General features: G+C 54.6%; 53 protein-coding genes and 2 pseudogenes (1 of these 55 running past the window's edge). 31 read left to right on the plus strand and 24 right to left on the minus strand.

All coding sequences use genetic code 11. The features are described 5' to 3' along the window. Positions 1-341 precede the first annotated feature (341 nt). Entirely contained in the window at positions 342-815 is a 474-nt protein-coding gene (locus tag AC2FIP_RS09530; RefSeq protein ID WP_496697431.1) for a hypothetical protein, read from the plus strand. A gap of 93 nt (positions 816-908) precedes the next feature. On the opposite strand, the pseudogene AC2FIP_RS09535 reads toward AC2FIP_RS09530, so the two are convergent. Continuing rightward, positions 909-1,178: pseudogene (locus AC2FIP_RS09535) on the minus strand (integrase core domain-containing protein); the annotation flags it as partial. A 175-nt stretch (positions 1,179-1,353) separates the two neighbouring features. Then, entirely contained in the window at positions 1,354-2,268 is a 915-nt protein-coding gene (locus AC2FIP_RS09540; RefSeq protein ID WP_496786144.1) for an NAD(P)-dependent oxidoreductase, read from the minus strand. Positions 2,269-2,319: 51 nt separating this feature from the next. Here AC2FIP_RS09540 and AC2FIP_RS09545 point away from each other — a divergent pair, with 51 nt between their 5' ends. Next, positions 2,320-3,237, plus strand: coding sequence for a LysR substrate-binding domain-containing protein (locus AC2FIP_RS09545; protein WP_496786145.1), 918 nt, complete (start codon positions 2,320-2,322; stop codon positions 3,235-3,237). Positions 3,238-3,487: 250 nt separating this feature from the next. Here the strand turns inward: AC2FIP_RS09545 and AC2FIP_RS09550 are convergent, their stop codons facing one another. Beyond that, a complete protein-coding gene (locus AC2FIP_RS09550) occupies positions 3,488-4,441 on the minus strand; it encodes an SDR family oxidoreductase (protein WP_496786146.1) in 954 nt (317 codons plus the stop codon). Between the two features lie 161 nt (positions 4,442-4,602). Here AC2FIP_RS09550 and AC2FIP_RS09555 point away from each other — a divergent pair, with 161 nt between their 5' ends. The 4 genes from AC2FIP_RS09555 to AC2FIP_RS09570 all read left to right on the plus strand — a co-directional run bounded on the left by AC2FIP_RS09555 (position 4,603) and on the right by AC2FIP_RS09570 (position 12,887). Then, positions 4,603-5,493, plus strand: coding sequence for an AraC family transcriptional regulator (locus AC2FIP_RS09555; protein ID WP_496786148.1), 891 nt, complete (start codon positions 4,603-4,605; stop codon positions 5,491-5,493). A gap of 418 nt (positions 5,494-5,911) precedes the next feature. Beyond that, a complete protein-coding gene (locus tag AC2FIP_RS09560; RefSeq protein ID WP_496786149.1) occupies positions 5,912-9,709 on the plus strand; it encodes a hypothetical protein in 3,798 nt (1,265 codons plus the stop codon). 341 nt (positions 9,710-10,050) lie between these two features. Beyond that, positions 10,051-10,215: a hypothetical protein gene (locus AC2FIP_RS09565; RefSeq protein WP_496786455.1), complete on the plus strand. Its 165-nt coding sequence runs from the start codon at positions 10,051-10,053 to the stop codon at positions 10,213-10,215. 611 nt (positions 10,216-10,826) lie between these two features. Then, positions 10,827-12,887: an adenylate/guanylate cyclase domain-containing protein gene (locus tag AC2FIP_RS09570; protein ID WP_496786150.1), complete on the plus strand. Its 2,061-nt coding sequence runs from the start codon at positions 10,827-10,829 to the stop codon at positions 12,885-12,887. A 368-nt stretch (positions 12,888-13,255) separates the two neighbouring features. Here the strand turns inward: AC2FIP_RS09570 and AC2FIP_RS09575 are convergent, their stop codons facing one another. The 3 genes from AC2FIP_RS09575 to AC2FIP_RS09585 all read right to left on the minus strand — a co-directional run bounded on the left by AC2FIP_RS09575 (position 13,256) and on the right by AC2FIP_RS09585 (position 16,574). Next, entirely contained in the window at positions 13,256-14,665 is a 1,410-nt protein-coding gene (locus tag AC2FIP_RS09575) for an alpha/beta hydrolase (RefSeq protein ID WP_496786152.1), read from the minus strand. Between the two features lie 20 nt (positions 14,666-14,685). After that, a complete protein-coding gene (locus AC2FIP_RS09580; protein ID WP_496786153.1) occupies positions 14,686-15,432 on the minus strand; it encodes an outer membrane protein in 747 nt (248 codons plus the stop codon). A 68-nt stretch (positions 15,433-15,500) separates the two neighbouring features. After that, entirely contained in the window at positions 15,501-16,574 is a 1,074-nt protein-coding gene (locus tag AC2FIP_RS09585; RefSeq protein ID WP_496707151.1) for an AraC family transcriptional regulator, read from the minus strand. Positions 16,575-17,048: 474 nt separating this feature from the next. Here AC2FIP_RS09585 and AC2FIP_RS09590 point away from each other — a divergent pair, with 474 nt between their 5' ends. The 3 genes from AC2FIP_RS09590 to AC2FIP_RS09600 are packed head-to-tail and all read left to right on the plus strand — an operon-like array spanning position 17,049 to position 19,963. Next, complete coding sequence (locus AC2FIP_RS09590; RefSeq protein ID WP_496692146.1) at positions 17,049-18,107, plus strand: DUF1214 domain-containing protein; 1,059 nt, start codon at positions 17,049-17,051, stop codon at positions 18,105-18,107. A 16-nt stretch (positions 18,108-18,123) separates the two neighbouring features. After that, positions 18,124-19,134, plus strand: a complete 1,011-nt coding sequence (locus AC2FIP_RS09595; RefSeq protein WP_496786154.1) for a DUF1254 domain-containing protein — start codon at positions 18,124-18,126, stop codon at positions 19,132-19,134. A 40-nt stretch (positions 19,135-19,174) separates the two neighbouring features. After that, the gene (locus AC2FIP_RS09600) at positions 19,175-19,963 is read left to right on the plus strand and encodes a transporter (protein WP_496786156.1); all 789 of its coding nucleotides are present in this window, start codon (positions 19,175-19,177) and stop codon (positions 19,961-19,963) included. Positions 19,964-20,459: 496 nt separating this feature from the next. Here AC2FIP_RS09600 and AC2FIP_RS09605 read toward each other — a convergent pair whose 3' ends face one another. Together AC2FIP_RS09605 and AC2FIP_RS09610 are read right to left on the minus strand one after the other, a co-directional pair. Beyond that, the gene (locus AC2FIP_RS09605) at positions 20,460-21,092 is read right to left on the minus strand and encodes a DUF2306 domain-containing protein (protein WP_496698206.1); all 633 of its coding nucleotides are present in this window, start codon (positions 21,090-21,092) and stop codon (positions 20,460-20,462) included. Continuing rightward, on the minus strand, positions 21,079-21,789 hold the full coding sequence (locus tag AC2FIP_RS09610; RefSeq protein ID WP_496786158.1) for a hypothetical protein: 711 nt from the start codon (positions 21,787-21,789) through the stop codon (positions 21,079-21,081). Before AC2FIP_RS09610 ends, AC2FIP_RS09605 begins: the two co-directional genes overlap by 14 nt. A gap of 83 nt (positions 21,790-21,872) precedes the next feature. Between AC2FIP_RS09610 and AC2FIP_RS09615 the strand changes: the two genes are divergently transcribed. The 3 genes from AC2FIP_RS09615 to AC2FIP_RS09625 are packed head-to-tail and all read left to right on the plus strand — an operon-like array spanning position 21,873 to position 23,180. Beyond that, positions 21,873-22,325, plus strand: a complete 453-nt coding sequence (locus tag AC2FIP_RS09615; protein WP_496786160.1) for a MarR family winged helix-turn-helix transcriptional regulator — start codon at positions 21,873-21,875, stop codon at positions 22,323-22,325. A 1-nt stretch (position 22,326) separates the two neighbouring features. Next, positions 22,327-22,551, plus strand: a complete 225-nt coding sequence (locus AC2FIP_RS09620) for a hypothetical protein (protein ID WP_496786161.1) — start codon at positions 22,327-22,329, stop codon at positions 22,549-22,551. A 5-nt stretch (positions 22,552-22,556) separates the two neighbouring features. Next, a complete protein-coding gene (locus AC2FIP_RS09625) occupies positions 22,557-23,180 on the plus strand; it encodes an SAM-dependent methyltransferase (protein WP_496786162.1) in 624 nt (207 codons plus the stop codon). Between the two features lie 875 nt (positions 23,181-24,055). Here the strand turns inward: AC2FIP_RS09625 and AC2FIP_RS09630 are convergent. From AC2FIP_RS09630 to AC2FIP_RS09640, 3 genes are read right to left on the minus strand one after another with little or no spacing between them, the layout of a single operon-like run. Continuing rightward, a complete protein-coding gene (locus AC2FIP_RS09630; RefSeq protein WP_496698212.1) occupies positions 24,056-25,432 on the minus strand; it encodes an MATE family efflux transporter in 1,377 nt (458 codons plus the stop codon). 12 nt (positions 25,433-25,444) lie between these two features. Further along, entirely contained in the window at positions 25,445-26,032 is a 588-nt protein-coding gene (locus AC2FIP_RS09635) for a helix-turn-helix domain-containing protein (RefSeq protein WP_496786164.1), read from the minus strand. 11 nt (positions 26,033-26,043) lie between these two features. Continuing rightward, a complete protein-coding gene (locus AC2FIP_RS09640; RefSeq protein ID WP_496786165.1) occupies positions 26,044-26,622 on the minus strand; it encodes a carboxymuconolactone decarboxylase family protein in 579 nt (192 codons plus the stop codon). 316 nt (positions 26,623-26,938) lie between these two features. On the opposite strand from AC2FIP_RS09640, the gene AC2FIP_RS09645 reads away from it, so the two are divergent. Genes AC2FIP_RS09645 through AC2FIP_RS09665 form a run of 5 tightly spaced genes read left to right on the plus strand, consistent with a single transcriptional unit; the run spans position 26,939 to position 30,959 of the window. Beyond that, entirely contained in the window at positions 26,939-27,685 is a 747-nt protein-coding gene (locus AC2FIP_RS09645; protein WP_496786166.1) for an amino acid ABC transporter ATP-binding protein, read from the plus strand. Position 27,686: 1 nt separating this feature from the next. Further along, complete coding sequence (locus AC2FIP_RS09650; protein WP_496691479.1) at positions 27,687-28,529, plus strand: amino acid ABC transporter permease; 843 nt, start codon at positions 27,687-27,689, stop codon at positions 28,527-28,529. Positions 28,530-28,565: 36 nt separating this feature from the next. Continuing rightward, positions 28,566-29,399: a transporter substrate-binding domain-containing protein gene (locus AC2FIP_RS09655; RefSeq protein WP_496691480.1), complete on the plus strand. Its 834-nt coding sequence runs from the start codon at positions 28,566-28,568 to the stop codon at positions 29,397-29,399. 55 nt (positions 29,400-29,454) lie between these two features. Continuing rightward, a complete protein-coding gene (locus AC2FIP_RS09660) occupies positions 29,455-30,336 on the plus strand; it encodes an amino acid ABC transporter permease (RefSeq protein ID WP_496691481.1) in 882 nt (293 codons plus the stop codon). Between the two features lie 14 nt (positions 30,337-30,350). Beyond that, positions 30,351-30,959, plus strand: coding sequence for a glutathione S-transferase family protein (locus AC2FIP_RS09665; protein WP_496786167.1), 609 nt, complete (start codon positions 30,351-30,353; stop codon positions 30,957-30,959). Between the two features lie 30 nt (positions 30,960-30,989). Here AC2FIP_RS09665 and AC2FIP_RS09670 read toward each other — a convergent pair whose 3' ends face one another. The 3 genes from AC2FIP_RS09670 to AC2FIP_RS09680 form a co-directional block, all read right to left on the minus strand. Beyond that, positions 30,990-31,307, minus strand: a complete 318-nt coding sequence (locus tag AC2FIP_RS09670) for a non-heme iron oxygenase ferredoxin subunit (RefSeq protein WP_496691483.1) — start codon at positions 31,305-31,307, stop codon at positions 30,990-30,992. A 3-nt stretch (positions 31,308-31,310) separates the two neighbouring features. After that, entirely contained in the window at positions 31,311-32,267 is a 957-nt protein-coding gene (locus tag AC2FIP_RS09675) for a fatty acid desaturase family protein (RefSeq protein ID WP_496786169.1), read from the minus strand. 156 nt (positions 32,268-32,423) lie between these two features. Further along, positions 32,424-33,509: a hypothetical protein gene (locus tag AC2FIP_RS09680; RefSeq protein WP_496786171.1), complete on the minus strand. Its 1,086-nt coding sequence runs from the start codon at positions 33,507-33,509 to the stop codon at positions 32,424-32,426. A gap of 94 nt (positions 33,510-33,603) precedes the next feature. Here AC2FIP_RS09680 and AC2FIP_RS09685 point away from each other — a divergent pair, with 94 nt between their 5' ends. Both AC2FIP_RS09685 and AC2FIP_RS09690 read left to right on the plus strand, forming a co-directional pair. Beyond that, the gene (locus AC2FIP_RS09685; RefSeq protein ID WP_496691486.1) at positions 33,604-34,533 is read left to right on the plus strand and encodes a LysR substrate-binding domain-containing protein; all 930 of its coding nucleotides are present in this window, start codon (positions 33,604-33,606) and stop codon (positions 34,531-34,533) included. 96 nt (positions 34,534-34,629) lie between these two features. Beyond that, a complete protein-coding gene (locus tag AC2FIP_RS09690) occupies positions 34,630-35,679 on the plus strand; it encodes an aromatic ring-hydroxylating dioxygenase subunit alpha (RefSeq protein ID WP_496786172.1) in 1,050 nt (349 codons plus the stop codon). Positions 35,680-35,722: 43 nt separating this feature from the next. On the opposite strand, the gene AC2FIP_RS09695 is transcribed toward AC2FIP_RS09690, so the two are convergent. Next, a complete protein-coding gene (locus AC2FIP_RS09695; RefSeq protein ID WP_496786173.1) occupies positions 35,723-36,511 on the minus strand; it encodes a phytanoyl-CoA dioxygenase family protein in 789 nt (262 codons plus the stop codon). Positions 36,512-36,867: 356 nt separating this feature from the next. Between AC2FIP_RS09695 and AC2FIP_RS09700 the strand changes: the two genes are divergently transcribed. The 6 genes from AC2FIP_RS09700 (at position 36,868) to AC2FIP_RS09725 (ending at position 43,194) form a co-directional block, all read left to right on the plus strand. Next, positions 36,868-38,118, plus strand: a complete 1,251-nt coding sequence (locus tag AC2FIP_RS09700; RefSeq protein ID WP_496698235.1) for an FAD-dependent oxidoreductase — start codon at positions 36,868-36,870, stop codon at positions 38,116-38,118. 13 nt (positions 38,119-38,131) lie between these two features. Beyond that, positions 38,132-38,389 (plus strand): sarcosine oxidase subunit delta, encoded by a 258-nt coding sequence (locus AC2FIP_RS09705; protein ID WP_496786174.1) that lies wholly within the window; start codon positions 38,132-38,134, stop codon positions 38,387-38,389. Further along, positions 38,376-41,246 carry a 2Fe-2S iron-sulfur cluster-binding protein gene (locus AC2FIP_RS09710; RefSeq protein WP_496786176.1) on the plus strand — a complete coding sequence of 957 codons (2,871 nt, stop codon included), beginning with the start codon at positions 38,376-38,378 and terminating at the stop codon, positions 41,244-41,246. Before AC2FIP_RS09705 ends, AC2FIP_RS09710 begins: the two co-directional genes overlap by 14 nt. Before the next feature lies 1 nt (position 41,247). Beyond that, positions 41,248-41,745 (plus strand): sarcosine oxidase subunit gamma, encoded by a 498-nt coding sequence (locus AC2FIP_RS09715; RefSeq protein ID WP_496786177.1) that lies wholly within the window; start codon positions 41,248-41,250, stop codon positions 41,743-41,745. Between the two features lie 13 nt (positions 41,746-41,758). Next, entirely contained in the window at positions 41,759-42,169 is a 411-nt protein-coding gene (locus tag AC2FIP_RS09720) for a RidA family protein (RefSeq protein ID WP_496691493.1), read from the plus strand. Positions 42,170-42,261: 92 nt separating this feature from the next. Continuing rightward, positions 42,262-43,194: an AEC family transporter gene (locus tag AC2FIP_RS09725; RefSeq protein WP_496786179.1), complete on the plus strand. Its 933-nt coding sequence runs from the start codon at positions 42,262-42,264 to the stop codon at positions 43,192-43,194. Positions 43,195-43,216: 22 nt separating this feature from the next. Here the strand turns inward: AC2FIP_RS09725 and AC2FIP_RS09730 are convergent, their stop codons facing one another. Genes AC2FIP_RS09730 through AC2FIP_RS09760 form a run of 7 tightly spaced genes read right to left on the minus strand, consistent with a single transcriptional unit; the run spans position 43,217 to position 50,842 of the window. Beyond that, positions 43,217-44,515 (minus strand): amidase, encoded by a 1,299-nt coding sequence (locus AC2FIP_RS09730; RefSeq protein ID WP_496786181.1) that lies wholly within the window; start codon positions 44,513-44,515, stop codon positions 43,217-43,219. Further along, complete coding sequence (locus AC2FIP_RS09735) at positions 44,512-45,702, minus strand: YlbE family protein (RefSeq protein WP_496786183.1); 1,191 nt, start codon at positions 45,700-45,702, stop codon at positions 44,512-44,514. The genes AC2FIP_RS09730 and AC2FIP_RS09735 overlap by 4 nt, the downstream gene beginning before the upstream one ends. Further along, the gene (locus AC2FIP_RS09740) at positions 45,702-46,328 is read right to left on the minus strand and encodes a hypothetical protein (protein ID WP_496786185.1); all 627 of its coding nucleotides are present in this window, start codon (positions 46,326-46,328) and stop codon (positions 45,702-45,704) included. Before AC2FIP_RS09740 ends, AC2FIP_RS09735 begins: the two co-directional genes overlap by 1 nt. Continuing rightward, a complete protein-coding gene (locus AC2FIP_RS09745; protein WP_496749901.1) occupies positions 46,328-46,960 on the minus strand; it encodes a hypothetical protein in 633 nt (210 codons plus the stop codon). The genes AC2FIP_RS09740 and AC2FIP_RS09745 overlap by 1 nt, the downstream gene beginning before the upstream one ends. Beyond that, positions 46,957-48,327 carry a Rieske 2Fe-2S domain-containing protein gene (locus AC2FIP_RS09750; protein WP_496786188.1) on the minus strand — a complete coding sequence of 457 codons (1,371 nt, stop codon included), beginning with the start codon at positions 48,325-48,327 and terminating at the stop codon, positions 46,957-46,959. Before AC2FIP_RS09750 ends, AC2FIP_RS09745 begins: the two co-directional genes overlap by 4 nt. Positions 48,328-48,358: 31 nt before the next feature. Continuing rightward, positions 48,359-49,819, minus strand: coding sequence for an aldehyde dehydrogenase (locus AC2FIP_RS09755; RefSeq protein WP_496786190.1), 1,461 nt, complete (start codon positions 49,817-49,819; stop codon positions 48,359-48,361). Continuing rightward, the gene (locus AC2FIP_RS09760) at positions 49,820-50,842 is read right to left on the minus strand and encodes a succinylglutamate desuccinylase/aspartoacylase family protein (protein WP_496786191.1); all 1,023 of its coding nucleotides are present in this window, start codon (positions 50,840-50,842) and stop codon (positions 49,820-49,822) included. A gap of 131 nt (positions 50,843-50,973) precedes the next feature. On the opposite strand from AC2FIP_RS09760, the gene AC2FIP_RS09765 reads away from it, so the two are divergent. From AC2FIP_RS09765 to AC2FIP_RS09775, 3 genes are read left to right on the plus strand one after another with little or no spacing between them, the layout of a single operon-like run. After that, complete coding sequence (locus AC2FIP_RS09765; protein WP_496786192.1) at positions 50,974-52,068, plus strand: pyridoxal phosphate-dependent aminotransferase; 1,095 nt, start codon at positions 50,974-50,976, stop codon at positions 52,066-52,068. Next, the gene (locus tag AC2FIP_RS09770; protein WP_496702615.1) at positions 52,068-52,616 is read left to right on the plus strand and encodes a decarboxylase; all 549 of its coding nucleotides are present in this window, start codon (positions 52,068-52,070) and stop codon (positions 52,614-52,616) included. Before AC2FIP_RS09765 ends, AC2FIP_RS09770 begins: the two co-directional genes overlap by 1 nt. Continuing rightward, on the plus strand, positions 52,613-53,185 hold the full coding sequence (locus AC2FIP_RS09775; RefSeq protein ID WP_496786194.1) for a thiamine pyrophosphate-dependent enzyme: 573 nt from the start codon (positions 52,613-52,615) through the stop codon (positions 53,183-53,185). Before AC2FIP_RS09770 ends, AC2FIP_RS09775 begins: the two co-directional genes overlap by 4 nt. Here AC2FIP_RS09775 and AC2FIP_RS09780 read toward each other — a convergent pair. Further along, positions 53,172-54,062, minus strand: coding sequence for a LysR substrate-binding domain-containing protein (locus AC2FIP_RS09780; RefSeq protein WP_496786195.1), 891 nt, complete (start codon positions 54,060-54,062; stop codon positions 53,172-53,174). The two genes, AC2FIP_RS09775 and AC2FIP_RS09780, sit on opposite strands and share 14 nt — an antisense overlap. A gap of 141 nt (positions 54,063-54,203) precedes the next feature. Then, the gene (locus AC2FIP_RS09785; protein ID WP_496691506.1) at positions 54,204-54,782 is read right to left on the minus strand and encodes a helix-turn-helix domain-containing protein; all 579 of its coding nucleotides are present in this window, start codon (positions 54,780-54,782) and stop codon (positions 54,204-54,206) included. 269 nt (positions 54,783-55,051) lie between these two features. On the opposite strand from AC2FIP_RS09785, the pseudogene AC2FIP_RS09790 reads away from it, so the two are divergent. From AC2FIP_RS09790 to AC2FIP_RS09800, 3 genes and pseudogenes are all read left to right on the plus strand, one after another. Beyond that, a pseudogene (locus tag AC2FIP_RS09790) lies at positions 55,052-55,255 on the plus strand (IS6 family transposase); the annotation flags it as partial. 295 nt (positions 55,256-55,550) lie between these two features. Next, positions 55,551-56,513: a LysR family transcriptional regulator gene (locus tag AC2FIP_RS09795; protein ID WP_496786196.1), complete on the plus strand. Its 963-nt coding sequence runs from the start codon at positions 55,551-55,553 to the stop codon at positions 56,511-56,513. A 95-nt stretch (positions 56,514-56,608) separates the two neighbouring features. Then, positions 56,609-57,671 carry the 5' portion of a hypothetical protein gene (locus AC2FIP_RS09800; protein ID WP_496786197.1) on the plus strand. 638 nt of this gene lie beyond the right edge of the window, so 1,063 of the gene's 1,701 nt are visible here — the first part of the coding sequence; it begins with the start codon at positions 56,609-56,611; the stop codon falls past the right edge of the window.

Raw genomic sequence — 57,671 nt, forward strand, 5'->3', positions numbered from 1 at the left:
TGGAACAGTCTTAACCAAACAACCACAAAGTGAAATCGAAATCATGTGAAACCGGCTGAGTGATCTTTCAATTCTCGTCAGTAAATCAGCGCACGGCGTCAAACATCTCGTTTCTTCGCCCAACTTCGGGTATTAGTTTACATTTCTGGGGCGAATTAATCACTCTTAACGAAACGCAAAGATTGAAGCCGAGTCAGATTGCATAATATCGTCTGGTTACACATGGGAAACTGCGTTTTAGCGGAGTTGCTGCATGTATGTCGCCCTTCTGCATTAGAACGACGTCAATTCTGAATGACGACGACGATGAAACAATGGAATCTTCACGCGGGAGCAAAAACTTGAAGAAAGAACTATTCTCTACAGCGCTAATAGGGATTCTATTGGCAACTTTGGCTATGGCCGAAGATACAGATAAGAAAACCTACCTATTTGTTGAATCCGCAAACAAAGCTGAACTCGCAGATGGAAAACTTGTTCTGTACGGTGTCGATGATGAAGTGTCGGTGTTTTCTGACCGACCCTACCGGAGCGCAGGCGTCATAACACGCGACCACTTCTTTGATGTCTGGAGCACTGGCCAAAACAGTTTTGACGCAAACCCACCAAACGCCGCGTTGTCAGGTGAGGTTGATGGCAAATCCCAAGTGGTAATCATCGAAATCTCGTCACCTGAGGTCACTGTCGACAAAGTTTCATACAGCTACAATTTAATCCAGGGAGATGAGATTCCATCACTGGATAATGTGGTAATGTTCATCGACAGTTGGTCTTGGCGCGAACCTTACACCGGTCCAGATGGTAGTTTGCCATAAAGAAGAGCCAGTCGAAGATTGTTTGAAATTCCGCCACCCAAACATAATTTGCGCTGCGTGTAACCTGGACGAACCCGCGGGACACTTTTCGGGTTATTGTAGATTGTCTCTAAGAGCTTCGTAAGGTGTCTGGCCGTTGTGCGCGACATGTGGCCCTGCGAAGTTGTAAAACCGCTCCCATTCATCGAGTTTGGCATCGAGATCTACGTCGCCTTTATAATTGAGAAGCTGATAGAATTCTTGTTGATCGGACCGGTGAGATCGCTCCACTTTCCCGTTGAGTTGTGGCGTTCCATGTTTGATGTAGGCGTGTCGAATGCCCTTATCTTCGACATGCCAATGAAATTTGGCTTGGAATTCGTGACTTGCTCTGAAAGAAGACATTCGTGCATGCGCAGCGAAGTGTCGCTTTGTCCCGCAGTCCAGACCTCGGGCCACGCAACTATCTCTCGGGCGCAGCGAATGGCCGGTTCGGTTAAGCTGCATTGCAGCGTGTTCACAGTCGATGAATGTCTCTTATGGGCCGAGCCTTTTTGCATCAGGCATCGGTCATATGCTGGACCAGTGAGGTCAGCTGTCTGTCGCCATGGCCATCGTCCCAAGCCGTCTTGGTTCGGTCATGCATCAACCGGATGAAATCAGCGGGAGCATTAAGTGAGAGATAGGTCTTCAACGCATCCTCTTGCGCCATCGCGTAAACCTTCAGAGAGGCTTCTGCATTGTCGTAATCCTCGGTCGGAACGGTTCTGGCAAAGAGATCATGGTAGTCCTTGACCAATTTGATCGTGGCAGGAAGTTGGTCGGCATAAACTTGCATCGGGATGCCCGCTTTCTGACAAACAAGTGCACCGTATATCATTCCGAACATAAACCCCTGCCGAACCGTGAAGAGGCCGGCGAAGAGCGCGGCAAGCGCCGCTGGCTTCTCTCCAACATGGGCGGACTTTCCACCCAAGTTTCCGATGACGCTGCCATAACGGTCCCAGGTTCCGGCACTGCCGACCGTCAGGATTGTGGTTTCGTCACCGCCAATGCCAGAAGGGTAGGCATTGATCATGCCAAGCATGTAGCCAGCCCCCTGTTTCTCCAGGATGGCGACCAGTCTATCGGCATCCAAGGTATCGCCGGTGCTCATGTCGCAGATAGTCTTACCCTCTAGCGAAACACTCAGCCCGTTGACTAGTTCAACTGTTTCCGTGTGGCTCTTGATACAAATGATGACAAAATCAGACGCCGCGATGGCATCATTCGGTGAGGAGCAGATGGTGGCGCCAACCTCATCGAAAACCTCTGCCTTTTCCGGCGTGCGGTTCCAAACGCTGACATCGTGACCTGACTTGAGCAGGCAATGCGCCAGCGCTGACCCCATGTTGCCCAGTCCCAATACAGCAAGTTTCATGATCTTAGCCTCCTGTGTCCGCCAATGAGTTCCAGCACCAGCATGCGCCGGCATGGGGAGATGACATAGTTGTAAATTTTTCTATATTGTTAGATGGTCTAACTTATGGATTGGCGCACGCTTCCCTCGTTGACATCTCTCAGAGCTTTCGCCGCCGCCGCCGAGTTTCAAAATCTGACCCGGGCGGCAGAGGCACTGAACGTGACCCATTCCGCAGTCAGCCAGCAAATCCGCGGGCTAGAACAACAACTCGGCACCCGGCTTATCACTCGTACCCGGCACGGTATTTCTCTGACATCGCAAGGCGAATTCCTGTCGGCTGGTTTGCTTGAAGCCTTCGCTGAAATGGCCTCTGTGACCGAGAGGGTGACAAGTGCAGAGTCGGTTCGACCGTTGGTGGTCAGCGCGACTCCGATGTTTTCAAGCGCGTTCCTCATGCCGCGGCTGTCGACGTTCATTGACGAATTCCCCAATATCGAATTGAGGATCGATTCAACGATCCAGGCTGTCGATCTCAAGCCGGGCGGAATTGATATGGCCGTCCGTTACGGAACAGGTCGCTGGCCAGGGCTTGTCTCGCAGATGCTGCTACCTGGTTGTCTGACGGTCGTCGCGTCCCGCGAACTGATCGGAAACAGGGTGCTCAGAAACCCTGTAGAATTGCTTGATTTCACACTTCTTCAGGAACAGGCGTCGGTCGAGTTTGATCTGTGGCTGGAAAAGGCTGGCATCCCGCCCGAAGCGGAACGGAAAGTGATCCGCATGCCGGGCAACATGCTGTTGGATGGCATCCGCCGAGGTGACGGTATCGGGGCGACAGTACCGGCCTTTGTCTCTGACGAGTTGAAGTCAGGACAACTCGTGGCGCTGTTTGATGATCCAATACCACGGATCGGCTATTACCTTGTCACGCTGTCTGGTCCGGTTCGGCCAGTGGCAAAACTGTTCATACAGTGGCTTTCAAAATCAATTACCGAATATGAGAAAAGCCTGTTCCGATGGCCGCCCGCTCACCTGTTGTAGACGATAAAGAGCACCGGTTAGAGTCAAATAGGGTCTGGCTTACAAGGTAACGACCCGACAATGCTGCGCTACGACTGAAGGTCCGCTCTGTGGATGCCGCACCGCCGCGTTAATGGCAGGGGCGAAGGTCCGGTGTGGGCCGCTCTTTCAAAAAGCGACCCTTACTGCGCGCTGCGATCATATTTCCGCGTCCTTTAGGTTGAACCGATCTGCATTTGCTTTGCCGGTTCCGGTTCCGGTGGCAATGGGATCAGAGGCTCCACTCAAACCCAACAGCTTTTTCGGACATCTCCCAGAGACGCGACATGACAGCCTTGTCATAGGCATGAGCGTTCAGTGTGCCCTTGCCGACTGGGCCGATCGCTTCCATGCGGCCCGTCGGACCGTAGAGGGCGCGTTGCTCGGTCAGGGACTCTTCGGCCGCGCACATGACCTCAGGGTATGAGCCTTGCTCCGCAGTCTGGACCATTGGCGTCTTGGTCATCAGCCACCAGATGAAACGCATTGTGCGGCTGCCGCTGGTGTTGATCAAAGACGTCGCTGATGAGCCGGGATGGCAGACGAAAACCTCTACATCTTTGCGCTCGGCAGCGGCCAGCCGGTCTTGCAATTCGTATGCAAACATCATCTGCGCGAGCTTGCTCTGCGAGTAGGCGGTATTTGCGCCGTAGCCCTCATCCCAGTTCATGTCATCGAACTTGATTGTCTTGAGACCCATATTATAGCCGAGGCTGGCGACGACCACGATCCGGCCGTTGCTTTCGGCGATGCGACCAAAGAGCAGACCATTGAGCAGAAAATGTCCGTAGTGGTTGGTGCCAAGCTGGCTTTCGAACCCGTCGACAGTCAGCTTGCGCGTCGGCACCTGCGCGATGGCTGCGTTGTTGATCAGCGCGTCGATCCGAGGCACCGTCTTCAGAATTTCTTCAGCGGCCTCGCGCACGCTGTCCAAAACGGACAGGTCCATGCGGACGAAGCTCACATCGGTTTTCGCCCCGAATTCCTGCTTCAACTCCGCGATTGCCGCTTCGGACTTCTCAGCCGAGCGGTTCAACATTACGACCTTGGCGTTCTTCTTCAGCAAGATGCGCGCGGCCTGAAAGCCTGCGCCAGCGTTAGCGCCAGTGGTGATGTAGGTCTTGCCTGACTGGTCGCCGAGGCGCTCGGGTGTCCAACCTTTGGGTCCAAATGTCGTATCTGCCATTCTCGATCTCCTGCCAGTTCAAACTGGCGGTAAAAGGTATTTCCGTTTGAAAGCACAGATAGAACCTGACTGGATGCAAAAACAGTTATAATTCTCTCGATTACTTGCCCAATCGTCTCAACACCATTGAAAAGACGAAAGTCATCTGCCAGCAAGAGTGCATGAGCAAAGAACAGATCAAATCCCTGATCGCGCGGAGTCTGCAAGTGGCAGGTCTTGTCGATACTGCGCTGACGGGCGTCCAACTTTTCCGGGTGACCGAGGCGGTGCACTGTGTCCCTGCCGTCTATAAGCCCTCGGTCGTGGCAATTCTCAGCGGCGCCAAGGAAGCTGTGCTGGACGGACAGCACCACGTTTACGGAAGCGACAAATACCTGTTGTGCCCAATGACTTTGCCAGTCGAAGCAGGCGCACCAAAGGCTTCTGAAAGGGACCCGCTACTGGGGGTCATGATCACATTAGATCGACGCATGATGCGAGAGCTTACGATGGAGATCGAGACCGCCACTGGAGGACGTAGACAGCCGCAAGGGAATGCGCCTTCGGCTTTGGAACTGGCGTCCTGGGATGTCGGTTTCACGCAGGCACTGTTGCGGCTTCTCGAGTTGCTCGACAATCCGGTTGACCTGGAGGTGCTCGAACATGGGCGACTGCGCGAGTTGTATTACGCGGTTCTCATAGGAGAAGCCGGGGCGGCGGCAAGACGGGCCTATGGCGTCGGCAACGAAATCGCGCGAACAATCGACTACCTTTCAACCCACTTGAACGAACAGGTCACCATCGACGACATGGCCGACCACGTCGGTATGAGCCGCGCGGTCTTCCATCGGCGCTTCAAGGAAGCCACGACGATGTCTCCGATCCAGTTTATGAAATCGATGCGGCTGAACAACGCTGCGATGAAGATTGCGGAAGGAAAGACCGTGTCGGAGGCGGCATGGGATGTGGGGTATCAAAGCTCCTCTCAATTCAGCCGCGAATTTAAGCGGATGTACGGCCAGTCGCCCCGGCAATGGAGCAACGCGGCGCAGGTGCCTCAACGATTGAACTGAGGGCCACCTTTCACTGCAGGCTTACAGCGAATGTCCGGAAAGCGGGCTGCGACTGCAGCAATCCAGTCCATAGTTGAGTGACCGGTTTGGGCCGTCAGTGCTTGCGGCTGCGTGCCGGTAAAATTGCACAATACCAATTTATTCACGTCAGAGTTGTGCGACAATTTGCACTTGGCACCGTGCGGAAGGAGTGCGGTGTCCATTGCTGTTAATGCCTCCGAGCGGCGACGCCCTAGGTGGCACCTGATTGACATTTTGGGTATTTTGGCGCAAAATAAAAGCATATTTAAACAGCATTAACACTATTCCAAATTTGCAAATCACACTTGGTCGAGATTGGTGTAAAGCGTCCTATTTGGCGCAATTCCCAAGAGAAATTGACAGAAGTTCATTTTTAAAACGGAGGCTTACTTTAGCTATGTCCAGTCTTATTCAATCTGTTTTCGGTCGTGTCACCCAACAGGAAAATGGTCAGCCCGTACACGGTATATTGGTCAAGATTCAGGCGGTATTTGGGGATGGCTGGCGCAAGCGAGACGGCTGTAAGATCGATCTTGGATGCGTCCTGACGGCCGCCGATGGCCGATTTGTGCTCATAGTGGATTCGTCGAAAATACCCGAAGACTGTCGATGTGCAGGTCCGATGGAATTGCGGATAAAGCTGCGCGACCGCGATGGCGTGCGCATCCATAAAGCCCGGCTCAAGATTGAGGATTGTTCCTGCACCGACGATATTAAAATCGACGTCGCCATCCCAACAAAGAAGCTGGCGTGTCACCTGAGGCGCCCGTTAAGCTGGGCTGCACCGGATAAGCCGTTTTTGCCAGAAAGCGTTCTCGATGACATTGAGGAAGCGCTTGAGCTTGCGGATGCTGATCGGTTGCTGCGCAAGCGCACTCACTTCTTTGAGTGCATCCGCCCGACGCTTGCGATTTTTGACAACTCGCTTAGTGATGCTTGGAGTGTTCTGAACGGAGACGTCGCTGCCAAGGGGCGCTATGTGGATGTACTCAATGCTCTTTGTGCCACGTCGCCAACAGGCTGTGGCTGTGGCAGCGCATCCGGGGATGATGCAGGCGGTATCTTGCAGGACATTTTTTCCGACGACTGTAATGATGACAGCTGTAAGCCCATCAAATCCAAAACCAACCCGGTGTGCTGTTCCGACTATGTCTGCCCGACCGGTAAGTCCCTGATCGCTGACAAAGACATGAGCTTGATGGTCTTTGCGGCCATGCATGTATCCTGTGGTCACAGACCAACAATGATCAAATACGTCGGCGCGCTGCTTGAACAACGTTGCCGGTTCCAGGCGTTGACCGCGCTTCATGAAGCAGCTGTCAACCTGATCTGCAAGAAGCCGCACGCAGGGCGTCATTTTAAGGATCTGCTCGAATATGTGATGTGCATCTGCACCGGTCAAACCCCTTGTGGACAAGTGCCTTGCTGTCAAATTTGTGTCCGCCAGCCCATCCTGGATTGCATCACGGATGCATATAGAAACTGGTGCAGTATCGAATGCTACACCGTGACCAAGATCAACCCAGAGCGTGCCTGCCCCGGTGACACGGTTGCGATCTGCGGGTGCGGGTTTGGCGATATTGCGGGGCAAGTGCAGTTCACCCAGCATGGCACGATGAACCCCGGTCCGATCGCTGTGCCGACCTCGTGGTCAGACGAACGCATCTGCGTGATCGTCCCGTCCAGTGCAGGATGTGGTTTGGCGATCATTCCTCCGACCCAAACGATCAGCGTCTGCGATCGTTTCCTGGACTATCGAAAAAGCGGCACGATATTGGCTGAGTTCGAAGGCACAAGCGCTGACATTCTCAAGTTTATCGTCAAAGGGCATCAGAACGACGACTGCCTGTTACCCGGCGAGGTTCTGAAAATCCGCTGGAAGGTCTGCGCCGCTGACTCAGTGACTGTGCGCATCGTCAATACAGACACCGGCTCTGCCATTGCGCAGATTTCACCGGCCCCCGATCTGGGACGCTGGGACTTCGATCAGACTGACTTCGACCAAACGACCCGAGTGCGGGTCGAAATCGTCGTGACCGGTAAATGTAAACCTCCTACAGTAAGTCAGGGCTTAGACCTCGTTTTCCAGAACCCGCCGGATCTATCCATCGACGGGGTCGAGGTAACGCAGGCGATTCAGTATTTCCGAGCCAACCAGCATCTGACTGATCCAGCTGACCGCGGCCCGGACAACTCCCTTCAACTTGTTGCCAATAAATCGGCCTGGGTGCGGACATATCTGCGCAGTGGGCAGGATCCGAATTTCGATAATGGGCAGCTCGGCAATGTCAGTGGCACACTTCAAGTGGAACGCCGGGTTGGTGGGATCTGGTCCACGGTGGCCAATATCGTTCCGACCAATGCCCCGGTGACAGCGCAGGACAGTTTCTCGAGCTATGACGCAGAGAGACGCGACATTGATGCGACGCTGAACTTCATTATCCCTGCCAACGTGATGACCGGGCTCTTGCGCCTTTCTATCACTGTCTCGTCGCCAGACGATTGCTATGGAGGCAGCGGCACGGCCCAACAGCTTGTTGATGTCGATCTTGAGCAAGAGTTGCGCGTTGCAGCCGTCACAATTGGCTATAACGGTCCACCGATGGGCGGCGGCGCCAATATTACCTTGCCTGCCCCCAACGCAGCGCAAGTTGCCGCTGATACCAGCTTTGCCCTTCGGGTTTTCCCGGTAGGCAGTACGCCCAATGTGCGGATCATCGACAGTCAGACAACAACACAAGGTCTGACAAACAACAATTTCCCAGCGGGGGGGTGCGATCCCAACTGGACGCCGATCCTGAATTTCGTGGCTAACGCGCGCACGAATGACGGTAATCAGGGCGATTGGCTTTACTATGGACTGGTCAATGCGGCGATCCCGCGCTCGCATGGCAACACAGGATGCGCCAGCGGCGGCAACGGCGCTGGCTTGTCCGGTAGCCCGGTCACGTTAGCGCATGAGTTGGGCCATCAGGCGGGTTTACCACATGCCCCATGTGGCACGGTCGGCACGCCAAACGCGAGCTACCCGCTTTACGAGCCTTACGATACCGGCATGACAACGACCGATAGCAATGGCAACACTGTCTATTCGGATGCGAGCATCGGCGAATACGGGCTCGACACAAATGACGGGACAATACACCGGCCGGCCAACAGTGAGGATCTGATGGGTTATTGCGGCCCCCGGTGGGTCTCGATCTTTACGCATAACTATATGCTGAACCGCGCCGAATTTGACCCGGTGGCGCTGGCAACGGGCGTGTCTGGCAGCAATTCGGTGGGGGCAGGCGCCATGGAAGTCGATCGGCAAGACCAGATGCGTCCTTTCGTGACGATCGTGGGTGAGGTCGGCAAAGACATGCAGGTCTCGGTCGCAAGCCTCGTACGGGTTCCAACCCGGCCCTTGCGGATGTCTGGCGCGCGTACCGATCTAGTTTTGCAGTTGATCGGGGACAAGGACGAGGTGATCTCATCTGCGCCGGTGTTCACAATGGATAATCACGACGCCAATGGCGATGGCTGCGGTTGCGGCGGAGGCGATAAAAAGGATCCGCCTAAACCGCCGTATAGTTTCATTGCGGCAATGGGCGATGTCGGCTCTGGAATTGCAATCCGCATCTGCCAGGGGGACGCAGTCATATGGGAGCGCAAGCGACCGACACGGCCGGTTAAATTGGCTTCGGCTGAAGCCAGCATTGGCAAGTCTGGTCTAAAGGTTTCCTGGAAAACGACCGGGGCCAAGCGTAGTTACGATCCCGATATTTGGCTGCAATGGTCTTCTGATGGTGAACGCTGGAACGGGCTCAGGGTTGGTGCGAGAGGTAACAGCGTAGAGATCGACCCCAACACCATTCCGGTCGACAAGGTTTGGATTAGGGTCCTTGCTCATGACGGTTACTTCACCGCAACGGCAGACACCAAGCAAGTTAAACTGCCACCAGCGCCACCCGAACTCGCCATTATTCACCCCTCTGAGGGGCAAGTGGTGCGCCCGGACCGACCGCTGCATCTCTGGGGTACATTCACTGGCCGCACCGAAGCAAAATCCGTTGAATGGTATCTGGACGGCAAGAAGGTCGCCAAAGATCTGGATGCTTGGATCGATATACCCAAGCCAGGTGAGCATGTGGCGGAGCTGCGCGTCAAAGGCGCAAACCCGGTAACTGTCAAGTTTTCTACAGGTGAGCGCTAGATGGTTGGCTTCGATGTGCTGAAAGGGAACTCAATCCAATGCTAGCATCCAGGGCTAACGCCTGAGATCTGGCAAGTGTTAGCCCACAACGCACCCTTCAGGTAGCAGCCGCCGTCTAGAGATCAGATTAGATGTCGTTCACCATTCCCTGGTGCGGTGTGTTTGCGCGACGGGCGAAAAACCAATGCTTTGCCCATTCGGCACAAAAGGCCACGTTTATCCAGAAGCGCCCTTATATACTTGGATTAGTAGTTGGCGGTACTGGTTCTCAATAGACTTAATTATTCTGTCACTGGAGAAAACAACATTTATGACCAGCCCAAAATTGACAGGAGCATCCGGTGACGATCTCATTCAAGGGCTCGCATTTCCCAAAAGATGTGATCTTGCACGCGGTGTATTTCTATCTGCGCTACTCAGTGTCGTATCGGGATCTGGAAGAAATCCTGGCTGAGCGCAGAGTTATGGTTGATCACGCGACGCTGAACCGTTGGATCGTCAAATAGGCGCCATTGGTTGCCGACAAGGCACGTCGCCAGAAGCGAAACTGCGTCCGCCTCTGCAACGCTCGATGGGATTGAAGTTGCGCAAATGAACAGAAAGGGTCAGTTCGGAGTCGGAATCTGCCCGTTCAAGCAGTTTGCGAACCAAACCGCTTGAACTTAGTAAATTCCAACCAGCCCTCACACTTCAGAGAATTTTGCGACAAAGCCGCTAAGATCATACCGAACTTGCGAATTCGGAACAACGGTGGCTCTTCCCGCAATATGCGGTCGGAAGGGCAGAGTAGATGAGCGGCAGATTCCTTTCGCGAGCTGTTAGTTCGTAGACCTGCCGATTTTGTGGCTGCGGCGAATGTCTCCTTTGATGAGCTGCAGCGCAGTGGTGGGACAAATCTGCCAATGGCAGGTTCGGGCCGCCCGTTCATTTGCACACAGCGTCTGGAAAAATCGCAAAGGTTAGCTACAGTAGTCAATGTTCAAGCGTCCGCTTCAACACAATGCTTTGCTGCTACCTAACAGTTGCGTGAGATTTCGGGATAGGTCTAAGAAAGTTATGCCCTCCTAGCAATCTCAATTCAATACTGAAGAATATGAGTAATTTGGCGGAGATTTAAGTGCGACTTAGCGTGGGCATCGCTGTGTCAATTCTGGTGGCTGTGTCTATCGGAGTGTCGACCTTTATTGTCCATTCCCTATGGTGGACGACTGCGCGCGACAATAGCCGCATGCTTGCAGCTGAAATCAACGGCCAGATCGCGAACACTGTCCGCATCGAGGTGGGGGTGACGCTTAGGTCGGCCGAAGCCGCCTGGGCAGCCGTTCGCACGATCTTTGTCCAGAACGTCATCGCGACGCGACAGGCCGACAAGCGCGAGTTTGTTTTTCTGTCGCAACTGCAGGCGCAGCCGAATATCTCATGGATGTTCTTTGGCTGGCCCGATGGCAATTTTTTCGCGTCGCACCGTTTAGGTGACGGCGGGCTTGAGATGATTGAAATCGACAAGGGGATCCGCGACCGAATGCTGCGGAAGGATCGCTATATCTTTATCCCCGGTGACATTCAGTTCGAGGAGCGGACCTTTACTGAAACATCCTATGATCCGCGCGAACATGCCTGGTTTGAAAACTTCATGGGTCTCAGCTCTGCGGGGTGGATCGAAACGCGCGACCTTCCGGATAGTAAAAAAACCGTTTACGCCTTTGCTGGTCCGATAGACGTCAACCGAACGCGGCAAGGTGTTCTGGCTGTTGCAATCGAAACGGATCGTTTGTCACGTTTTCTCGCCACGCTTGCCCCCGGCGAATTCGGCGCGGCATTTATTCTGAACGCTGACGGCAAAGTTATTGCAGTACCTGATGCAGAAGCGGATGAGATTACCCCGGCGCGCATGGGCGAAGGGAAGCTTTATGAAGTTGCCATGATCTCAGGCGAAAGGTTGTTGGCAGATCCCAAAGCGAATGCCCAAGGCACGTTGACGAAACGTGTCGTCATCGACGGCGTGCCTTATGCGGTGGCGCTGACGCCACTGGGGTTTTACGGCTGGCGCGTTGCCACGGTCATACCCGAAGCGGCGTTTCTGTCGAGCATCGATGAAGCGCTAATAAACTTGATATACGTTTTGATCGGTGTGGTGATCGTCGCAACCGGGTTGGCGATTTGGCTGATCCGAAGCATTGTCGCAAATCCGTTGGCACGCATCGCCGAAGATCTTGGCAAAATCGAACGCTTTGACGTCGAACGCATTGAGCGCAGACCCTCCAGACTGTCTGAGCTTGCCAATCTTTCTGCGGCAACCGCGAGCATGGCCGCTGGTTTGTCCGCTTTCCGAAAATACGTGCCCACCGATCTCGTGCGTATGCTGGTTGCTGAGGGCATCAAGATACAGCCGGGCGGAGAAATGAAACAGATCTCTGTGTTGTTTTGCGATGTAGCGGGTTTCACAGGGCTGTCCGAAAAACTTGGTCCAAATATTGTCCAGCTGATGGAGCCCTTCTTCAGCGCAGCTTCAGCGGCCATTACTCAAAACGGTGGGACGATCGACAAGTTCATAGGCGATGCCGTGATGGCGTTTTGGGGGGCGCCGCGTAAAGATGCTGATCACGCTGAAAATGCTTGCCGCGCAGCGCTGGATCTTGTCGCTGCGGTGGGCGCGTCCGGAATTGAAGATGAGGCCGGCAACCCCCTACGCGTCAGGATCGGGGTGAACAGCGGCGAGGCTCTGGTCGGAAATATCGGATCAGAGCAGCGGTTGAACTACACCGCGATTGGTGATGTCGTGAACGTTGCCAGTCGGTTGGAAGGGGCCAACAAAGACTATGGAACGCTGATCCTGGTCGGGCCGGAAACGAGGCGACAGGCCGCTGACGCAATCGTGGTCCGTGAGTTGGACACGCTTACCGTGTTTGGACGTGTTGAAGAGCTGGTGGTCTACGAACTGATCGCGATGGCGGATGGGCGTGTTGGATCATTTGCCTGGATAGAGGCTTATGAACAAGGCCTTACACATTATCGGACAGGGCGGTTTGAAGAGGCCGTTGCCGCATTCGCGGCCGCAGACCAGGCGCGAAACGGAGACCCCGCCTCAGTCGCCATGATGGCCCGCGCCCAAGGCCTGTTAGACAGGCCGCCAAAGGAAGGCTGGCGTGCGGTTACAAGCACCAACAAGAACCAGTAGGTAACATCCGTTTAGGTTATGGGGCTTCGGGAAAGTCCGACAAGTTTCGCGTTGTGTGAGCTCAGCGCGCCGAGGATTTCGCTATCGCAGCGAATGTCCGGAAAGTGGGTTGCGACCGCAGCATCACCACGCGGAAGCCAATATCCGGTTTGGGCCGTCCGCATGATCAGTTATTGGTGGGGCAGGGGCCCTTTTTGCAACGGCACTGGAGTCTGTTGTGAGCCGTCCTTTACCAATTTCCTGTGATGCAGCGAATGTCGACTTCAATGGAAAAACGGCTTGAATAGAAACAAAGTAGCCAGGGTTCTGTCCAACGTTTGTGCCACGTGAGGACTCGTTGATCGACTTTGAACTTGCGTTGGTCGAACTTAGGGGCTCATACGATAATGTTTTAGTACCTGCGGATAATTTGACGGAAAACTCCAGACTGCATCGCCCGTCGCGCGAACAAGGCCACGCGCCTGAGGGGGCCGGTCTGTAAGCAGAGTAAGGAACAAGTCACTGCTGGCCCACGGTGAAGACCGGAAATACCAATGACCATTTCCTGCACTGGCCTCTCCAGCCCTGGTCACATCGATGATGTGCAGGGAACCGATCTCTGACAGTTGATTCTGGAAGATCGATGCGTTTATTGCTTCGTCAGAAACCTGACCCAGACGGTCCCGTCCGAAAACGAACCGCGACATGGCGAGCGCTGAATCGGTCTGCGACTGATAAAGTGTCACATCTGAAACCGCATCAAGCAGGCCGTCTTCAATTGCCTGTAAAAAGTAGCTGCGATCAAGGTCGCTACTGATCAGAATCAAATGCCCCAGCCGCGGTTTAGGGCTCGACCGAAGTGCAATCTGGTAAGCTGTTTCAAATGCGAGTCTCGAACCTGCGCTGTATCCTATGAGATGAATGCGGCGCGCGCTTGTGTGCTTTGACAGGTATTCGATAAGGGATCGAAGGTTGCGACGCGTAGACAACGCGGATTCTTGATCTCGAAAATACGCGAACCGATGGGGTGTTGCAGGCCAATTGTAGCTGATGAATGCACCTTGATAGCCCAGAAAATGCTGTAACTCTTTGGAGACAAGCGTCGAGTAATCAAAATCGACGTTGTAGCCATGGATGTAGATGAAGATGTCTTTGTTGCGAGAGGATGCAAGTTGATCCTCAATCATCTTGGCAAAACGACGATCGACCGCCTCCATATCTTGTTGTGACGGAGGGTCTTCAAGATAACGCGTGACACTAAATGGCATGACGCCAATCTCTTGGACGTGAGAGACGCTGAGAAAATAGTCCTTTGCTCGCTGGCTTGTCATGGTGATGCGACGAAGATCTTCCCATGACTCCAATGGCGGGTCGATCTGCACATCGGCAACACCGGTGCGCAAAAGGTGACCGCGTTCATTGTTATAGAAGGCTTGTGGGTCGTCTGGAACTGCGGGCATCCGATCTGTCGCATAGAACAGCTGCGAGCGCTGATGGAAATTGTCGGCAGTGATATCAACGAAAGGGTCAAAGGCGGCCTCGGCGTAGACCGTTGGCGAGGGCATCAGTTCAACTTCGTCATAGACATTTGCCCCGCAAGCGGCGAGCACACAGCAAGGGCATGCGATTGCCACGTGCAGAGCCTGAGCAATCAGTCGCCTGCGTGTTCCTTTCGCCAGCTGCCTGCGCCAGAGTGTTCGACCTCGGCCCTTATTGTCGGTCGCACGCCTGTCGGCATCACCGCTTACATCCCGGCGCAACTCAGGGATCCCCGATCTGTTTGTGTTTGGTGTCGCCATCTTTCGCATTATGCCGGTACTCAGAAGCTGTAAGTCACACCCAACACGGGCCCGGATTGTGAAAGCTTGAACCTGTCTTGACCTTCACCTTTGTCGACCATGATGTAGCGATAGCCTGCACGCAGATTCCACTTTGGGGTGATGGCATAACCTACCGTCGCTATGAACTGCGCCGTTTCGCGGTCTGAGCGAAACCCACCATAGTCGGCCAAGGCTACGGCCGACCACCGGTCATTGATCTGATACAGGATACGGGCCGCGATCAGAGGGTCTAACCAATCATCGCTGGTCTTTGCACTTGGCGGCGGGGTGGGCCCACCGACCAGAGTGATTGTACTGCTTGTCGCAAACCAACGAAACCCGCCCCCTAAATCCACTGCCAGGTTTTGGGCCTGATAGGCTGTGTAAGCGGCATACCCACTGAAGAACTGAGTCTGCAGACTGGTTTCAGCGCCGCTGAACACCGGGCCGGGGGTATCACCGTCAAAGGACAGGTCTGTGCGCATGTAATCCGCGATCAACGACCATCGGCCATTTCGCGCCTCAAGTGTACCCATGAATGCCAGATCAAGGTTTTTAACCGCATCACTGAAGCTCAGCTCCGACTCCAGCGAGCCAATGGTTGTCTTGGTGTCTGCGCCGTAAATGTAGAAGCTGCCGTAAAAGCCCCAATCGGATTGCTGTGCCACAACTTCTGATCCGCCGAGGAGCGTCGTCGCCGCAACTAGAAAACTGCCGACGATGCTTCGTCTTTGTATCCACTCCATGGCCTGCTCCCCTTTTCTACCTATCCCGAGTTTGAAGCGCGGCAAAAGTATGTTGCGCCTTATTCCTGTTACGCTTCACAATCGCATTCGACCGGGTCGAGTATCGGAACAGATGCCTCGTGGCGATTCAGTTCGCGGATGCGAAAATCGGAAGGTGTTTGTCCGGTCCATTTCTTGAATGCTCGTGTCATAGCGGTTGCGTCAGAATACCCTAGCTGATCGGCGATATCGCCCACTGACGTCTCAGACCTGGAAAGCAGGTGTTTAGCACGGTCGCATTTGGCTTCGGTGACTATGCGCGACAGTGATGTCCCATAAGCCGCAAGTCGGCGATTGAGAACAGCACCACGAGCACCGCATGCCCTGGCAAGCGCCGTAACTGAAAAGTCATTTCGCCCAACCATTGAGTTGGCAACGCTCTGGAGCGAACTCAGTAAGTCTGTTGGTACCGGGTTTTTGTCGTCCTGGCCTGCCGGAATGCCATCAGCGGCGGTTCGGTTAACCAAATCATGCAGAAGCCAGGGGCTTGGGAAGCGGAAGGAATACCCGTCTGGGCCCGCACCTACTGCCCTGATACCATAGAAGTATGACGGGAGCAGATCAGGACGGTTCACCCGAACAAGAACCTTGTTCGCTTCCCAATTCTGACCAGCGGTTTCATGCAGTAACGTGGCCCACCGGCTGATCTGAAACGCATCCATATAGGCTGGAGAGCAGTGCGGCGTGAACCTGCGCTTAGCAGAAAGCACCGCGTAATCTCCAGAGACATCTAGTGTCATCGTGACCGCATTTGTATTGTTGCCTGCATGAACGCAGAACCTGCCGATGAAATCAGCCAGGGAATTGGCGGTCCGAAAGGCCTGCCCAAATGGGGATGAAACGGTCGGATCTGAAGTCTGGCCAACCAGTGCTGGAAAATCTGGTGATGTGTTTTGCGCGACGGCTTCGAACACGGCGTAGATCGTATCGTGTGGAATGAAGCAATTTGGGGCGCTCAACTCTGAAAACGAAAGATCGAAACCTGCAAGGAGGTCTTCTACGGATCGACCGGATTCCCGATAAGCCACCAACAGCGGTAAGAGAACCCGCCCGCGCGCAAGTGGCGGTGTCCTGTGCTGAGTATTTCCGTCCTGGCCCGTCATCATACACCTTACACGTGCTGCAATGGATAGATTGAGCACATCAAATATAGTCCGGCACGGTTTGTGGTGTCCCTGACATGTGTCAAAGCTAAAGCCACTATTTGAATTGATAAAGTCAGGCTCCAGCTGGCAAGGTTTGAGAGTACAGAGCCTTACCATCCGCTGATCTCAGTCTAAAATTTGACATCCCAACAAGAATGATTGGTCAGCCGCATGGGCGTAAAACAAGAAGAATATCAGACAGGTTGGTCAATGCGCGTTTGCAACCTGTCATTTTGAACCAGTTTTCCGACACGGTTGTTCCAATCGGTCAGGGTATACATTCGAGTTTTGTGTTTTGTTGAAAAACAACGACCATGGTTCCAATTGTAGAGTTTCTGCAAACCACCAATTGAGGGGCGTGAGAATGCCCGCCTGAGCAGGTGTCGGGACCATCAAGCAATGTATTGCAATAATTGGTTAGTGGAGCGGCAAATGATCAATCACACGCGCAAATGCTGGAAGCTGGCGGCCTTGGCTGCAGCGTTGGGGAGCTCCGCGACGGCTCAGAGCTTTGATACCACAGTTGATGCACTTGCCGAGACATACGAGGTGCCGGTCACAATAAGTAACTTTGTTCGGGCTGCGACTGACAACGAATTGAAAACGTATGACAGGCTGGCCGGAGGCGTAAACCAGTTCTTCCACTTCAATGAACCCACGCCCATCGACAATCAGCCCACTATCCGGATGAACCGGGACACACTCTATAGCGTTGCGGTTATCGACATCAGCAAAGGCGCAACCTTGACACTGCCCGATGTGGGCGACCGGTACATGACAACGATGGTGGTCAATCAGAACCATTTCATCAATGAAGTATTTGATGGTGGTGGTGTGTTTCAGCTCGACATGGACACATTTGACACCCCCTACGTACTTGTTTTCATGAGAATACTGGTGGATGCCGAGAGTCCGGAGGACATCGCGGCAGTCAACACAATTCAGGACGGGTTCACTATCGAAGCTGCCTCGGCAACGCCCTTCGAGATGCCCAATTATGACACCGAAAGCTTCGCGGCCGTGCGTCAGGCCGCGATTGAGTTGGGCAGGTTTGCAACAGACAGCGTTCGGACCTTTGGCACGGCAGAACACGTCGACCCGTTGCGCCATTTCTTGGGCACCGCAGCCGGCTTTGGAGGTCTACCAGAAGAAGAAGCCTTTTATCTCAATATCGAGCCCGGCCTGCCGCTCGGCGAATACTATATCCAGGTGCCGGCGGATGTTCCCGTAAACGCATTCTGGTCCGTGAGCCTGTACAATGCAGACGGATTCTTTGAACTCAATTCCCTCGACGCCTACGTGGTCAACTCGGTTTCGGGCACCCAGAACGACGATGGCAGTGTGACCGTGCATTTCGGCGGTTGCGACGATGGCCGCGTGAACTGCCTTCCAATCATGGACGGCTGGAACTACGCCGTGCGCTTGTATCAGCCCGGTTCCGAGGTCATCGACGGAAGTTGGGTATTCCCGACCGTGCAACCCGTGAACTGAATGACAGGATGCAAAAATGAAGAAGCTTTTTCTGGCAATCGCCCTGACACTCCCGACAGGGGTCTGGGCCGAGGACGTGGTTGATGTGACCGTGGACAATCTCGTGCGCGCGGAAACCGACCATATGTTCCGCACCAACATGAGTAATCTCGGCTTGGTCGTTGGCGAGTTAGGGCATATGCGCGAAGCCACAACACCTGACAATCAGCCGGTGATCCGAATGAACCAGGATACGCTTTACTCTGCGGTTCTGCTCGATTTGACCGAACCCGTCGAAGTTACGCTCCCCGAGGCGGATGGCCGTTACATCTCGATGCATGTCATCAACCAGGATCATTTCATGTACGCCGAGGCAACGCCCGGCACGTACCTGATCACCAAAGAAGACCTTGGTACGCCTTTCGGATTCATTGCCTTCCGCACTTTTGTAGATGTAACTGACCCACAAGACATCGCTGCGGCGCGGGCGGCGCAGGATCAGATTGTTGTCAGTGGCGGTGGAACTGGTCCGTTTGATGCGCCCAACTGGAATACCGAACAACTTGCCGTAGCGCGTCAGGCAATCAGCGATTTGTCCCTGCTGGGCATCGATACGTCGCGTGCCTTTGGTAGAGCCAAAGAGGACGTTGACCCGGTTCAGTTTCTGGTTGGGGCGCTCTCGGGTTGGGGCGGCTTGCCCCCAGAGGCAGCGATTTACCTGTTGGGCGCGGTCGATGCGAACGATGGAGAAACGCCACACGCGGTTATAGTTAAGGATGTCCCGGTTCGGGCGTTCTGGTCGGTGACCGTCTATAATGGCGAGGGTTTCCTGGCTGCTAATGATCTGGGTGTTAACAGCTACAACGGCTATACGGCCCAAGCCGCGGAAGACGGATCAGTCACACTCCATTTTGGTGGGTGCGACGACGGCCGCGTGAACTGCCTTCCGATCACTCCGGGGTGGAACTACGCGGTCCGCCTTTACGAGCCAGAGGATGCAATCCTGAACGGTAGGTGGTTGTTCCCGACGGTGGAACCGATCAACTAGGCCACTCGCCCATCCCGCCCTTCAAAAGGAGTACACGGCTATGCGTCGATCCCATGCACTTGTGGGGCTGTTTTTTGCAGCCAGCGTAGGAACCTCAACCGTTGCAGACGAGGCCGCCGATTTGGCCCAGGAACTGGCCAACCCGCTTGCTGCCATTATCTCGGTCCCGTTTCAGTTGAACTATGATGATAACCTGGGTGTCTCTGATCAGGGGTCGCGCACCACGTTGAACTTTCAGCCGGTCGTGCCCTTTGAACTTAACAATGACCTAAACCTGATCACCCGTACTATCATTCCTTACATCTGGCAGGAGGACGTTGTGCCGGGGACGCGTCAGGAAGGGGTCGGCGATATTCTGTTCTCCGCGTGGTTTTCTCCCACAGGAACAGGGGATCTGACATGGGGCATTGGTCCGGTCGTGCGGCTACCAACCTTTAGCGACGTGTCAAGCGACACATGGGCAGCCGGGATCACCGGCATTGCCCTGCGTCAGACCGGGCCGTGGACCTATGGTGCGCTGGCCAATCATCTGTGGGATCTTGAGAGCCACCCCGAAAACCCCACGAATGTAAGTTTTCTCCAACCTTTTCTTGCTTACTCCACTGAAGGTGCCTGGACCTATTCACTGCAAAGCGAAAGCACCTATGACTGGGAGGTTGAAACCTGGGCCGTGCCGATAAATGCCTCGGTCTCGCGCTTAGTCCAATGGGGGACACTGCCGGTCAATCTGCAAGCAGGTGCCGGCTATTGGCTGGAGGCACCCGAGGTGGGTGCGGAGGGCCTCAGATTGCGCTTGCAGGCCCAGGTAGTATTGCCCAGAAGACGCTGACCTTTGGCACAGGCTCTGTTGGTTAAGCGCGGAAGTCAGGGAGTCTTGATGGTAGAACAGATTCAACTGAATGGTTAAGCGCATGTCGAGCTCGCACCTCAGAAGTTGCAATCGCCTCAAACTCGGCCGCACACATTGGTGCTTTGATAACGCGATGGTAGCATCTCCTTCAGTCCAGGGAGAAAGGACCCAGAAGTCTTAAAGTTCCGTAAATCAGCCCTTGGCCCGCATACTGCGAAAGACTGCCTTGTCCCACAATCCATGTGTTCGAAAATGTCGAGTTATTGCGATTGCAGCGAATGTCTGGAAAGAGGGTTGCAACCGCAGTATCGCGGTATGTCTTTGGATGTCTCCTTAGGGCCGTCACGTCGGCACGGGCGTCTTCCACCGAAGCGGTGATCTGCACTGCCGCATGATCGCAAAGAGCCCATTCTGACAAACGCTGCGCGCCCGACGCATATCGGCTCCTTGGCAAAATACCAAATCTCGCGTTCGGTCAACTTGTTGACGCGCTGCCTCTGTCGCGCGTTCTTCGAATCCATACTTCTGCAAGTAGGAGGTTGGGGACCCAACTCATCGCTACAGCGATGAAATATGCCGTGCCTGTTCCCAGATTGTCGCCTGCCAGGACCGGCACCCAGAAGCTGAATGTCACGAAGAAAAACGCCAGGAAATAACTTCGCAACATCCATTCACGGTGCAGAGAAACATTGCGTTTCCGGATCATCTTGTATGCGAAAAGCGTGGACAGGAGCCAAAAGAATCCCAGCAGGAAAAACGACAATCTTGCGGCCCAGCTCACATCGAAGAATGCAGCATTGAGTACCGCCGCGATGCTCGCCAGACATGCGCTGTAGACATAGATGCGGCCACCCCAGCGATGCGCGCGAATGAAACGGGTTCGTATCGCAGGGTTGAACTGCATTATCCCGGCGATCAATGCGATTCCACCAGCCAGAGCATGGATTTGAAATGGCAACGGCAGCGCGCGCATCTTGTCAGTTTCAGCAAGGCCAATACTTGCTGCGATAGCGAAAACCCCATACGCCACGCCGGTAGCTGCAAGGATGCACCATGCGCCCCACATTTTCCAACGCCATCGCATGAAATGATCTTTAATAATGGCCATCTCCGCGCGCGCCTATCATCGACTTGCCCGCACCGGCCGTGAGCATCGACCCAGCATCCAGTTTGAGGATTTCGCAGGACCCTGGCCCCCGCACGTGGTCGTCACCAGACACCAGAGCAGCGGCAATCGACCCTGCGTAACCAAGCGACACAATTGCAACCGCCGCCCACACGCACCTTGACTGAAACTGCAGGCCGATCAATGCGGCGAGAGTGAGCCCCAAGCCGATCTCGAGTACCATGAAAACCCGACCGTAGTATCGAGGTTCCCAATAGGAAACTGGTGAGCGGAAGATCCAGCCCGAGAAAGGCATCCATTGCGCGCGCGCATCGTCATGGTGCAGCAGAAAATCAATCCCCACATGCAGCAGTGCGGAGCTGGCGAACACGATCACGATCAGCGCGATCTTACGTGACCAAACGGCAGGCAGGATCAGACCGGTGAGGCCCAGGGCGATAAGGGCGAGATACAAGGGGATCGAGTTCAGCAGCATCTGAAGCGTTGTCCACGGCTGCTCCCAGTACCGATAATGAAACACTTGGCATCCGCTGGCCCCTTGCTGCCGCTCGACCATGAACATCGCCCAGACATCGGTATCAGGCACTAACGCGCCCATCAGACCAGCCAGAGCAACCGTAGTGCGTCCCGGCCTCGCGAAGATTGCGGCTCCGATCAGTAGATGGGTTTGCGTGAACATGAGTAGCATCACCATATTGACAATTAAGTTGTCATAATTCACAATGACACCTAAGTTGTCAAATAGAATCCCGGAGCCCCCGCGTGACGCAGCAAAACAAAGAACTCACCGCGCTGATCAGAGAAATAAGGACAGCGTTCAACCGGCTCAAATCCGTTGCCGAAGCTCTGCACGCCGATCTGGATATCAATCCGTCGATGCGGGCGGTCCTTCAGGCATTGATCTTCAAGGCGCCGCAAACGGTGCCCGATATCGCCAAAGCCAAAGGTGTCTCGCGTCAGCATGTGCAAAAAAACATGAATACCCTACTGGAGAAGGGTCTTGCCCACGCGCAGGACAATCCCGATCACAAGAGATCAGTACTCTATTTGCCCACCCCAACTGGCATTGATCTTTTTGCCGAGATGCAGGACCGGGAAGACGCACCGATGGCCGCGTTGGCCGAGGCCATGGCAGCGCATGATGTCGCAGCTTCGGCGCAGCTGTTGGCCAGTCTCAACGACGCGCTTGAAATCATGATGGAGAAGGGGAGCTAACATGATTCAGCACTCGAAACGTCACAGCAAGACCCTCGGCATCGTCATTGTCGCACTATTTATATGGGGTGTCGCCGCCCTGTGGTCGTGGATTTCTTTTGCGGTGGACCTTCTGGGGTTTCCCGAGATGGCGTATCGCCATGGGCTTGCCCTTGGCGTTCTCGGTCTTTCGACTGGCGGGTTGCTGGCGATGCCCCTGTGGGTGTCTCGCGCGGGTAACGCGTAGTGTCGATGAAACCGAAGATCGTCGCACAGTTTCGGCATCCATCGGGCCTGTTGGGTGCGTTGGCGGGACGGATCATGGCAGCGCGGCAATCGAACCGTTTCCGAAATGACAGAACAGTCGATTTGATGGCTCTGTCGCCCGATAGCCGCGTGCTTGAGATCGGCTGCGGCCCCGGTCTGGCCCTCGCTAAATGTGCCTCTGTTGTAACGTCAGGGCGGGTGGTCGGTCTTGACCATTCCGAGGTGATGATCCGGCAGGCTCGCAATCGGTTAAGAGAACAGGGTGCTGCAGACAGAGTCACGTTGATCGAGGGCGGGATCGACCGCCTTGCTAACTGGCCGGGCGCATTTGACCGCATCTTCTCGCTGAACGTCATACAGTTTCAAAGCGACAAACACGGGTTTTTTGGTGCAGTATATGAAGCATTGGATACTGGCGGGCTTTGCCTGACCACCTATCAACCACGGCTGGACGCGGATGGCCCGGGTGCTGCGCGACGCATGATCGCCAGCATCGAGGAAGCGCTCCACGCTGTTGGTTTCGAGAACGTGACCGAAATCGAGATCTTTGGCGGGGCCACTCCGGCGATTTGTGTCATCGGCCAGAAGAACGATCCTAACCGAAACTAACCAAAGGAGATCTAACACTGCACAAATTTGTGGAATTGGAAGATCTTTCTTCATATCTGATGATCCGGCTAGACTAGCAGAATGATATGGGACCCATCTATCAATCCCGTCAACTCCGGCTTCGCCCACCATGCAATCCTGGATCAGCGAGCGCGGCGTGACAATCTTTTCGACGTTCCCGAAAGACAGCGACTACTATCCCGGAGACCGGGGCTTCATGCTGAACATTCCACGTTGCGGACTTTGATGCGATGTTCAAAGAGCTGAATGTTGCCGGAATCGAAAGCGGCGTCGAAGTCGAGATGGGGGATTGGAAGGCTTGCTCGCATTCGCGATCCGGAATTAAATCCAATCGATCTGTGGAAACCCATTCAGAGGTGTTGTCACATTAACCGTTGTTTGGTTACTCATGCTTGGAATTGGTCGTAGGTGGCATCGATGAATCCATCGTCCATCACCTACAAGCGTCACCGATTTCCTTCTCGGATCATTCCCCAGGCTGTGTGGCTTTATGTTCGAGCTTGCGTGAAGTAGGCGCGAGGCTTCTGCATCGCGGGGTCGATATTTCTTACGCGACCCTCCGCCGCTGGGTCATCAAGTTCAGACCGCTGACCGTAACGCTGCGCGCAGCGCGCAGAATTTTAACCTGAGCAGTACTGAGCGCAAAACGATGGTAAATCCAGGCGGCTTAGGCGATGATCTCTCGCGGAAAAACGATAGCCCTTCAGGCGCGGCCTTTTGAACGGTATCTTCATGCGTGAGCGGTAACCAGTTCAGAACGCGCAAACAAGTTGGCACTATCCATTTGATGCCTGGAATGTCGCCTCCCAAGCAGCTTGAAATCTGAGCATGGGCACTTCTTTGTGGACTGGATGTTAACGTGACAACACCCAAAACCCCCCTATCTCGCGCTGTGCTACATGTGTGGTCACGATAAGAGCGATCGCCCATCCTGTCACAACGGCAGCCGCGGTGCCAAACCAAACACCGGTTTCGTTAAAGCCCAGCAGCCAAACAAAAACCCAGACAAAAAAGGCTACCCCAAACCCTTGCCGATACAGGCTGATCCACACCGTCCAAATTGGTCTTTTCAAAGCCTGCAAAAGAGAGTTGATCGAAAAAAGCATCATATAGAAAGGCAGTATCAGGCTGTCGACGCGCAAGTAACTCACTCCAACGCGGATGACTTCGGGGTCATCAGTAAACTGCCGCAGCAAGGGTCTTCCAAATATCCATAGAGTAGGCGCTGCGATAGCTGTCATGATGAAGCCAACTTTCCAGCAATAAAATACTGCTTCCCTTACTCTCGCGTATTCATGGGCTCCAAAATTTTGGGACGCAATTGGTAGCAGCGCCCCGGTTACACCAAGCACCGGCAAAAGTAGAATCTGTTCAAGTCGAATTGCCACTCCATGGCCCGCGATTGCGTGTTCCCCAAAGATTTTCAGGGCGAACTGCATGACAAAACCTGACAGCAACATCACCATGAAGGATGTGGCTGTTGGTAGAACCTGGACAGATATTTCGGCAAACTTTTCCAAACGTGGGGCAAAGTTTCGGAATCGTATGCGCCTCATCCTTCGCCGTCCGAGTACTTGCCGGACCATGAAGACCATGACGCCGGTCTGACTGATGACGGTCGAGACAGCCAAACCATCGAAGCCTATGCCGGGAACCAGACCTGGAATGCCATAGATCAACAGCGGGTTTAGACCGATATTGACAAAAAATGCGACCACGAGTGCGCGCTGCATCGAAACCGCATCGCCGTGCGCCTGTAGGATACCGTTGCACCCAAACGCCAGCAAGAACCCAGGCAGAGCCAAAAGCAACCAATAGAAGTAACGCAGCCCCGCATCACGATATGCGCCCGGCTCAGACACCAGCCGGATCAGAGCTGGACCATACCAGTGCCCAGCCAATGCCAATAGGCCGGACGCTATGAGTCCATAGCTCATTCCTTGCGCTGCCAGCCGACGGGCTTTGCGATGATCGCCGGCTCCCAGAGCGTTTCCAACAAGAGCGCTCATCGCGGCCCCAAGCCCAACGCCGACCGATATGGCAATAAAAAACGCCTGAAACCCCAGTGCCAACCCGGCCTGTGCGCTGGTGGACAAAAGCCCAGCAAAGAACATGTCCACGACGTTGTAGAGGGTGTTGAACAGCATTCCGACTGCGGCAGGAATTGCCAGTGTTCGAAAATGCGCCGAGATCGGTCCGCGTGTCAGATCAAGTTCGGCTGGAATGGCCATATCAGCAGGTCATTACGGGCGCTCGGCCTGCACGGTCAAAAAGACAAATTCGGGTGTTAAAACTTCTTCAAATCCATGGTTCAGTTCGGCATCCACGCTGATACTGTCCCCCGCCGACAAAGTGAACCGGGCCTCACCATAACGATAAACCGCCTGCCCCTCGATCGCCTGAACAAAGACAACGCCGTGACCCACGTAGGTTGGTGGATGGCCCTCGTCACGCAGCAGGGTTACACGGCGTGCCTGAAACCTCAGATCTTTCCGGGAATGTAGCGCGAGATTGACATACTCATGGGAATGACCGCTCGCCAGCCGGGTGGATTTCAATCCCTGACCGTGACGGACGAGGGTATAGTCGGTGTGATCCGTTCGTGCATCGCGAAACAACGAGACGATGGGAACTTCAAGCGCCTCGGCCAATGCGGCCAATGTGTCGATCGAGGGCGAAACCAATCCATTCTCTATGCGGCTTACCATCGCCGCAGATATGCCAGACTGTTCGGCAAGTCGGCGGGCTGATTGCTTCCGGCTTTGGCGCAGCTCTTTTAGCGATGCGCCGATGGCGCGATCAATTTGTCTTCCCGGAGTGTCACCTTGCATGATACATCCTGTCACTCGTCGGCGTAGTAACCCACGACATCCCCATCCGTGGTGACGCCCAGACCGTTTAGTAAACGGTTGGCATAGTTGAAATAGCTCACAATCTGGTTGATTTCGAGGATCTCGCCATCCTCCCAACCTGCAACTTTCAGTGTGGTTGCATCCGTCTCAACCATCGTTCCGGGTGCTAGGGTAAGTTTCTCGGCATAGATCAATGCAGCAAGGTGTGCCCCTTCAAAAGCATCCTGCGGTTGGTGGGCCTTTAGCGCAGCCTCAATTTCATCGGCGCGCACATTGTCATCAATCAGGTGCCGAGCGTTTGCCCAGTGGTTGGCATAGGAGTAGGGGCAGTTGTTCAGGGTCGACACGTAAGAGCTGATGACTTCCTGAAACCACATCGGTATGGAGTTTGCGTGATCGTGCAGGCACGCTCGGTACAAAATAACATGCCCTTTCATTGTGTTGGGCCGCAGGGAATGCACGCGCATGACATTATCCACCGTCCCGTGCGGCGTGCGTGCCATATCCAATGTGGCCTTTAGCTGATCGTCGGCTTCTTCGTCAGAAATCATCCGAATCCAGGCAGACATTTATGTTTCCTCCCTTGGTCGTCAGCTCAATTTTTAGGCAGCCAAAACCTGCCCGTTGAGTTTTTTATTGACGAATATTGCATATTAAGCAACCATATTAATTAGCGTGCAACAGATTTGAGGATTCTATGGCCTTGCCCGATTGCTCCACTCAATCGCATCGCCAAGCCAACGGCTGCTATCTGGGCAATCCCCGGATCGAGCCACGGCAACAGAATTTCCCGACGGATTTTCGGGGCGGTAGCTTTCTCACCTCTGATTTCATCCACTCACGAGGACACCCGAAAGTGTGGTCTCCCGAAACGACAGGCCGGTCATGAACCAACCTTCTCCCATGATTGAGGTAACCAACCTGGATAAATTCTATGGCTCATTTCATGCGCTTAAGAACATTGATCTGAGTGTTCATCAGGGTGAAAAGGTGGTGATCTGCGGCCCGTCCGGTTCGGGGAAATCCACGTTGATCCGCTGTTTCAATGGTTTGGAGTGGCACAATTCCGGGCGTCTCGTGATCGATGGGATCGAAGTATATGAAGGCATAAAGGAAATCCGCGAATTACGGCAAGAAGTTGGGATGGTCTTCCAACAGTTCAATCTGTTTCCGCATCTTACGGTTCTTGAAAACCTGATGATCGGACCGATGAAGGTGCGCAAGGTATCAAAATCTCAAGCCGAAGAGACTGCGCGCAATTATCTGGACCGGGTCCACATTCCTGAACAAGCAGATAAATACCCGGCTCAACTATCTGGTGGACAACAACAGCGGGTGGCCATTGCACGATCCCTGTGCATGGAAACCCGGATCATGCTTTTTGATGAGCCGACCTCTGCCCTTGATCCCGAAATGATCAACGAAGTGCTGGATGTGATGGTTGAACTTGCTGAGACCGGTATTACCATGGTCGTCGTCACCCATGAAATGGGATTTGCCCGTAAGGTCGCTGATACGATGGTTTTTATGGAAGCGGGGCAAATTGTCGAAGTTTCGCCGCCGGAACAGTTCTTTACCAACCCCTCAAGCGAACGCTGTCGCTTGTTCCTAAACCAAATTCTGGAACACTGATATGAGCGATCTGGGCATATCGGGACCTACAGGTCAGGCGCTGCCGAAACCGCCGGTCATTAAGAGGTTTTTTGGCTCAGTACCCGTATCGATCGCTATCTATACAATCATCGTAGGTTTGATTGCCTATGGCTCTTATGCTGGTGCTCAGGGCATGGGGTATAATTGGCAGTGGTACCGCGTACCACAGTTCCTGTACCGCAATACCGAGGTTGGGTTCGAGTGGGGCGAAATTCCGATTGGTCTGGTCGCCACTATTCAACTATCCGTCACGGCCTTTTTGCTGGCAACCGTTCTGGGATTGTTGTTGGCGCTATTGCGGCTGTCCGGATTGGTCGTAGGTTCAGCGGTTGCGGTTGGCTATCTTGAGCTTATCCGGAACATCCCGCTCTTGGTTCTGCTTTATCTCTTTTACTATGTGTTGGGTCCGATCTTCGGGTTTAATCGTTATACCGCGAGTATCTTGACCCTGGCGGTGTTTCATTCTGCGTTGATATCTGAGATTTTGCGGGCGGGGATCAACGCCATCCCCACGGGTCAGTGGGAAGCGGCCAAATCCATCGGGATGAGCCCCTTTCAGATCTATCGTTACATCATCCTGCCACAATCGGTGCGGTTCATGCTCCCGCCGATGACCGGCGAGGTCGTTCATCTGATCAAATCATCAGCAATTGTCAGCGTGATTGCGGTGGCCGAACTGACCACTTTCGGACGTAACATCATTTCTGACACCTACATGAGTTTCGAAATCTGGTTCACCATCGCATTGGTCTATCTGGTGGTGACCCTGATCCTGTCGATCGGCGTGAGCTATCTGGAGAAGAAATATGCCGTCGACCAATAAACCTGAACAAATTGTCGGACAACAAGGAGAACCAATATGAAGCTTTCTCGCAGAATGCTCGGGGTAGCCCTGGGTGCGGTCGTGGCGACTGGACTGGCGACCTCAAGCTGGGCGCAAAGCGCGACCCAGGAACTGTCCAGTGAAAGTGTGATTGAAACCATCAAGCAGGACGGGGTGATCCGGATTGGTCTTTCACTGTTCGTGCCGTGGTCGATGCGTGACAATAATGGTGAGCTGATCGGATTCGAACTGGATGTTGGGCGCAAATTGGCCGAAGACATGGGGGTCGAGGTCGAATTCGTTCCAACCGCCTGGGATGGCATCATCCCTGCGTTGGTGTCGTCCAATTTCGACGTGATTATCTCAGGTATGTCGATGACCGCGCAGCGAAACCTGACCATCAACTTTACCGATCCTTACGCCTATTCAGGTCTGGCCATCCTTGCCAACAAATCGATGACCGAAGGCATGACACTGGAAGATTTCAATAAACCAGAGATCACTTTTGCCGCCCGCCGCGGTGCGACCCCGGCTGCGGTGATCGCACAGAACTTCCCTGATGCGACCTTGCTTTTGTTCGATGAGGACGGGGCCTCGACCCAGGAAGTTCTAAACGGCAACGCGCATGCATCAATGGCTGCGCAACCGACTCCAAACCGCGAAGCGGGGCGCAATCCTGAAACGTTGTCCGTTCCGTTCGAAAATCTCTATGACCCGCGCGGTGAGGCCTTTGGGGTGCGCAAAGGTGATCCGGATGCCATGAATTTTTTCAACAACTGGATTGCACAGCAATGGCGGTCCGGTTGGCTGGAAGAGCGTCACAACTATTGGTTCGCCACCGAAGAGTGGGCTGATCAGGTTGCGCAGTAACTAAACTAACCGGGGGCGGGTGCACCGCCCCCGAGATTGACGCGGAGCGCGCCCGGTGCAGAATTTCATCAAGAAGCTCAGATGGCCCGACTACCTGATCATGGCGATTTTGATTGCCTTTTTCGGGTATATCTGGCTGTCGATCGAAGGCACGCTCAATTACAAATGGCGCTGGGAGCTTATTCCTGGATATATCGTCGGCTGGCATTCAAGTCGTGAAGAGTACTTTGCCAACCTGCTTTTGCAGGGGCTAGCTGCCACCGTCCGCATCAGTATCTATTCCGGCATTCTGGCCCTTCTGTTGGGCACTATTTTGGGCGTTGCCCGGTGTTCAGCTAATTTGACAATCCGGATGCTGGCCCGAACCTACCTCGAGTTTTTGCGCAACGTGCCACCGGTTGTTGTCGTCTTTATCTTCTTCTTTTTCCTGTCCCAACAACTGATTGACGCCCTGAATCTTGAACGCTGGGCGCGTGGGATCGCGCGGCAAGAGAACAACCAGGTCTGGACTTTCTTTTTTGGTGAAATGCGGCGTTTCCCTTCGCTGGTTTCCGGAGTCATCGTTCTGGCGTTGTTTGAAAGCGCCTTTGTCGGGGAAATTATCCGGGCGGGTATTCAGTCAATTCCGAAAGGACAGCGCGAAGCCGCGCGTTCGATCGGGATGAGTCAACTACAGGAACTTCGCTATGTAGTCCTGCCTCAAGCGTTGAAGAAAGTGGTCCCGCCGCTGGCAAACCAATTTATTTCGTTGATTAAGGACAGCTCGATCTTGTCACTGATCTCAGTACAGGAACTGACATACAAGACCGTCGAACTTGTTGCGTCCTCACGTATGATCTTTGAGGCCTGGATCACAACGGCAGCTTTCTATTTCATCGTCTGTTTCGGCCTCAGCCGTATCTTTGCCCGCCTCGAAAAACGATCGGATAAACGATAGGTCGGACGACCCGAATGATACGTCTTTATGATTTCAAGTTATCTGGTAGCTGCCACAAAGTCCGATTGTTGTTGTCGATGCTGAAGCTTGAATATCAGCTCATCGATATTGATCTGCTGAACTGTGAACAGACACAGGAAGAGTTTCTGCGGATAAACCCGCTGCACAAGGTTCCTGTTATCGATGATGACGGATTTGTTCTGCGCGACAGTACGGCAATCATGTTGTACCTGGCACAGAAATACGATGCTGAGAATTGGGGACCCAGAACACCGGAAGAACACGGCGAGATTCAGCAGTGGCTCTCATTCTCGGTCAATGAGATATTTCACGGCATGGCAACAGCCAGAGCGATTGTTTTATTTGAACGGGATATTGATCTGATCGGACCGCAATCACTGGGCGAGGCGTCGCTGGAGATCATGGAGCGGCAATTGTCAGACAGCCCTTGGCTGACGTGTGGCAGGCTGACCCTGGCGGATCTGGCCTGTTACCCGTACACAGCGTTAGCTTATCAGGGCAACATTCCATTGTCCCCGTACCCGTCGGTTCAAAATTGGATCCGACGGGTTGAAGCATTACACGGATATGTGGCTATGCCCGGAATACCGGCGCTTGCCTAACGCACATGGCTGACAGGTATGTGGACACATTCAAAGCCTGACCTGAACCATTCCATTTTCGACCCGAGTGTCAAAAATGCGCATTGCTCGCGTTGCGGGTGCTGACACGGGTTTGCCGTCTCGTACATCGAACGCGCCCTGATGCAACGGACATTCAATCACGTGTCCATCGAAGTAGCCGTCACATAAATCAGCGCCGCCATGGTTACACAGCGCCAGCGAGGCAAAAACACCGCTTGGCGTATCATAAACGGCAATTAGCCGTGGTCCGATCTCAACGCGCGTGACCCAGTTCTTTTCCAGCTTCGCAACATCGATCAGGTCGCGCCATGGTTTCTCATTTCCCATCGCTCAAACCTCTGCCGATTGCTCGGGTTCACGCCGCAAAATTTGCCGCAGAATGTCACGATGCGCTGCCAAGTAGCCGCCTCTTTCGACAAAAATGTGATCCTTCAGCTTTTCATGCAAACGCGGCAGCGAATGGAATGGAACCGATGCAACGTAATGATGTTCCGCGTGATAGTTCATGTTCCAGCACAGAAAGGCCATCGGTGTTGATACCAGATTGGTGCGGGTGTTTTCCGACATCTGGGCAACCGTTGGTCGCCCCACATGCTCGGTCATTCGCACAAATCGCATAACTGGTTCCCCCAGAAACAGTGGAATGATCCAATACCAGATCAGGCCCCACCAGCCGGTCAGAGCCATGGCTAGAAAAATGGTGGTGTAAATGGCAAGCATCCTGCGCGCGTCCCGAAAAACCGCTTTGTGCTCGACCTTGGGGATAAAGCGCAACTCTGTCTCGTTCAGCCGTCCGCGGGCATGTCGGAACACTTCGGTGAACTTACCGCGCCAATAGGGCAGGGCTGAAAGGTAAAGAAGATACTGTCCAATCGTGTTGGGCATAGGGATAAGTTCAGGATCTTCGCCGGTGAGTTGGGTATAGGTATGATGGTCGCAATGCTCGTACCGGAAAAACCGGTGCGGCAGAATGATGATCAGCCCACAGATCTGACCAACCAAATCATTCAGCCAGCGTGTCCGAAACACGGTGTAATGCACACATTCGTGCTGCAGCGAAAAATGATGCACCAGGACAACGCCTTGAAGGAACATTGCCAGCCAGATCAGCCAGCTGTTCCAGGCAAGTGTTATCAGCGTCGTGGTAAACGCAAGCAACAGGATCCAAAGCGCCAGATGGCGCAATCCCGGTCCGTTTGAACGTTGCATGAATCCTTTGAGTTCTTCGCGCGTGAGTTTTCCTTCGGCCAAGGCCTGAGTCAGCGGCGTAACGATAGCTTTTGACATATGGGTTCCATAATTTTGCCGGTGCGGGGGGACTTGCCCTCTTCGTACATACCGGCACCGGAGACGGGAGTGCTCCGCACCATAAGACCAACTTGATCGGGTCCTATTAACAATAGATCATCCTATCTGGGCGCGATTCGATCAAGCTAGGAATGATCAGACAACCGCACGCAATCCTATATTCAGATCAGGATCAGCAAACAATGCCGCCGCGCAGGAATGGCGATCGAGAATTGACGGTCCAGCAGGCAGCCGTTCAGCGTGAAAAACACCATTGTCCCAGTAAGTCTCGCCGTCGATCACAATGGTCGGATCGATTACGTTCCAGCTGATTTCACCGGGGGCATAAGCTCCACAAGTGTGGAAATGCAGAATACGCGGATTGCCAAAAGCAGACCCGCCCCATCTTTCGTAATTTTCTCGCATATCCCAGGGATATCCGCAGCCTGGGTGAATCCCAGCATGCCATGAATGTACGAAATTACGAGCTATGTCGAACTGCCCGGCAACCCGATCATAGTGGGCCTCAGCCCTTGCAACATTAGCAGGGTCGCCGTCAAACCGCGTTAGCTGGCCATTTTCCATGATTGCAAAAACCGGTTCGTCGAATTCGATAGTATAATTGTCATAATACCTCGACCCGGTCCCGGTAAGAAAACTGACGGCCACCCTGCCAGAAAAACTATGTGCTGGAACCGGTGTAAAGACGGACATTGGAAAGCGCAGGATCGAGGTATCCCCAGTGGGCTTCAGATCCATAATCGGGTGTCCACGTACATCAGTACCCAGCGGGCAGGTGATCCGGACTTCGTCTGCCGCATCAAGCACCGCATTGACGTCTGACTTGAGTTCCAGAAACGCATCGTGGTGGCCGTTCGAAAACCCCGAGCCCAGCAGTTCTTTGTTCACCGCAAAACTGACAATGATCCTTTTGCCCCGCGGCATGTCCGAAAACCGCAACTGATCGCCCAAGCGCGCCAAGAACAGGATGATGTCTGCAGCCCGAAATCGGACAAGAAGGTCGGGCGAGAGATGGGGGTTGTCAGGGTTGAAACCCACATCAACCGCATCAACAATTAGCCCTAGCTGCTGTGCCGCCTGGCTGACGATGTCTACACAATTTGAGTCGAAATACCCGAACTGCGGAGGCTCGTAGGCGATCAGCAACCGGTCGCCCGCTGTTGCATGGGCACAGTTCACCAGAAGGTTTAGCGCTCCTAGCCCGGGCGTTGTGTCGGACATCAGTACCCCCAAAGATTTGATCTTAGAAATCTAGAGCCCTGTATCGACTCTAATCCATTTGAAAGAAGTAATGCCTGACATTAGGATAGCTAATATGATCCTGAATTTGCCATATTCGGCGCTTCGCGCTTTTGAGGCGGTCGTCCGCCATTCCGGCTTTTCGCCAGCAGCCGAAGAGCTGGGTGTAAGTCAAAGTGCGGTAAGCCAGCATGTAAGGTCGCTGGAGGAATGGCTTGGCAGAGAATTGCTGGTGCGCGGTGCGCGTCAGTCACGTCCCACACGCGAGGGCGAACAGCTGGCTCTGGCTATATCCGATGGATTGGGGCGTATTTCTGACGTCTGCGCTCAGTTGCGGGATAAAACTCGCAGCGACCGAACAATAGTCATTTCATGTCTGCCGGGCTTTGCGTTTAACTGGTTGTTTCCGCGGCTTATTCACTTTGATTTGGCGCATCCCGACCTGTCGATTTCGATCGCTACAGATACCGGGCAGCACCCCTTTTCTGGTGCCGATGCGGATATCGGCATTCGGTATGGGCTGGGTGAGTACCCGGGGTTGCAGGCCGATCTGTTGATGGAAGAACGGCTTTTTCCTGTCTGTGCTCCAGCTCTGTTACCCGATCTTCATGGCATCAAAGATTTGTCTCGTCACACACTGCTTGTGGATGAAAACCTACGTCATGGTGCGGCTAACCCGACGTGGGAATTCTGGGCCCGGCAATGTGATCTTAACTTGCCGACAGTGCTGCGTACACGTCGGTTGGGGCAGTCGAATATGGTTGTACAAGCTGCAATCGAAGGGCTCGGCGTAGCGCTCGGTCGTGAGCCGCTCGTGATCGACGCACTCTGTGATGGCCGATTGGTGCGACCGTTCCCACATTTGACGCAATCGCCTTTGTCCTACTGGCTGGTGCGGCGGCATGAGACGAAGGATAGCCAAAAGGTCAGCGAATTCCTGAACTGGATTCATGCCGAAGCCAAAGCGCAACCCGACATCCCGCTGCTCGCAAACGAGTCAAATTAGTAGACCTTATATGTCCCATTACCAATCCAGCATGGCGAAGTGCGGGGAAATTACCCCATATTGGCGCAAGCTAGATATTGAACGGAGAGCGGGATCATGTATCTGAAAAACTGCTGGTATGTTGCCGCATGGAGCAAAGATATTGGTCGCGAATTGAAGGCCGAGACCTTTCTGGGCGAAAACGTCGTGCTTTATCGCCAGCAGGATGGCGCGCCGGTTGCCCTGGAGGATGCGTGCCCGCATCGCAAGCTGCCTTTGTCAAAGGGCAATCTGATAGGCGATCTAGTCGAGTGCGGCTATCACGGTTTGACTTTCGACTGCTCGGGCAAGTGCATAGACAGCCCCACCCAGCGTGGGATGACCCCACGCCGTGCGGTTGTCAGATCTTATCCGGTGGTTGACCGCTATCGATTGCTCTGGATCTGGATGGGGGATCCGGCACTGGCAAATCCTGACAAGATTTTCCCCATTGAGAATTTCGATAACACAACCTGGGGCATGACGGATGGTGGCGTGATGGATATCGATTGCCACTACCTTTGGGTCTGTGACAACCTGCTTGATCCCAGCCATGTGGCTTGGGTGCACGTGAGTTCGTTTGCGGGGGCAGGGACGGACGAAGAACCATTGAACGTGGAAAAGACAGATCGCGGTGTAATCGTGTCGCGCTGGATTGAGAACAAACCGCCTTCACCTTACTATTCCAAGCTTGTGGCGTTCGGGGGCAAATGCGACCGCTTGCAACACTATGAGATGTGCATGCCTGCCATCGGGTTGAACAAGTCCATTTACACGCCGGTTGGAACCGGTGGGTATGACAAGAGTCCGGTTGCTGAAACCTTCATCAATATCTCATATAATTTCATGACCCCGATTGATGAGGATCGGACGAGGTATTTCTGGTTCCAGCATCGTAATTCCCTTGCCGACGATGCCGAAGTGTCAACCTACATGAATGACGGTGCGCGTATGGCATTTCTTGAGGATAAGGATGTGCTGGAGGCAGTCCACAAAGGTATGAAGAACGCCACCACGTCGAATATTGATTTGGGCCTCGATGCGGGCGCCAAACAATTCCGACGCGTTCTTGACCGTGCTATCGAGGCCGAGAATACGTCACAGGAGGCCGTCGCGCGGAAGGCCTGAGATCTTGGCAGAGGGCTGGGAAATCCAGCCCTCTGCCGCAGATTTACGCAGTTTCGTAGATGACGGGGAACCGTCCACCGGCAAACGGCGCGCCCGGTTTAAGACTGTCATCATGCAGCCATTCGGTGACGGAATCGCGTGGCTCATAAGTTGCTCCGTCAACGGCAAAACGGATTGCATACCCTCGCCTGCGACGGGTGGTGGTTCTGTTACCCATAGCAGAATGCACGGTCATCCCGTCAAAGGCCAATGCATCACCGGGCTGCATATTCTCAAAATGGAAGATGTCGTAGTCGTCGCGGTTTGCCTCAAAATCTGGCATATCGATATAGTCGGGATTGTCCTGTTCCAGATAGTGTAGAAAACCACCGAGTTGATCGGTTTTGAACGGACGGTACTTGGCCCCCCACGCATGTGAACCACGTACAAATTCCAGCGCTCCATTGTCCGGGTCGACCGGGTCAAGCGCGATCCACATTGTCATGATCGGGCCGGAGACCGGCCAATAAGGCTGATCTGTATGCCATCCGGTTTGAGTCTGCGTTCCCGGCTCCTTCACGAATATTTGGTCATAGATCAGCGATGTCCATGGGCTGCCAGCTACCTGAGACACGCGCTGGCCGATATCCGACTTCAGGCAATAGTCCTGAAACACACCCGGCGTTTCACGCATGTTCTTGTAGGCGAAATAGCGGTCGCCCTTTTTGATTTCGGTATCTACAGCGTGCCGCAGTATGGTCAGCCATTCGTCAGATAGGATATCCCTTAGCAGCACGACACCGTCGCGTGCATAGGTATCCTGAACCGTCATAGTTTCAGTTGATGTTGTCATTGCTTTTCCATCCATAAATTCCACCCGAGATTGAGGGCGGTAAAAAAACAGGCGCTATGCGCCTAAGTTCTCATGGAGTCAGGATGTTGGAGAGCTGCGACAGTTTATGATGAAACAGGGCCACTTCGACCGGGTTGACCATTTTCCGGCTAGGTTTTGGTGAAACTGTTTGATGCGAACCTGCATGACGCACCCTACCCGAAATAACCTGACCGAACCAGCAAATACCGCAACAAGTCATGTACGCGATGCGCGCGATGACTCGTTCAAATGCTGCGGCGCGCCAAAACGGGGATTGCATTTAGGTAAATTTATTTATTGACGAACATTGCTTCTTAGTAAATAGAATTACCAACATGCAAAAATACTCTGTGTTCTCACTCGCTCGAAACGCGCTCTCTGGCCATCGCAACTGGCCTTTGGCCTGGCGAAGCCCGCCCCTGAAAGACCAGTATGAAGTTGTCGTGATTGGGGCAGGGGGTCACGGTCTGGCCACTGCCTATTATCTGGCCAAGGAATTTGGCATTACCGACGTCGCCGTGCTGGAGCGAGGCTGGCTGGGCGGCGGTAACATCGCGCGCAATACGGTGACAATCCGTTCAAACTACATGCGGGACGAGTCGATCCCGTTCTATGTCAAATCAGTCGCGATGTACGAAGGGCTTACGCAAGAGCTGAACTTCAATATGATGCACTCAAAGCGCACCATGGTAGATGTCGTACAGACTTGGCCCAAGCTGCGAGAGCTTCGGCGACGGCAATTGGTCATGGACATCTACGGCTCAACTTACGAGCAGATCAATACAGACGAATTGCGCCGTCGCATTCCCGCGCTGACTGGCGGAGGACCTGATGCTCGCCTGCCAATCATTTGCGGCATGGTACATACCGATGCGGGTGTGAACCGGCATGATGCAGTGGCTTGGGGATATGCCCGAGCGGCGGACGCGATGGGGGTCGAGATCCACCAGCAGACCGCAGTGCAATCGCTGATCCGAGGTGCAGACGGCGCGATCGACGGTGTCGAAACCAATCGCGGAACCATTCGAGCCAAGAAAGTTGTCGTAGCGGTGTCTGGACATACCACAACGTTAACGGAAACCGCCGGGCTGAAGCTGCCGCTGCGAACTATGAATCTGACAGCTTTTGTTTCCGAGCCAGTCCAGCCGTTGGTCGATGTGATCGTGAATTGCCCCGACAGCGGGTTCTATTTCAGTCAATCTGACAAGGGTGAAATGGTAATTGGCGGCGCGCCTGACATGGGCCAGAGCTTTCGCCGGGACATCAAGCAAAACGTGTTCGAAGATACTGTGACGACGATGTTGTCGTTGTTCCCGTCATTCAAAAAGCTCAAGCTGATGCGACAATGGGGCGGACATCTGGATATCGCGCATGACGCCTCGCCCATCATGGATCAGACCGAAGTGCCGGGGCTGTTCATCACGGCGGGTTGGTGGGGTGGTTACAAGGCGATCCCGGCAGGCGGTCTGACCCTGGCCCATCTGGTTGCTAAAGGTCAGCCTCATCCGCTGATGTCTTCATTTACCCTCGACCGATTCCGTCATCTGGATTTTGTGATGGAAGCCGGCACCACAACCGCCCGATAGAGAGGACAGGACCATGTTGCTTATCCCCTGCCCATTCTGCGGCAAGCGTAGCGAAAGTGAATTTATCTTTGGCGGCCCTGTCGGTGCCGATCGGCCTGATCCAAATGCCGTGAGCGACGCGGAATGGGTTGAGTACCTGACTGTAGCACCGAACCCGTTAGGACCGGTGCAGGAAAAATGGTGGCACGGGCGAGGTTGCGGTGAATGGCTGACAATCTGGCGCGATACCCGAACCCATGACATTGTGGAGGCACCCGATGGCTCAGAGTAATCGTCGTGCTTCGGGCGGGCGTATAGATCGTACCTGCCCAATGACGTTCCGGTTTAACGGAAAAACCTATGAAGGTTACAAAGGAGATACTCTGGCCTCGGCCTTGCTGGCCAATGAGGTCCGTATCACAGCCCGCAGTTTCAAATATCATCGCCCGCGCGGCATCGTTGGTCATGGACCTGAGGAACCGGCGACTTTAGTCGAGCTGGACGGTGAAGATTCATCGGGTAACCGTCCGGCAACAACTGTGCCGCTGCGCGATGGGCTGAGCGCCCGCTCAGTCAACTGCTGGCCTTCGCCCGAGTTTGATCTTGGTGGCGTTAATCAGCTGTTAGGGCGTTTCATTCCAGCGGGCTTCTACTACAAGACATTCAAGTGGCCCAACTGGCATCTGTTCGAACCATCTATCCGCAAAGCCGCGGGGCTAGCGGCAGCACCCTCGCAACCTCCTACTTCGGGCCACTTCGAAGCGCGTCATGCCCATGCCGATGTGTTGATCGCTGGTGCGGGACCTGCCGGATTGCAGACCGCGCTGGAGGCGGGCAGGGCTGGCAAACGTGTGTTCATTGCTGATGAGGGAACAGAGGCGGGCGGCAGCCTGTTAAACCGGGATCTAAAAATCAACGGGCGATCCGCATTGGACTGGGTGGCTGAAGCTGTTGAAGAATTGCGTGGGATGGGCAACGTTATCCATCTGCAAAATGCAACGGTCTGGGCCTATCGCGAACATAATCTTTTGATTGTGAATGAACGGGAACCCTTAGAAGGCAATATTTTGGAGCGGAGCTGGCGGGTGCGTGCAGACGAGGTGGTTGTCGCCACCGGGTCCACCGAACGCGCCATGGTTTTTGCAGACAATGATCGGCCGGGCGTCATGCTCGCTTCGTCAGTACAGGCTTATGTCAATCGTTGGGGTGTCACTCCGGGACAACGAGTTGTTCTTTTTACCAACAACAACAGCGTTTACGCAGTTGCAGCTGACCTAATGGCAGCAGGTGTGTTGGTCGTCGCAATCCTAGACAGTCGCGATACAGTGCCGCAAGCCGCACTGGATATGGCACAGGGCGTCACCGTTCATACAGGCACCGTCGCCGCAGGTGTGCGAGGTCACAAGCGGGTGCGCGCGGTACGTGCAGTATCCGTCAGTAGTGGGGCGGAGACCTGGATCGATTGTGACCTGCTGGGCCATTCCGGCGGTTGGAACCCAACCGTGCATCTGTGGTCTCAATCCAGAAGTACTCTGCGGTTTGATGAGGAGTTGTCCGCTTTCGTACCCGATCAGGCCGCCCAAGCTTGCCGCGCTGTCGGAGCTGCCGCAGGAGAGTTGACGCTTGACGGGATTATCGAAGGAGGTTCGGACCTCCCCTATGCCATCGAGCCGCTATGGCGCGTAGACGTCGCGGGGCAACGTGGAAAGGCATTTCTGGATCTGCAGAATGATGTGGCGGTTAGCGATGTACACTTGGCCCTGCGTGAAGGCTATGACAATGTCGAGCACGTCAAGCGATATACCACCGGCGGCATGGGCATCGACCAGGGAAAAATCGGTAATATCAACATTATCGGTACTGTTGCGATGCAAAAGGGTGTGCCCTTGCAGGATGTCGGAACGACAACCTTTCGCTCTCCCTACACACCAGTTTCTTTTGGCGCGATCGGAGGCTTGCGCGAGGAGACAGTGCTGTTCCCCTACCGCCACACGCCGGTCACGCAGTGGAACAAGGACAATGGTGCGGTGATGTACGAAGCTGGCGCCCGTTGGCAGCGTCCTGGATACTTCCCCAAACCTGGAGAAGGGTTGCAGGAGGCTGTGAACTGCGAATGTCGTGCGGTGCGCGACGGTGTAGGCGTCTATGACGGCTCCCCCCTCGGCACATTCGAGCTGAAAGGGAGTGATGTCCCGCACTTTCTCGATTTTCTTTACTCAAATGTCATGTCCAGCCTGAAACCCGGTGATGGGCGTTATGGTCTCATGCTGTCTGATGACGGGCTGATCCTGGACGACGGGGTGGTCTTTCGACTGGACGAACACCGTTGGATGGTCTCAACGTCGACGGGTCATGCAGACGCGGTCAACCAGCACATGGAAAAGCTTCTTCAGACTGAGTTTCCCGACTGGCAGGTCATGATCACTACTGTGACCAGCCAATGGAACAACGCCACCATATGCGGGCCCCATGCACGCCATGTCATGCAGGCGTTGGGAACAGATATTGACCTGTCGTCTGAGGCCTTTCCTTTCATGTCTTTCCGCGACGGCACCGTGGCTGGGATCCCGGCCCGCGTCGTGCGTGTCAGTTTCACTGGCGAGCTGTCATTTGAGGTCAACGTCGCGCCGCGCCACATGGCCGCACTGTGGAACAAAGTGATCGAGGCGGGCGCGCCCTTTGGCATTCTGCCAGTGGGTTCGGAATCCAGCCACGTTCTGCGGGTCGAAAAGGGCTTTCTGTCACTGGGGCATGAGGTGGACGGCACTGTAGATGCCCACGATCTGGGTATGGGATGGGTCATGTCGAAGAAGAAGCCTGACTATTTGGGTAAGCGTTCGATTGAGCTGCGTCGTGAAGGTGGCGGCACCCGGCGAGAACTGGTTGGCATTCTTCCTGAAGACCCCAATCGACAAGTGCCTGAAGGTGCACCGCTCACCCCCGGAGGCCGAAAAGAAGCCACCGAGGGGCTCGTCACCGCCTGTGTCTGGAGTGTGGTGAACGACCGTTGGGTCGGTTTGGCGTTGCTGGAAAACGGGCACGCGCGGCATGGGGAATCCGCCCATGTGCGCCTGAAAGATGGGGTGATCCCGGTCACCATTACCAAGCCGGTGTTCCACGACCCCGACGGCAAATTACTGAGGTCCTGAGATGAGCTATGACGTACAGATCACAAACCAGAGTCTGAACGCACTGTTCGATCTCAAAGGGGCATTGGCAGCGATTGAAAACTGGGTGGGGGACGCTTTGCCCCGTTTGTCCGATAAGCCTAATAGACGAACAGAGAAAGATGCGATTGAGCTGTATCACATCGGGCGAGACCACTGGATCGCCCGTGCTTCGCTGGATTTGGAACAAACGTTGAGAGCACAGCTCAAGCCTACCGATTGTCCCGCCAATATCAGTATTGTGCAGATTTCGGATACTCTGGCCTTTTTCAAAGTAGTGGGTCCGCAGGCGGGCGAAGTGATGGCCATTGCCTGCCCGTTGGATCTGCATGACACTGCATTCGGCAAAGACGCTGTCACCTATACTGAACTGTTTGGCCTCAAGGCATTGGTGATGCGATGCAAGGATGGTTTCGAATTCGCTGTCGAACAGAGCTTTAGTGACATGGTAGAGGACTATCTGGCTCGCGCCGTCACCTGAAGAAAGGGATGTCATGACCCGCACACATATCCACAAGTACCAAACCCGCTATCACGCGCAGGCGACCTATTCCAAAGCGATCCGGGCCCGAGGTGATTTTGTGTTCATGCAGGGGCAGGTTGGTACTCTGCTGGACGGAACATTGATTGGTGAAGGCGATCCGGGCGTACAGGCAGATCAGGCCTGCCGCAACATCCAGCGCTGGATGGAAGAAGCCGGAGGCAGTTTGGCGGATGTCTGCAAACTTACCGTCTATGTCACCGACATCTCCTATCGCCCCGCCGTTTACGAGGTGATCAATCGCTGGTTTGACGGCGTGCACCACTGTTCGACCGGTGTTGTCGTGCAGGGATTGGCTGATCCATCGTTATTGGTCGAAATCGATGCAATGGGCGTCATAGACGACGAGTCCGAAGCATCCTGATGACCGAGGTACAATTTCGGCGTCGAATGACATTGATCTTCACTCTTTGAAAGTGTCGGGTTGGGTGTGTTCATTTTTGCCCACGGATCGCCATGCTGACGACACTGACTTCCATCCTGCCGATCTTTCTGATCATCGCTTTGGGCTTGGCTCTTCGAAAGGGCGGCATCCCCAGCACCGATTTCTGGAACCTGAACGACAAGCTTGTCTATTGGGTACTGATGCCTTGTCTGCTGTTTACCAAAATCTCGCTGTCGCCACTCGATAAATCCGCGCTTGGCCTTTACTCGGTTACCATTCTGGGCGGGTTTGTTGCGGCGCTGATCTTTGCCTTCATAAGTGCGCGCCTTTTTGGGTTCGCGGCGCCGCAAGGTACATCGATACTACAGGGAAGCGCTCGGCATAACTCATTCATCGGGCTGGCGCTGGCGGCAAATCTTTTTGGTCCCACAGGATTAGATATCGCTATTCTTGCGACTGCGATACTGGTGCCGACCACCAATATCGTAATGGTGGTCATGCTGGTCGGTGCACTGCAACGCGACAATGCCACCAGTTTGCCTGTTGCAATCCTGCGCGAGCTTGCCCGCAATCCTTATGTTATTTCGATATTGCTTGCGTTCGGCGCCAACCAGCTGATCGGTGACCGGATCCCGGTTTTACATGATGTAGCAGACGTTTTAGGGGCCGGGGCTTTACCGATTACCCTGTTGGCCGTAGGCGCAAATTTGAGAGTGCGCGCTATGGCCGCCAGTGTGCTACCGCTTATCCTTGCGTTCTTAGGCAAGATGGTGGTCTTCCCCATAGCGGTACTGGTGGTTGGGTTGGCGATTGGATTGCCCCGGGATGTGCTGCAAATTGCTGTCGTTTATTCTGTGGTTCCAACTGGTGCATCCGCGTACACGCTGTCAAAGCAACTGGGTGGCGATGCCCCTTTGATGGCAGCGATTGTCACATTGCAAACCCTGATCGCCGCAGTGAGCATCCCTCTGTCTTTGGCAATACTGCTGCCGCTGGTCGGTTGATACAGCATCCGGAGAGCGGGATTTATGCTGCTCGGCAGGATACCTGCAGAATCCCGTGCACCCATTGGGCGATGTCCAGCAACCGCTTATCTGCTCCGTACGGGCCGATCAGTTGTATACCAAGCGGTAGCCCAGAGTGATCCGCACCAAAGGGCAGGGCGATTGAGGGCACCTGAAGCAGAGTCCACATCCGCGAGAACACCGGGTCACCTGTCGCGCCAAGCCCTGCCGGTGCCGGACCAGGAGCTGAGGGAACCAACAACGCATCCACGTCGCGGAACATTTGATCCAGCATAGTTGATGCACGGTTACGGGTCTCAACCGCAGTAAGATATTCGTCTTCTGTAACCAGCAGCCCATCGGCTATCAAATCGTGGAATTGCTGGCTGATACCGGGGACGCCAATTTGGTACTCTGTTTTGCGAAGGCGGGCTGCCTCGTACCCCATGACGGTTATTTGCGCCTGTGTAAGCCGGGAAAATATCGGCGGGTGCGTGATTTCACCTGTTTCCGCACCGGTCGCGGCAATGGCTGCCAGCGCACGTGTGCAGGTGTCGCGCATCTCTATCGATCCGTCCGCCCAATGGGGACCACGCATCAGGCTGACCCGGGGCAACGCAACGTCGTATTCAGGTGGCGGTGTCAGTTTTGCTCCACGCAAAACGGCATCTGCCAACGCCAGATCACGCGGATCTCTTGCCAGAACTCCCAGCGTGTCAAGGCTGCCTGACAAGCCCATAACCCCGCTCAGATCATAGTTACCGGTGGTTGGTTTGAGGCCGCAGATACCGCAATAAGCGGCCGGCCGGATCAAAGAGGCAGCTGTCTGCGAGCCAAATGCGAGCGGTGCCATGAAGTCGGCGACCGCAGCGGCAGACCCGGAGGAAGAGCCGCCGGGGGTATGTCCAGGACATGCCGGATTTACAGTATTGCCCGGTCGAAAATAGGCAAACTCGGTTGTGACCGTCTTGCCAATTGGGATCGCCCCTGCGTTCAGAAAAGTCTGGACGCATGTCGCGTTTTTGCCTGGTTGTCGATCGGAATAAAGATCGCTGCCCCAACCTGTTGGCAAGGATTCTGTGTCGATAATGTCTTTGATAACAAAAGGTACGCCATGGAGCGGCCCACTGATTGGAAGTGTATCGGCAGCGTGAGCAAGCTCCATGGCGTGATCCGCATCGAGGTACTGAAACGCCCCGATCGCAGGTTCCCGTTGCGAAATTCGGTCCAGATGTGCCGCCATCACCTGAGACGGTTTGACTTCACCCTCGCGGATCAACCGGGCCAATTCATGCGCGCTGAACCGGTTTAACTCCGTCATTTCTCCAACATTTCCATGGCCACAGCGAAGGGGGTGACCGGCATGTCATAAATACCCCCTCCCAGCCGGCCAGCTTCGCCAAGCTTGTCGAGGATACCCAGACCAATTACCGGCCCCGACCCTTCGGCCACCGCGCCTCGTGCCGTGCTGCCTAGTCGAATATCTAGTGTTCGAAAATAAGGATGTGTCCCTACGGATAGGCCGGAACTGCGCGCTTGAGCGTTGTCGGGCAGAAAGGCACCCAGACCCTTTTTCTGATCTGGGCTCAATTCGATGGCCATGGCGCCGAGTCCGAAAGCCTCAATTACGGCGCTGTCACCGATTGCTCCTAATGCCCTGTCCTGGGGCACATCGACTTCGAATTTCCCTTTTGGTGGATCGGCTTGAATTGTAAACCATTGGCCGGGTAAGCCCGAAATCTGGATACCAACCTCGCGCCCGTTGCCACCGGCAGCAGTGACAAAACTTGAACCTTCGACACCTTCGGCCAACTTCATCATGCATTTTGTGGCTGCCATCCAAAGATTGAGAAACAGCGACGGCGAGCTGGCCATGAAGGCCAGCACTTCTTCGTCTTTGATCCCGCCAATGGTACGATCTTTCAGTTCGGCGACAAGCGCGTCTGTTGCAACGGGTGTTCGTCCATGGCAGTCGTCCCCCCCCACCAGGCCAGTCACGGCCAGCGGCACAAGTGCGATACCTTCGGCGAGCCCATTGTCCAACACATCCACAAATCGGGTGTTGAGCCAGCGGATGTGCTCCAACACTGCCTTGGATCGCTGACCCAGCCGCATCGCTGGGCGGCTGCCCGCATTGATCGGTGTGAACACACGTTGCTGCCCACGCCAAGCATCATAAATTGTGTGTAGCGGCATATCTGCCGAGACAACAGCGGCCAGAGGAGTGACAAGATCGTGATCCTGCGCGGGTTTCAACTCGATTTCACCATTTAGGATCATCGCCTCGGCTTGGTCGAAATCCCGAGCAAGCCCCTGCCAGACTGCTGCGACGCAAGCTGAATTAAGGATCGGGGCCGTGATTAGATTGGGATCGGCAAAGGCGGGCCCTGCATGAAGCAGTGTGTTTTCCGCAAGCTCCAACGCGTCGGCGGCCGTGTTGAACCGGTTCCAGACCGGCTGTGTTACCATTGCCCTGTCAAATGCGAGTTGATCCGCAGGATGCAGCATTACGGATCCTCCGGCGGGATGATCCATGTCTCCGAGAAATATAGGAACGCTGTGGTCGTTTCGTAGCCGGCCTGTACCCTTGTTCCCAGCTTACCTGGCAGCCATTTGCCATTGACAATGATCTGTGCCGAATGCGCCGGCACGAGTAGCGAAAACATGTTCTGTTCGCCCGAGGCAACCTCATGCGGCGACAGTTCCAGCGCCCGTGGCGGTTGGAGCCCCTCCCAGACGAGTTCGACGGTCAGGCTCTCACCTACTATTGTCTCGGTATAACGGTGGCTCATCGGATCGCCGGAGGTTCGCACAGCTTGTGCGCCGATTTCAGGCATGGTGGCAAATGCTGGTGCATCGGCAAATGCAGCCAGTTTGCTGATGAAGTTCTTTTTCAGGAATGTGGTTAGATCTGGATTGTCGCTGAGGATCACATTTGGAGCCTCTGGCGGTCCTTCAACCTGATCAGGTGTCCCATAAAGTAGCAATACCTGACCCTGTCCGACCGGCGACCAGGCAACGCGAAAGAACAAAGCCATCGCTGTGAAATCGCCATTGTCGTCTTTTAGCAGAATGCCCGGGTTTTCACCTGTCCAATCTACGGTGCCCGGTGTGACCGGCTCGTTCAATGGCATCACAGATCCTCCTGTGGCGTTACCCAGGTTTCCGAAAAGGCTAGAAAAGCCGTGCTCATGGTTCGGCCAAAGAACTGCCGATCGGCAACGACGCCAGGCAGGGGCGTACCGTTGATCACGACCTGTGCGGATTTTGCTTCCAGAAACACCGAATACATTTCATGCTCTTTGGTGGCCGAGTTTTCCTTGGTCACCTCGACCGGCAAAGGTGCACCCATGTCGTGCCAGATCATTTCGACCGTGACGCCTGATCCACGTAATGTTTCTGAGTAACGTGCCTTCAAATTGCCAGGACGCTTTTCGACACTGTCGCAGTCGAGCCAGGTCATCGCCTCTAGACCCGCTTTGCCGACGAAGGTCGGCATTTTGGTCACCCAGCCATCCACGATCCAACGCATCAAACGCTGGTTGTCGGTCATGATCAGATTTGGAACATGTGGCCAACCTTGCGCCCGATCCGGTGCACCTAAGATGACTGCCGCGTGACCGCGACCATAAGGCGAGAGCACAACGCGGAAAAACAGTGCCAGAGTATCATACTGTTCCTGATCAGCGTTCTGCTTGAGGTAAATGCCCGGGTTTTCACCTGCCCAGTCAACCCGGCCAGGGTTGTGAGGGATACGCTTGGTCATGACCAACTTGCCTCGTATGTTTTTAGTGCCTCTATGATGAAGGCTTTGCGATCATCGCCCTGCAAGTGATCGCCGGACATGTAAATCTCGGCCACCTGATGCGAGATCTCCTTGAGAACTGCACCATCGTCGCGCCCCTCCTGCACGGGAATTCTCAGCATCGTATCACCGGCGTAGGTTGGGATGATCTGTCCGAAGAAATTGTCAGACGGTTGTGTCGGACGTTCCCCGTTTTGCAGCGCGCGGATGGCATTTCGCAGCAGCCGGCGCGCCTTGGCCACCCCCCGGTCGGAAAAGCTGAGATTTTCGCGCGCATGGATATTTTTGGGCCCCTGACTGACCCAGGCATCATAGTCGCCAGGGTCACGTTGCCGCATTTCATATGGGCGATCGGGATCCTGCCCATAGAAGTCGGTCTTGCCAAAGCCCACTTTGCTTTTGTCAGTCAGGCCCTTCGGGTCATCGTTGGCAACAGCGTTGCGGAAATGACGCCAGGCAATGACCATGGTGTTCGTGTCGTCAATGGGTGTGATCCAGCGCGACAACCCGCAACGCCCAAAGTAACGCGGCCCGTTTGGCACTGGGAAATGTCCACCGTTCTGGGTAAATGACGGCAGCATATGATCATGGATACGGATCCAGACTATGTCATCTACACGCCGCACATTGGTGTAAAAATCACCAGTGGCACTGGCATGAAACTCAATCATCGGCATTTCGGCGAAGGCGTCGATGAATTGGCTGCGCACGGCCAGCGTATGAAGATAGACCACATGAAACGGATCCCAGGCGTTCTCCATGACCTGAAGCCAGTTGCAAGGGGATTTGATCAGGTAGGGCACCAGCTCGTCATCCTCATCATCGAAAGTGTCCATTACAGGGAAAGGAGGTTGGGCTTCGGGAGGACCCATATAGGCAAAGGCGAGCCCTTTGTATTCGATCACAGGATACGCCCCCAAACAGGCCTTTTTCTTGACCTGTGATGCGGGCGGTTCGCAGGGGGTCTCCAGAATGGTGCCGTCCAGCCCGTATTTCCAACCGTGATAAGAGCAGCGAATGCCGCCATCCTCCACGATCCCGAACTCTAGGCTCATGTTGCGGTGGCAGCAATGCAAGTGAGTCAGCCCCAGCTTGCCTTCTTTCTTCTCGCGAAACAGTACAAGGTCTTCGCCCAGAATGCGTAAACGATAGGGCAGATCACCAACCTGATCTGTCATTGCCACCGGCATCCAGAACCGGCGCAGATATTCACCGCATGGGGTGCCTGGGCCAACCTCAGTCAGCTCCGGGTCGGGTTTCTGAGCCCAAACTGACTGCTTGTCATAGCCTCTAAAATCGCCTTTGGGGGCGTCGAAATGGTCATTCATGGCGTCCTCCGTACGTATTGGTGCTGACAGATCAGGGAAACGGATCCGGGACCGGCGCTGCGCCGGTCCAGACGGATTTGATCTGACAGAAATCCTTGATCGCGTCCGGGCCAAGTTCTCGCCCATATCCGGACTGCTTGACCCCGCCAATAGGGCTGGCGGGATCGACGCTGCGATAGTGATTGATGTAAACGGTGCCTGCTACGATAGCCTCGGCCACTCGCTTGCCTTTGGCGGGATCCGTGCTCCAGACACCGGCGGCCAACCCATAGTCGCTATCGTTGGACAGCGCGATGGCCTCGGCTTCTGTATCAAATGAGGTAACCGCCAGCACCGGCCCGAACACCTCTTCGCGCCAGAGCTGCATGTCGGGCGTCACATTGTCGAAAATGGTTGGGCCAACAAAAAACCCGTCTCGCCCAGCTGCAGCTTCAAGCCCGTCCAACAGGCAAACAGCCCCATCCGCCTTTGCCCGTGCAATCATTTCGGTCACTTTGCGCAGGTGCGGTTCATTGGCCAGCGGAGCAATCTGAGTCTCAAGCTCCATCGGATCACCAAGACGTAAGTCGCGCGCCCGTGACAGCAGTTTTGCCAACAAGTTTTCTTTCATGCTGGCTTCGACGATTAGACGTGACCCGGCGACACAGGTCTGTCCATTAGACAGAAAAATACCAGAGAGAATGCCGTTGACGGTGTTGTCCAGATCACAGTCTGCAAACACAACCTGCGGTGATTTTCCTCCTAACTCCAGCACTGTCGGGACCACACCCGCCGCCGCTGCTTCGGCGACTTTACATCCTCCGAGATCTGACCCGGTAAAGGTCACCTTGCGGGTCAATGGATGGCGAACGAGCGACTCGCCAACCTCATAGCCGAGCCCAGTCACTACATTAAGGACGCCAGGCGGTAACCCAGCCTCATGTACAAGCCGGGCAAATTCCAGCGTTGAGGCTGACGCCATTTCCGATGGTTTGACAACAACCGTGTTGCCCGCCGCCAGTGCCGGAGCCAGCTTCCACGCAAGGATCATCAAAGGAGAATTCCAAGGTGTTATTGCCACAACCACGCCATAGGGGATGTAGTGGCCTACGCTGCTCACACCGAGGACTGTATTTGCCTGTTGTTCGGGCTGCATTTTGCGAGCTTGTGCTGCGAAATGCCGAAACCAGCTATGCAATCCGGCAAATTGCCCCCGTACTTCGGAGATCCGCTTGCCATTGTCGCGGATCTCGGGCTCGACCAGTTCCTGCCAGCGGGTCTCCAAAGTATCGGCAAGCTGATCAATAACATAGGCCCTGTCATTTGGGCTGGTGTTGGCCCATGGGCCTTCCCGAAAGGCGCGGTCGGCATTTCGTATGGCTTGATCGGCTGTTTCAGCGCCACATCGTGCGATCTTGCTCCATTCAGTGCCGGTGGCCGGGTTAACACTCGGAAGTGTTTCAGCGGCCCAGGGTAGAAATGACCCGTTGATGAATGGCGAATAGGTCCGCATCTATGGCCCCTCGGGCAGAGGTTGCGCCACCAAGGTCAGCAAATCGCCCCGGCGCACCACACCGCGATTGCCATGGGCAAGAACAAGACCCGAAGCTGGAAACCTCAGATCCAACGGTGGGCGATCCGGTTCGGCCGGAAAAAAGAGCGTGCCAGCAGATGCTCCGGCCTCGACATATTGTCCGGCGGAGCAGCGTCGATCAAACAGGCCATCGGCAGGGGCGTAGAGACTGTGCGTTGGGTCCGCGATTTCTACGCAGTGCGTCGGGACAGATTCCGAGGATCTGCTGGGTAGAACACCCAGATGACGCAGGCAACGCATCAGGCCAGCCTCAGCAAGATCGGTCACATCAGGGTCGACACCGCCGCCACCGCTCAGTTCCGCCGCGATCATAGGGATCTTGGCCCGAGCCGCGGCGGAGTTAACAGATCGGTTGTCGTTGTTCGCACCGAGTACCCAGATCAACGGCAACCCAAAGGCCCGAGCCAATTCCATATTGGCTGCAGTGAGCTGCGCATCGTCTGTGCGTGCAGCCAACGCGCAGGGTTCGAACACTGATGCCTTGCCTCCGGAATGCAGATCAATCACGGCATCTGCCCGCGGGATCATTTCAGTTTCAATAAAATGGGCAAGCATGGCGGTTGGGCCGCCGTCTGCATTTCCGGGGAATGCGCGGTTCAGGTTTTGACCATCTAGCGGCGAAACACGCGAAGAGGCGTGAACCGCCGGCGCGTTCAGAGCTGGGATCAGGATGACCTGTCCGGTCAACTTTAACGGATCAAGTTGCGCTGCAAGCCGAAGGATAGCTGCTGGACCTTCGAATTCATCACCATGAGTTCCCCCAAGCATCAACACGACAGGCCCCGGCTGTCCGCGGATGCTGATGACCGGAACGGGGTAATACCCAAGGGGCACAGCATTGTCGGACCATTTCAACATCAGATCACCGGTATTCCGTCCCGGTAAGTCCAGATCCGTTGTGAGATGAAGCCTGCTGTTAGAGGTCGCGTGGGGATCAGTCATGTGAGTCCTTAGGGTGGTATTCTGCACATCAATATCATAACATAAAAGAAAGTGAATTGCTAAAAATGACTAGTTATGTGATATGAAGGAAAATCACAACCCACCCCGCCTATTGGTGCAGGAGGACATGAATGACCGTTGCCCTCGCGAAAGCGGGAATTGACAGGATCAAACCCCATATGGTGAGCGAGGCGGCCGATATCGCGCCGCCCTCCGCAGTCCTGCTCAATTCAAACGAAAGTGCGTTTGGTCCCAGTCCGATTGCCCGAGACGCGGCACGGGCTGCCGCCAGCTCGATTGAACGTTATCTGGAAAATCCGGATCACATTCTTGCCCCGGCAATCGCGAGCCATTTCGGACTGGATGCGGCGCGCATCACAACAGGGCAGGGGTCCGACGACTTGCTGGCGCGGCTGGCGCGGGCATATCTTGGACCCGGTACCGAATTGATCCGCAGTGCAAACGGCTATCTGAAGGTCCCGAACTACGCCTATGCCAACGATGCCGAGGTTGTGTCGGTTGCAGATGATCATTTCAAACCATCCGCTGACCGTATGATCAATGCGTTGACCGATCGGACGCGGGTGGTTTATCTGGCCAACCCCGAAAACCCTGCAGGTACTTACCTGAGCGGAACTGAAGTTCGCCGCCTGCATGCTGCACTGCCGGACAACGTCTTGTTGATCATCGATGCAGCTTATGAAGAATACGTCGACGCGCCGGATTATGAACCCGCCCATATTTTGGTCGAACAGGCGGAAAATGTCGTCATCTGCAGGACGTTCTCCAAGATTTACGGATTGGCCGGCGCGCGCGTGGGTTGGATGTACGGGCCCGATGACATCATCGATGCTGTTCGTCGGGTCGGTTTGACTTTTCCAGTGGCGTCGTCCTCTGCTGCAGCTGCGATTGCGGCATTGGAAGATGAGGCGCACACACGCTATGTCCACGATGCGAACCGTAGGGGCCGGGACTGGATCAGCGCCGAGATGCAGGCACTTGGGTTGGGCGTAATACCCAGTCAGGCAAATTTTGTTCTGGTTCATTTTCCCGATATGCAAAAATCCGCAGAAGCGGCCACAAGCGCGCTTTTGCAGCAAGGGGTCGCGGTGCGGCGGTTCGCCTCGTCCGCATACGGGGACTATTTGCGCATTACTGTCGGACATATGCGCGATCTGAGGATTGCGCGGGACGGTATTGCAAGATTTCTGGGCGGAGGCGCGTGATGGTCGCTTCGTCTAGGGTGGCGGCGGATGTGCCAAAGGTGGCGCATCCTTCTGGTGCAGCAATTCTGGCACAAATTAAGGCGGCGCATGTGCGTGAAATTGTGGCCCTGCCTGATATTGTTACCAGTGATGGGTTGCTATGGCCAATTTCTCGGGATCCGGAATTTCGTCTGACCCGCATCTGCAAGGAAGATGAAGGTGTCAGTATCTGTGGGGCTATGTCCTATAACGGAACCCGTGCGCTTTTGATGATGCAGCAAACAGGATTGATGGATTCTCTCAATGCAATCCGGGCTATCGGGGTGGATTACGAACTACCGGTCGTGATGATGGTGGGTCTGCAAGGAAAAGAGCCACATATACACCCAGATTACTCGGCCTCTTACGGAGTCAGGATCGTCCGTCCGGTGCTGGATGCAATGGAACTGTCGCATTCGCTGATCGAAGAACCCGGAGATGAGGCGCATATCTGCCAGGCCGTTGAGGCCGCCTATACATCGTCAAAACCCCATATTTTCCTGATCGGGCGCCCCCCGGAGACACCATGACAATGCACCGAGATGCGGCGCTCGAGGCGCTGATCCCTCATGTTCGCGACGACGATATTGTGGTCGCAGTCTATCAAAGCTGTTTCGACTGGCTGGCGCTGAACCCACGTGAACTGAACTATGTCGCAGTCGGGGCGATGGGGCAGGCCTCATCTCACGGATTGGGGCTGGCGTTGGCCAATCCAGATCGGCGCGTGATTGTTCTGGATGGTGATGGCAGTCTGTTGATGAACCTCGGGACATTGGTCACAATTGCCAGTGCCGGGGCAAGAAACCTGTATCACTTTCTATCTTTCAACAGGGTGTACGAAGTGAACGGAGCGCATCCTCTGCCTGGGGCGGACATGGTTGATTTCGCTGCTATGGCCTGGGCTGCAGGGTACGCGGGTGTGCAACGTTTCACGGATATCGACCGGTTTTCCGAAGCGGCACCACAGGTATTATCTTTGTCGGGCCCGCAGTTCATTTCGATGGAGGTAAAGGCAGGCGTGTCCTATCCCCGCGACTATGCCTATATCCACAGCGCGCAGGCGCGATCCACTTTTCGGGCGGCTCTCAATCGGCGTTGAGATCTGATTGGACGATGTTCAGAAAAGACTTTCCAACGGCAGACAGGGTCTTGTTCTTTGACCAAAATAGAACAGCCCGGAAGTTCAACGGCGCGGCAAATGGTATAGCCACGCAACCTGGAATGGTCTTGAGGTAGTCCAGACTGGCGCCGACGACAGAAACTCCCAAACCACGTGAAACCAGCCTGCAGATAGAGTCGGTTGTGCGCGTCTCATACTGCATGCGCCGTGCAATCCCTTTTGCTTCGAAAAATTGGTCGATTTCATAGCGAAAGCGAGAGGAAGGCATATAGGAAATAAAACTTTCATCTGCCAGATCCCTCGCCTGGGCAAGAGCATTGTCGGCCAAGGCGTGATCCACCGAAACCACGCAGCACACATCACTGTCTTTGATCACAAGGCTTTCAAATGACGGATTCGCCGGTTGGGTTGTCGTGATGCCAAAGTCATAATTCTGGGACACCATCCATTCGACTGCATCATCGCTGGGGGCGATTTCCATTCGGGCCATCGCATGTGGGCAAGTGGCAGCAAATTTCCCTATCAAGTCTGGCGCGAGCTGCGAAGAAACGCCAGGCGTAATCACAAGATTGAGGCGCGCGTGGCCAAATTTCCCAATAGCTGTGGCAGAATCCTTAATATGTTCCATACCGCTAACGGCTTGGCGCACCTCTTCAACCAGTAATCTGGCCTCGTCTGTGGGTATCAGCACACGGCCGACACGCTGAAAAAGTGGAAACCCAACTTCTTCTTCGAAATCAGAGATCAGCCGGCTGACTGCAGGTTGAGAAACACCCAACATCGCTGCGGCCTCGGTCACAGTCCCGGTCGAGACCACCGTTCGAAACGCGTCAACTTGTCGGAATGTGATGTTCATTTGGCCTCAGTGGTTTTTGCCTTGTCATTTAGGGTGTCAGATTCGACCCATAAGATATGGTTATTCGAAATTCAAAAATCTGGCCAGCATGCGATATCACTTAGTTGGCGCCAAATTGGGTTGTGTATCTGGAATGCCCTACTATTGCTGACGAGTAGAGACGGCAATGAATTCGATCTTTTGCGAGTGGATTTTACGGAAACCATGCGGAAGCTTGGCATCAAAACTCAACGTATCTCCCGCTGACATATCAAAATCTTCGCTGCCGCAACGATAGATTGCCTGGCCTTCGATTATGTATATGAAGACATAGCCTTCATGCTGATAGCCGGGCAAATTGTCTGATTGTTCTTTTGAAATACTGATCCGTGCCGACTGGAACGTCCCTTGGGGTGCGCTGTGCTTACCCAACAGAAGGTAGTTATGCGTGTGCCCCTGAGTGATACGCCGCGCCTGGAGACCATCCCCGGCACGCGCGTGATGCACATCTGCTGCCGCGTCTGAGCGTGCAAACAATGCCACCAATGGCACATCAAGGGCATCCGCCAGTGATTGCAGCATCGCAAGCGAAGGTGAGACATTACCATTCTCTATACGACTGATCATCGCAGTGGACACCTGTGCCCGAGTAGCCAGGTCACCCAACTTAAGTTCACGCTCTTGGCGTAACCGTTGCAGTGTCTGACCTATTTCACTTTCAGTGCAGTTTTTCTTTTCCACTATTTTTGCTGCCGATCATGGAATTCAGGATATGGATACAGCGCATCCGGGATGTCAACATCAGTGCCCTAATTCGAAAATGCGTCAAGGCTCGAGTATTCAGAACACTTTTTGGATTCCCGATACCAGCAGATTGTTCAGCTGACTGGTCATTGTATTTGGGGCTTGGTCAGGTTGTTGATCGGAAAATGTTGCAATCTTTTGACCATCGACGCATTCGCAATTAGCGCGTGAATGACTGCTGGTCATATCAAGTCGAAAGCCGGTTCATGATTTCCTTTAAAGGCGCACAATATCCGAAGGATGTATTCCTGTTCTCAGCGTTCTTCTACGTCCGCTACGGAGTCTCATATCGTGATCATGAAGAAATCATGGCAGAGCGCGGGGTCTCAGTTGACCACACCACGCTGAACCAGTGGGTCACACGATATTGCGGCGCTATTGCTGATCCAGTGCACAGACGCAAAGGACCATGCAGGCTCGGACTCTGTTCATTCAAACAATTCGCTGAGCTGACCGTCTAGCTCCAATCCGATCATTGAAACAGCTCTTCGTGCTCAAAACTTTGCAACAAAACCCTCCAACTGAGGCTATTTCAAATTAGTCAGGCAGCACCGCCCATCACACCGATTTTGGCATCTGGCGCTTGCCTTTCAAGCTGTAATAGCATCAGTGCCTCAACCCGTCATGTGTCTGATGTATTGCAGAAAGTCACGCCGAGGGGCGAATTCGCAGGCACTCGCTGCGTGGCTGGTGTAGACTCCGTCTATGTCCAGGTCGGTGTCCAGAAATGTAACGCTTAAGCAGCTTCGTGCTTTCGTTCAGGTAGCGAAATGCGGGTCTTTCAGCAAGGCGGCGGACGAACTCGCCATTTCCCAACCTGCCCTGACCCTCAGCATCCAGCAATTCGAGGAAAACGTAGAAGCGGCTCTGCTGCAACGTACCACTCGCTCCGTTTCTCTGACACCTCAGGGAAAAGAGTTTCTGCACAAGGCTGAAGCCATCCTGAGCGGCCTTGACGCGGCGATCCTTTCGGCACGGAGCAGTGCCAGGAAACAGCGCAACCTGGTGCGTATCGCAGCACTGCCTTCCGTCGCAATTCGGGTATTGCCGCGGGCCGCCCGTGATTATGCGACTGTTAAGCCGGATGTCTCGCTGCAAATTCAGGACGATAACGGGCGTGGGGTTGAAACCCAGATTCTGAACGGTGTGGCTGATTTCGGGATTGCAAACAAGTGGTCCGACAATCCGGCTTTGACCTATGCTCCCTTCCTCCGGGATCGCGTGGGTTTGATCTGCCGCGCGGATCATCCGCTGGCGCGGCGCAAAGACAGGTTGGCATGGGCCTGTCTTGAAGATCAGTCTTTTGTCGGCATGGCCGCTGATACCGGGATCAGCCGCCTTACCGATGGCGTGCGGGGGCTGCCCGTTTCCGTATCCGATCCGGACTTTACGGTACTGACCATTGCCGCTCTGGTCGGAATTGTCGAACAGGGGATGGCAGTGTCGGCGTTGCCAGCACTGGCCTCGCCGGATTATCTAAACCCGTCGCTGGTTTACCGCAGCCTTTCCGAACCCGATCTGAATCGCGATCTGTGCCTTATTACCTCGGGCAAACGGCCACTGCCGACCGCCGCAAATGAGTTTCTAAAATTTTTGCAACTCCGTTCGCACAAGATGTCTGCCATGTTCCCGAACAATACGGTTCAGGCAAATGCTGATGAATTATAAATTCTGCAAATAAGTGCGCAAAATATTCAAATTTTACTCTAAGGCCCATTCCGACCAAGCATTCCTCCAACGCAAATCAGTCTTAGGAGGGTCAAATGCTTGCTGCAATTTCCGACAGAATGCGCCCCGAAGCCGAGGTCATGGACCTCGCGCGGTTGGGGACGCTGCATTCGTCGACACTCAGCTTCATGCGCACACTGGTGCGCCGCATCATGAAAGAGGAATGGTCCATCGACCGCCAACGCTTCGATCTCGACAACGACGGCTATGGGACCGCGATCTACCGGATCGAAACACCAAATGATGTATTCAGCTTTGTGCTGTTTTCAAATTTCTTGTCAGACGAAGATCGCAACGACCGCGTGATCGCCACCAGCTGGGATCTGACCATGGCGCTCTGTGAGGGCGAGGTAGACGACATCTGGCTGGAAGACATGCGCGGCAACGTGCCTCGGCAGGAAGCGGGCAGGGTGGATGCGCGTGTTTTCAGTCTGTCGCGGGCCAACCGCAGTTCGCGCCTGTTCACCCATGTGCTGGAGGAGCTCACCGCCGGGCGCCAGCCCGATGCTGAGCGGATCGCTGATGTGGGATACCTGTACCGCACTACTGCCGTTTATGGCAGCGGCAAGCTGGGCATGGCGGACTGGAACAAGGTGCGGGTTAAGTTTGCCGACTTCAACCGCCCCTTCGCGCCCGAGATGTTCATTTGCTACATGCTGCGTCAGTTCAGCCTGGATCAGGTGGATCACATCGCGAAGTCTCGCGCGCCCGAAACCGCCGTGGCACTGGACGATCGGCTCAAGCGCTTCTTTGGCATTGGAAACTCGACCGGCCTGGGAATGGCGCCTTATCTGGTGAACCATGGGGAGTTGCTGAGCCAGTGGATCGAGATGCGTGAAACAGCACTGGCGCAGGTCTTGCACAAAGCCACCCCGACCGACTGGCGCATCCAGCTGTTCCATGACCTGATCGACCGGGCCGAGCAACATTTCACCGAAAGTCGCACGGCGGACGAAGAGCAGCTCGAACGCAACCGGGTTCTGATAGCGGAACTTGCCGAAGTGCGCGTCTGGCTATCGGCGCAGGGTGATGCGTTGGAAACTTGGTCAGTACTGTCGGATCATGCCCGCGACGTCTGGAGTCTGGAGACTCAGGAAC

Source organism: Ruegeria sp. CDSB114 (assembly GCF_059611025.1).

Coding starts and splice junctions, on each gene's coding strand:
- AC2FIP_RS09540 (WP_496786144.1), bottom strand. CDS start 2,268: ATGCCGGCGCATGCTGGTGCTGGAACTCATTGGCGGACACAGGAGGCT.
- AC2FIP_RS09545 (WP_496786145.1), top strand. CDS start 2,320: ATGGATTGGCGCACGCTTCCCTCGTTGACATCTCTCAGAGCTTTCGCC.
- AC2FIP_RS09550 (WP_496786146.1), bottom strand. CDS start 4,441: ATGGCAGATACGACATTTGGACCCAAAGGTTGGACACCCGAGCGCCTC.
- AC2FIP_RS09555 (WP_496786148.1), top strand. CDS start 4,603: ATGAGCAAAGAACAGATCAAATCCCTGATCGCGCGGAGTCTGCAAGTG.
- AC2FIP_RS09560 (WP_496786149.1), top strand. CDS start 5,912: ATGTCCAGTCTTATTCAATCTGTTTTCGGTCGTGTCACCCAACAGGAA.
- AC2FIP_RS09575 (WP_496786152.1), bottom strand. CDS start 14,665: ATGGCGACACCAAACACAAACAGATCGGGGATCCCTGAGTTGCGCCGG.
- AC2FIP_RS09580 (WP_496786153.1), bottom strand. CDS start 15,432: ATGGAGTGGATACAAAGACGAAGCATCGTCGGCAGTTTTCTAGTTGCG.
- AC2FIP_RS09585 (WP_496707151.1), bottom strand. CDS start 16,574: ATGACGGGCCAGGACGGAAATACTCAGCACAGGACACCGCCACTTGCG.
- AC2FIP_RS09590 (WP_496692146.1), top strand. CDS start 17,049: ATGATCAATCACACGCGCAAATGCTGGAAGCTGGCGGCCTTGGCTGCA.
- AC2FIP_RS09595 (WP_496786154.1), top strand. CDS start 18,124: ATGAAGAAGCTTTTTCTGGCAATCGCCCTGACACTCCCGACAGGGGTC.
- AC2FIP_RS09600 (WP_496786156.1), top strand. CDS start 19,175: ATGCGTCGATCCCATGCACTTGTGGGGCTGTTTTTTGCAGCCAGCGTA.
- AC2FIP_RS09605 (WP_496698206.1), bottom strand. CDS start 21,092: ATGGCCATTATTAAAGATCATTTCATGCGATGGCGTTGGAAAATGTGG.
- AC2FIP_RS09610 (WP_496786158.1), bottom strand. CDS start 21,789: ATGTTCACGCAAACCCATCTACTGATCGGAGCCGCAATCTTCGCGAGG.
- AC2FIP_RS09620 (WP_496786161.1), top strand. CDS start 22,327: ATGATTCAGCACTCGAAACGTCACAGCAAGACCCTCGGCATCGTCATT.
- AC2FIP_RS09625 (WP_496786162.1), top strand. CDS start 22,557: ATGAAACCGAAGATCGTCGCACAGTTTCGGCATCCATCGGGCCTGTTG.
- AC2FIP_RS09630 (WP_496698212.1), bottom strand. CDS start 25,432: ATGGCCATTCCAGCCGAACTTGATCTGACACGCGGACCGATCTCGGCG.
- AC2FIP_RS09635 (WP_496786164.1), bottom strand. CDS start 26,032: ATGCAAGGTGACACTCCGGGAAGACAAATTGATCGCGCCATCGGCGCA.
- AC2FIP_RS09640 (WP_496786165.1), bottom strand. CDS start 26,622: ATGTCTGCCTGGATTCGGATGATTTCTGACGAAGAAGCCGACGATCAG.
- AC2FIP_RS09645 (WP_496786166.1), top strand. CDS start 26,939: ATGAACCAACCTTCTCCCATGATTGAGGTAACCAACCTGGATAAATTC.
- AC2FIP_RS09650 (WP_496691479.1), top strand. CDS start 27,687: ATGAGCGATCTGGGCATATCGGGACCTACAGGTCAGGCGCTGCCGAAA.
- AC2FIP_RS09655 (WP_496691480.1), top strand. CDS start 28,566: ATGAAGCTTTCTCGCAGAATGCTCGGGGTAGCCCTGGGTGCGGTCGTG.
- AC2FIP_RS09665 (WP_496786167.1), top strand. CDS start 30,351: ATGATACGTCTTTATGATTTCAAGTTATCTGGTAGCTGCCACAAAGTC.
- AC2FIP_RS09670 (WP_496691483.1), bottom strand. CDS start 31,307: ATGGGAAATGAGAAACCATGGCGCGACCTGATCGATGTTGCGAAGCTG.
- AC2FIP_RS09675 (WP_496786169.1), bottom strand. CDS start 32,267: ATGTCAAAAGCTATCGTTACGCCGCTGACTCAGGCCTTGGCCGAAGGA.
- AC2FIP_RS09680 (WP_496786171.1), bottom strand. CDS start 33,509: ATGTCCGACACAACGCCCGGGCTAGGAGCGCTAAACCTTCTGGTGAAC.
- AC2FIP_RS09685 (WP_496691486.1), top strand. CDS start 33,604: ATGATCCTGAATTTGCCATATTCGGCGCTTCGCGCTTTTGAGGCGGTC.
- AC2FIP_RS09690 (WP_496786172.1), top strand. CDS start 34,630: ATGTATCTGAAAAACTGCTGGTATGTTGCCGCATGGAGCAAAGATATT.
- AC2FIP_RS09695 (WP_496786173.1), bottom strand. CDS start 36,511: ATGACAACATCAACTGAAACTATGACGGTTCAGGATACCTATGCACGC.
- AC2FIP_RS09700 (WP_496698235.1), top strand. CDS start 36,868: ATGCAAAAATACTCTGTGTTCTCACTCGCTCGAAACGCGCTCTCTGGC.
- AC2FIP_RS09705 (WP_496786174.1), top strand. CDS start 38,132: ATGTTGCTTATCCCCTGCCCATTCTGCGGCAAGCGTAGCGAAAGTGAA.
- AC2FIP_RS09710 (WP_496786176.1), top strand. CDS start 38,376: ATGGCTCAGAGTAATCGTCGTGCTTCGGGCGGGCGTATAGATCGTACC.
- AC2FIP_RS09715 (WP_496786177.1), top strand. CDS start 41,248: ATGAGCTATGACGTACAGATCACAAACCAGAGTCTGAACGCACTGTTC.
- AC2FIP_RS09720 (WP_496691493.1), top strand. CDS start 41,759: ATGACCCGCACACATATCCACAAGTACCAAACCCGCTATCACGCGCAG.
- AC2FIP_RS09725 (WP_496786179.1), top strand. CDS start 42,262: ATGCTGACGACACTGACTTCCATCCTGCCGATCTTTCTGATCATCGCT.
- AC2FIP_RS09730 (WP_496786181.1), bottom strand. CDS start 44,515: ATGACGGAGTTAAACCGGTTCAGCGCGCATGAATTGGCCCGGTTGATC.
- AC2FIP_RS09735 (WP_496786183.1), bottom strand. CDS start 45,702: ATGCTGCATCCTGCGGATCAACTCGCATTTGACAGGGCAATGGTAACA.
- AC2FIP_RS09740 (WP_496786185.1), bottom strand. CDS start 46,328: ATGCCATTGAACGAGCCGGTCACACCGGGCACCGTAGATTGGACAGGT.
- AC2FIP_RS09745 (WP_496749901.1), bottom strand. CDS start 46,960: ATGACCAAGCGTATCCCTCACAACCCTGGCCGGGTTGACTGGGCAGGT.
- AC2FIP_RS09750 (WP_496786188.1), bottom strand. CDS start 48,327: ATGAATGACCATTTCGACGCCCCCAAAGGCGATTTTAGAGGCTATGAC.
- AC2FIP_RS09755 (WP_496786190.1), bottom strand. CDS start 49,819: ATGCGGACCTATTCGCCATTCATCAACGGGTCATTTCTACCCTGGGCC.
- AC2FIP_RS09760 (WP_496786191.1), bottom strand. CDS start 50,842: ATGACTGATCCCCACGCGACCTCTAACAGCAGGCTTCATCTCACAACG.
- AC2FIP_RS09765 (WP_496786192.1), top strand. CDS start 50,974: ATGACCGTTGCCCTCGCGAAAGCGGGAATTGACAGGATCAAACCCCAT.
- AC2FIP_RS09770 (WP_496702615.1), top strand. CDS start 52,068: ATGGTCGCTTCGTCTAGGGTGGCGGCGGATGTGCCAAAGGTGGCGCAT.
- AC2FIP_RS09775 (WP_496786194.1), top strand. CDS start 52,613: ATGACAATGCACCGAGATGCGGCGCTCGAGGCGCTGATCCCTCATGTT.
- AC2FIP_RS09780 (WP_496786195.1), bottom strand. CDS start 54,062: ATGAACATCACATTCCGACAAGTTGACGCGTTTCGAACGGTGGTCTCG.
- AC2FIP_RS09795 (WP_496786196.1), top strand. CDS start 55,551: ATGTCCAGGTCGGTGTCCAGAAATGTAACGCTTAAGCAGCTTCGTGCT.